This is a genomic window from Clostridium sp. LXY-7, assembly GCF_056172015.1.
Genome location: NZ_JBLLJL010000005.1, coordinates 1 through 57671, shown reverse-complemented (window position 1 = coordinate 57671; position 57671 = coordinate 1). Strand labels below are relative to the sequence as shown.

53 protein-coding genes and 27 tRNA genes (1 of these 80 running past the window's edge) are annotated in these 57671 nt (G+C 29.5%); 64 read left to right on the top strand and 16 right to left on the bottom strand.

The features are described 5' to 3' along the window. Positions 1-1193, bottom strand: partial view of a hypothetical protein gene (locus ACI48Q_RS16685; protein WP_474920245.1) — the 5' portion only. It extends 193 nt beyond the left edge of the window; only the first 1193 of its 1386 coding nucleotides appear in the window; its start codon is at positions 1191-1193; its stop codon lies off the left edge, out of view. A gap of 97 nt (positions 1194-1290) precedes the next feature. Here ACI48Q_RS16685 and rdgB point away from each other — a divergent pair, with 97 nt between their 5' ends. From rdgB to ACI48Q_RS16545, 28 genes are all read left to right on the top strand, one after another. Next, positions 1291-1887 carry an RdgB/HAM1 family non-canonical purine NTP pyrophosphatase gene (gene rdgB / locus ACI48Q_RS16680; protein WP_474920244.1) on the top strand — a complete coding sequence of 199 codons (597 nt, stop codon included), beginning with the start codon at positions 1291-1293 and terminating at the stop codon, positions 1885-1887. Between the two features lie 406 nt (positions 1888-2293). Beyond that, a tRNA-Pro gene (locus tag ACI48Q_RS16675) sits at positions 2294-2369 on the top strand. Positions 2370-2378: 9 nt separating this feature from the next. Beyond that, a tRNA-Gly gene (locus ACI48Q_RS16670) sits at positions 2379-2452 on the top strand. Positions 2453-2458: 6 nt separating this feature from the next. Then, positions 2459-2535, top strand: a tRNA-Arg gene (locus ACI48Q_RS16665). A gap of 4 nt (positions 2536-2539) precedes the next feature. After that, positions 2540-2615: transfer RNA gene (locus ACI48Q_RS16660), tRNA-His, on the top strand. A 7-nt stretch (positions 2616-2622) separates the two neighbouring features. Continuing rightward, positions 2623-2697, top strand: a tRNA-Gln gene (locus ACI48Q_RS16655). Positions 2698-2701: 4 nt separating this feature from the next. Beyond that, a tRNA-Lys gene (locus ACI48Q_RS16650) sits at positions 2702-2777 on the top strand. A gap of 6 nt (positions 2778-2783) precedes the next feature. Then, a tRNA-Leu gene (locus ACI48Q_RS16645) sits at positions 2784-2867 on the top strand. Positions 2868-2881: 14 nt separating this feature from the next. Then, positions 2882-2956 (top strand) — tRNA-Gly (locus ACI48Q_RS16640). Between the two features lie 4 nt (positions 2957-2960). Then, a tRNA-Gly gene (locus ACI48Q_RS16635) sits at positions 2961-3034 on the top strand. Positions 3035-3039: 5 nt separating this feature from the next. Then, positions 3040-3116, top strand: a tRNA-Arg gene (locus ACI48Q_RS16630). A 5-nt stretch (positions 3117-3121) separates the two neighbouring features. After that, positions 3122-3197, top strand: a tRNA-Pro gene (locus ACI48Q_RS16625). Between the two features lie 9 nt (positions 3198-3206). After that, a tRNA-Gly gene (locus tag ACI48Q_RS16620) sits at positions 3207-3280 on the top strand. 6 nt (positions 3281-3286) lie between these two features. Continuing rightward, positions 3287-3363: transfer RNA gene (locus tag ACI48Q_RS16615), tRNA-Arg, on the top strand. 4 nt (positions 3364-3367) lie between these two features. After that, a tRNA-His gene (locus ACI48Q_RS16610) sits at positions 3368-3443 on the top strand. Positions 3444-3450: 7 nt separating this feature from the next. Then, a tRNA-Gln gene (locus tag ACI48Q_RS16605) sits at positions 3451-3525 on the top strand. A gap of 4 nt (positions 3526-3529) precedes the next feature. Then, positions 3530-3605, top strand: a tRNA-Lys gene (locus ACI48Q_RS16600). A gap of 6 nt (positions 3606-3611) precedes the next feature. After that, positions 3612-3695, top strand: a tRNA-Leu gene (locus tag ACI48Q_RS16595). Positions 3696-3709: 14 nt separating this feature from the next. Then, a tRNA-Gly gene (locus ACI48Q_RS16590) sits at positions 3710-3784 on the top strand. Positions 3785-3788: 4 nt separating this feature from the next. Then, a tRNA-Gly gene (locus tag ACI48Q_RS16585) sits at positions 3789-3862 on the top strand. Between the two features lie 19 nt (positions 3863-3881). Beyond that, positions 3882-3958 (top strand) — tRNA-Arg (locus ACI48Q_RS16580). 40 nt (positions 3959-3998) lie between these two features. Further along, positions 3999-4073 (top strand) — tRNA-Gly (locus ACI48Q_RS16575). Between the two features lie 6 nt (positions 4074-4079). Beyond that, positions 4080-4156: transfer RNA gene (locus tag ACI48Q_RS16570), tRNA-Arg, on the top strand. 4 nt (positions 4157-4160) lie between these two features. After that, a tRNA-His gene (locus tag ACI48Q_RS16565) sits at positions 4161-4236 on the top strand. Positions 4237-4243: 7 nt separating this feature from the next. Then, positions 4244-4318: transfer RNA gene (locus ACI48Q_RS16560), tRNA-Gln, on the top strand. Between the two features lie 4 nt (positions 4319-4322). Beyond that, a tRNA-Lys gene (locus ACI48Q_RS16555) sits at positions 4323-4398 on the top strand. Between the two features lie 6 nt (positions 4399-4404). Next, positions 4405-4488 (top strand) — tRNA-Leu (locus tag ACI48Q_RS16550). Between the two features lie 54 nt (positions 4489-4542). After that, positions 4543-4616, top strand: a tRNA-Gly gene (locus ACI48Q_RS16545). 23 nt (positions 4617-4639) lie between these two features. Here the strand turns inward: ACI48Q_RS16545 and ACI48Q_RS16540 are convergent. The 5 genes from ACI48Q_RS16540 to pflB all read right to left on the bottom strand — a co-directional run bounded on the left by ACI48Q_RS16540 (position 4640) and on the right by pflB (position 10075). After that, entirely contained in the window at positions 4640-4822 is a 183-nt protein-coding gene (locus ACI48Q_RS16540; protein WP_474920243.1) for a hypothetical protein, read from the bottom strand. Between the two features lie 181 nt (positions 4823-5003). Continuing rightward, positions 5004-6080: an AI-2E family transporter gene (locus ACI48Q_RS16535; RefSeq protein WP_474920242.1), complete on the bottom strand. Its 1077-nt coding sequence runs from the start codon at positions 6078-6080 to the stop codon at positions 5004-5006. Positions 6081-6247: 167 nt separating this feature from the next. Further along, positions 6248-6694 (bottom strand): hypothetical protein, encoded by a 447-nt coding sequence (locus ACI48Q_RS16530; protein WP_474920241.1) that lies wholly within the window; start codon positions 6692-6694, stop codon positions 6248-6250. Positions 6695-6966: 272 nt separating this feature from the next. After that, on the bottom strand, positions 6967-7710 hold the full coding sequence (gene pflA, locus ACI48Q_RS16525) for a pyruvate formate-lyase-activating protein (protein WP_474920240.1): 744 nt from the start codon (positions 7708-7710) through the stop codon (positions 6967-6969). Positions 7711-7846: 136 nt separating this feature from the next. Next, entirely contained in the window at positions 7847-10075 is a 2229-nt protein-coding gene (gene pflB / locus ACI48Q_RS16520; RefSeq protein ID WP_474920239.1) for a formate C-acetyltransferase, read from the bottom strand. A 582-nt stretch (positions 10076-10657) separates the two neighbouring features. Between pflB and ACI48Q_RS16515 the strand changes: the two genes are divergently transcribed. The 12 genes from ACI48Q_RS16515 to ACI48Q_RS16460 all read left to right on the top strand — a co-directional run bounded on the left by ACI48Q_RS16515 (position 10658) and on the right by ACI48Q_RS16460 (position 22927). Beyond that, positions 10658-11416 (top strand): hypothetical protein, encoded by a 759-nt coding sequence (locus ACI48Q_RS16515; protein WP_474920238.1) that lies wholly within the window; start codon positions 10658-10660, stop codon positions 11414-11416. A gap of 204 nt (positions 11417-11620) precedes the next feature. Further along, positions 11621-12910 carry a trigger factor gene (gene tig, locus ACI48Q_RS16510; RefSeq protein ID WP_474920237.1) on the top strand — a complete coding sequence of 430 codons (1290 nt, stop codon included), beginning with the start codon at positions 11621-11623 and terminating at the stop codon, positions 12908-12910. 120 nt (positions 12911-13030) lie between these two features. After that, on the top strand, positions 13031-13615 hold the full coding sequence (clpP, locus tag ACI48Q_RS16505) for an ATP-dependent Clp endopeptidase proteolytic subunit ClpP (RefSeq protein ID WP_474920236.1): 585 nt from the start codon (positions 13031-13033) through the stop codon (positions 13613-13615). 18 nt (positions 13616-13633) lie between these two features. Continuing rightward, complete coding sequence (gene clpX / locus ACI48Q_RS16500) at positions 13634-14926, top strand: ATP-dependent Clp protease ATP-binding subunit ClpX (protein WP_474920235.1); 1293 nt, start codon at positions 13634-13636, stop codon at positions 14924-14926. Between the two features lie 127 nt (positions 14927-15053). Next, positions 15054-15299, top strand: a complete 246-nt coding sequence (locus ACI48Q_RS16495; RefSeq protein ID WP_474920234.1) for a hypothetical protein — start codon at positions 15054-15056, stop codon at positions 15297-15299. 201 nt (positions 15300-15500) lie between these two features. Further along, a complete protein-coding gene (gene lonB, locus ACI48Q_RS16490) occupies positions 15501-17168 on the top strand; it encodes an ATP-dependent protease LonB (RefSeq protein ID WP_474920233.1) in 1668 nt (555 codons plus the stop codon). 252 nt (positions 17169-17420) lie between these two features. Beyond that, complete coding sequence (gene lon / locus ACI48Q_RS16485; RefSeq protein ID WP_474920232.1) at positions 17421-19733, top strand: endopeptidase La; 2313 nt, start codon at positions 17421-17423, stop codon at positions 19731-19733. A gap of 154 nt (positions 19734-19887) precedes the next feature. After that, on the top strand, positions 19888-20478 hold the full coding sequence (yihA, locus tag ACI48Q_RS16480) for a ribosome biogenesis GTP-binding protein YihA/YsxC (protein WP_474920231.1): 591 nt from the start codon (positions 19888-19890) through the stop codon (positions 20476-20478). A 199-nt stretch (positions 20479-20677) separates the two neighbouring features. Beyond that, entirely contained in the window at positions 20678-21154 is a 477-nt protein-coding gene (locus ACI48Q_RS16475; RefSeq protein ID WP_474920230.1) for a hypothetical protein, read from the top strand. A gap of 105 nt (positions 21155-21259) precedes the next feature. Next, positions 21260-21619 (top strand): hypothetical protein, encoded by a 360-nt coding sequence (locus ACI48Q_RS16470; protein WP_474920229.1) that lies wholly within the window; start codon positions 21260-21262, stop codon positions 21617-21619. Positions 21620-21683: 64 nt separating this feature from the next. Next, positions 21684-21914, top strand: coding sequence for a hypothetical protein (locus ACI48Q_RS16465; RefSeq protein ID WP_474920228.1), 231 nt, complete (start codon positions 21684-21686; stop codon positions 21912-21914). Between the two features lie 152 nt (positions 21915-22066). Continuing rightward, positions 22067-22927 (top strand): hypothetical protein, encoded by an 861-nt coding sequence (locus ACI48Q_RS16460; RefSeq protein WP_474920227.1) that lies wholly within the window; start codon positions 22067-22069, stop codon positions 22925-22927. A 265-nt stretch (positions 22928-23192) separates the two neighbouring features. Here ACI48Q_RS16460 and ACI48Q_RS16455 read toward each other — a convergent pair whose 3' ends face one another. Together ACI48Q_RS16455 and perR are read right to left on the bottom strand one after the other, a co-directional pair. Next, the gene (locus ACI48Q_RS16455) at positions 23193-24128 is read right to left on the bottom strand and encodes a hypothetical protein (protein ID WP_474920226.1); all 936 of its coding nucleotides are present in this window, start codon (positions 24126-24128) and stop codon (positions 23193-23195) included. Positions 24129-24236: 108 nt separating this feature from the next. Then, positions 24237-24671 carry a transcriptional regulator PerR gene (gene perR, locus ACI48Q_RS16450; RefSeq protein WP_474920225.1) on the bottom strand — a complete coding sequence of 145 codons (435 nt, stop codon included), beginning with the start codon at positions 24669-24671 and terminating at the stop codon, positions 24237-24239. Positions 24672-24872: 201 nt separating this feature from the next. On the opposite strand from perR, the gene ACI48Q_RS16445 reads away from it, so the two are divergent. The 4 genes from ACI48Q_RS16445 to add all read left to right on the top strand — a co-directional run bounded on the left by ACI48Q_RS16445 (position 24873) and on the right by add (position 28774). Further along, entirely contained in the window at positions 24873-26249 is a 1377-nt protein-coding gene (locus ACI48Q_RS16445; RefSeq protein WP_474920224.1) for a PhoH family protein, read from the top strand. Positions 26250-26351: 102 nt separating this feature from the next. Next, entirely contained in the window at positions 26352-27008 is a 657-nt protein-coding gene (locus tag ACI48Q_RS16440; protein WP_474920223.1) for a site-2 protease family protein, read from the top strand. Between the two features lie 32 nt (positions 27009-27040). Continuing rightward, positions 27041-27706, top strand: a complete 666-nt coding sequence (gene trmB / locus ACI48Q_RS16435; RefSeq protein WP_474920222.1) for a tRNA (guanosine(46)-N7)-methyltransferase TrmB — start codon at positions 27041-27043, stop codon at positions 27704-27706. Positions 27707-27778: 72 nt separating this feature from the next. Beyond that, on the top strand, positions 27779-28774 hold the full coding sequence (gene add, locus ACI48Q_RS16430) for an adenosine deaminase (protein ID WP_474920221.1): 996 nt from the start codon (positions 27779-27781) through the stop codon (positions 28772-28774). A gap of 95 nt (positions 28775-28869) precedes the next feature. Here the strand turns inward: add and uvsE are convergent, their stop codons facing one another. Further along, positions 28870-30111 (bottom strand): UV DNA damage repair endonuclease UvsE, encoded by a 1242-nt coding sequence (gene uvsE / locus ACI48Q_RS16425; RefSeq protein ID WP_474920220.1) that lies wholly within the window; start codon positions 30109-30111, stop codon positions 28870-28872. Between the two features lie 161 nt (positions 30112-30272). Between uvsE and ACI48Q_RS16420 the strand changes: the two genes are divergently transcribed. After that, a complete protein-coding gene (locus ACI48Q_RS16420; RefSeq protein ID WP_474920219.1) occupies positions 30273-30410 on the top strand; it encodes a clostri-philic family protein in 138 nt (45 codons plus the stop codon). A gap of 54 nt (positions 30411-30464) precedes the next feature. Here the strand turns inward: ACI48Q_RS16420 and ACI48Q_RS16415 are convergent, their stop codons facing one another. Together ACI48Q_RS16415 and ACI48Q_RS16410 are read right to left on the bottom strand one after the other, a co-directional pair. Further along, entirely contained in the window at positions 30465-31262 is a 798-nt protein-coding gene (locus tag ACI48Q_RS16415) for a metal ABC transporter permease (protein ID WP_474920218.1), read from the bottom strand. 9 nt (positions 31263-31271) lie between these two features. Continuing rightward, positions 31272-31934, bottom strand: a complete 663-nt coding sequence (locus ACI48Q_RS16410; protein WP_474920217.1) for a metal ABC transporter ATP-binding protein — start codon at positions 31932-31934, stop codon at positions 31272-31274. Between the two features lie 186 nt (positions 31935-32120). Between ACI48Q_RS16410 and ACI48Q_RS16405 the strand changes: the two genes are divergently transcribed. The 6 genes from ACI48Q_RS16405 to ACI48Q_RS16380 all read left to right on the top strand — a co-directional run bounded on the left by ACI48Q_RS16405 (position 32121) and on the right by ACI48Q_RS16380 (position 38606). Then, positions 32121-33014 (top strand): metal ABC transporter solute-binding protein, Zn/Mn family, encoded by an 894-nt coding sequence (locus ACI48Q_RS16405; protein ID WP_474920216.1) that lies wholly within the window; start codon positions 32121-32123, stop codon positions 33012-33014. Between the two features lie 13 nt (positions 33015-33027). Then, complete coding sequence (locus tag ACI48Q_RS16400) at positions 33028-33252, top strand: hypothetical protein (protein WP_474920215.1); 225 nt, start codon at positions 33028-33030, stop codon at positions 33250-33252. Between the two features lie 105 nt (positions 33253-33357). Continuing rightward, on the top strand, positions 33358-34206 hold the full coding sequence (locus tag ACI48Q_RS16395) for a DegV family protein (protein WP_474920214.1): 849 nt from the start codon (positions 33358-33360) through the stop codon (positions 34204-34206). Positions 34207-34209: 3 nt separating this feature from the next. Then, positions 34210-34653 carry a PadR family transcriptional regulator gene (locus tag ACI48Q_RS16390; RefSeq protein ID WP_474920213.1) on the top strand — a complete coding sequence of 148 codons (444 nt, stop codon included), beginning with the start codon at positions 34210-34212 and terminating at the stop codon, positions 34651-34653. A gap of 164 nt (positions 34654-34817) precedes the next feature. Next, the gene (locus ACI48Q_RS16385; RefSeq protein ID WP_474920212.1) at positions 34818-36569 is read left to right on the top strand and encodes an ABC transporter ATP-binding protein; all 1752 of its coding nucleotides are present in this window, start codon (positions 34818-34820) and stop codon (positions 36567-36569) included. 3 nt (positions 36570-36572) lie between these two features. Next, a complete protein-coding gene (locus tag ACI48Q_RS16380) occupies positions 36573-38606 on the top strand; it encodes an ABC transporter ATP-binding protein (RefSeq protein WP_474920211.1) in 2034 nt (677 codons plus the stop codon). 113 nt (positions 38607-38719) lie between these two features. On the opposite strand, the gene ACI48Q_RS16375 is transcribed toward ACI48Q_RS16380, so the two are convergent. Next, positions 38720-39397, bottom strand: a complete 678-nt coding sequence (locus ACI48Q_RS16375; RefSeq protein WP_474920210.1) for a DUF4397 domain-containing protein — start codon at positions 39395-39397, stop codon at positions 38720-38722. A 104-nt stretch (positions 39398-39501) separates the two neighbouring features. Further along, complete coding sequence (locus tag ACI48Q_RS16370; RefSeq protein WP_474920209.1) at positions 39502-40440, bottom strand: magnesium transporter CorA family protein; 939 nt, start codon at positions 40438-40440, stop codon at positions 39502-39504. A 216-nt stretch (positions 40441-40656) separates the two neighbouring features. Here ACI48Q_RS16370 and ACI48Q_RS16365 point away from each other — a divergent pair, with 216 nt between their 5' ends. Together ACI48Q_RS16365 and ACI48Q_RS16360 are read left to right on the top strand one after the other, a co-directional pair. After that, positions 40657-41208: a manganese efflux pump MntP gene (locus tag ACI48Q_RS16365; RefSeq protein WP_474920208.1), complete on the top strand. Its 552-nt coding sequence runs from the start codon at positions 40657-40659 to the stop codon at positions 41206-41208. Between the two features lie 18 nt (positions 41209-41226). Beyond that, positions 41227-42681 carry an aminoacyl-histidine dipeptidase gene (locus tag ACI48Q_RS16360; RefSeq protein WP_474920207.1) on the top strand — a complete coding sequence of 485 codons (1455 nt, stop codon included), beginning with the start codon at positions 41227-41229 and terminating at the stop codon, positions 42679-42681. Between the two features lie 128 nt (positions 42682-42809). On the opposite strand, the gene ACI48Q_RS16355 is transcribed toward ACI48Q_RS16360, so the two are convergent. Then, positions 42810-43064, bottom strand: a complete 255-nt coding sequence (locus ACI48Q_RS16355; RefSeq protein WP_474920206.1) for a hypothetical protein — start codon at positions 43062-43064, stop codon at positions 42810-42812. Positions 43065-43285: 221 nt separating this feature from the next. On the opposite strand from ACI48Q_RS16355, the gene ACI48Q_RS16350 reads away from it, so the two are divergent. The 7 genes from ACI48Q_RS16350 to ACI48Q_RS16320 all read left to right on the top strand — a co-directional run bounded on the left by ACI48Q_RS16350 (position 43286) and on the right by ACI48Q_RS16320 (position 49801). Then, positions 43286-43681: a DUF6762 family protein gene (locus ACI48Q_RS16350; protein ID WP_474920205.1), complete on the top strand. Its 396-nt coding sequence runs from the start codon at positions 43286-43288 to the stop codon at positions 43679-43681. 27 nt (positions 43682-43708) lie between these two features. Further along, positions 43709-44761: an HD-GYP domain-containing protein gene (locus ACI48Q_RS16345; RefSeq protein WP_474920203.1), complete on the top strand. Its 1053-nt coding sequence runs from the start codon at positions 43709-43711 to the stop codon at positions 44759-44761. 116 nt (positions 44762-44877) lie between these two features. Further along, entirely contained in the window at positions 44878-45885 is a 1008-nt protein-coding gene (locus ACI48Q_RS16340) for a YkvA family protein (protein ID WP_474920202.1), read from the top strand. A 17-nt stretch (positions 45886-45902) separates the two neighbouring features. Continuing rightward, positions 45903-46817 carry a ribonuclease H1 domain-containing protein gene (locus tag ACI48Q_RS16335; protein ID WP_474920201.1) on the top strand — a complete coding sequence of 305 codons (915 nt, stop codon included), beginning with the start codon at positions 45903-45905 and terminating at the stop codon, positions 46815-46817. Positions 46818-46883: 66 nt separating this feature from the next. Beyond that, on the top strand, positions 46884-47054 hold the full coding sequence (locus ACI48Q_RS16330) for a hypothetical protein (protein WP_474920200.1): 171 nt from the start codon (positions 46884-46886) through the stop codon (positions 47052-47054). A 159-nt stretch (positions 47055-47213) separates the two neighbouring features. Then, a complete protein-coding gene (locus ACI48Q_RS16325; RefSeq protein WP_474920199.1) occupies positions 47214-48524 on the top strand; it encodes a helix-turn-helix domain-containing protein in 1311 nt (436 codons plus the stop codon). Between the two features lie 17 nt (positions 48525-48541). Continuing rightward, the gene (locus ACI48Q_RS16320; RefSeq protein ID WP_474920198.1) at positions 48542-49801 is read left to right on the top strand and encodes a helix-turn-helix domain-containing protein; all 1260 of its coding nucleotides are present in this window, start codon (positions 48542-48544) and stop codon (positions 49799-49801) included. 66 nt (positions 49802-49867) lie between these two features. Here the strand turns inward: ACI48Q_RS16320 and ACI48Q_RS16315 are convergent, their stop codons facing one another. After that, positions 49868-50593, bottom strand: coding sequence for a type 1 glutamine amidotransferase (locus tag ACI48Q_RS16315; protein ID WP_474920197.1), 726 nt, complete (start codon positions 50591-50593; stop codon positions 49868-49870). 12 nt (positions 50594-50605) lie between these two features. Then, positions 50606-51964: a MurT ligase domain-containing protein gene (locus ACI48Q_RS16310; RefSeq protein ID WP_474920196.1), complete on the bottom strand. Its 1359-nt coding sequence runs from the start codon at positions 51962-51964 to the stop codon at positions 50606-50608. 494 nt (positions 51965-52458) lie between these two features. Here ACI48Q_RS16310 and pckA point away from each other — a divergent pair, with 494 nt between their 5' ends. From pckA to ACI48Q_RS16290, 4 genes are all read left to right on the top strand, one after another. Then, entirely contained in the window at positions 52459-54027 is a 1569-nt protein-coding gene (gene pckA / locus ACI48Q_RS16305; protein WP_474920195.1) for a phosphoenolpyruvate carboxykinase (ATP), read from the top strand. 160 nt (positions 54028-54187) lie between these two features. After that, entirely contained in the window at positions 54188-55294 is a 1107-nt protein-coding gene (locus ACI48Q_RS16300) for a hypothetical protein (RefSeq protein WP_474920194.1), read from the top strand. 17 nt (positions 55295-55311) lie between these two features. Next, positions 55312-56133, top strand: a complete 822-nt coding sequence (locus ACI48Q_RS16295; RefSeq protein ID WP_474920193.1) for an undecaprenyl-diphosphate phosphatase — start codon at positions 55312-55314, stop codon at positions 56131-56133. 351 nt (positions 56134-56484) lie between these two features. After that, positions 56485-57264 carry a serine hydrolase gene (locus ACI48Q_RS16290; protein ID WP_474920192.1) on the top strand — a complete coding sequence of 260 codons (780 nt, stop codon included), beginning with the start codon at positions 56485-56487 and terminating at the stop codon, positions 57262-57264. Positions 57265-57671 lie beyond the last annotated feature (407 nt).

The following is a 57671-nucleotide window of genomic DNA, read 5'->3' as shown; positions in this document are numbered from 1 at the left end:
TCATCAGATTTACAAGAAAAGTTCCTATATCTTTCAGCGTCATCTATATTTGGAGGTTCAGGCCATCTAAGTATTAAGCCTGAATTAACAACTTGATTTTTATATAGATTTTGCACTTTAACTGAATGAAGTTCTTTTTCTTCATCATCTAAAATAGTACTATGAATTAAAAACATAGATAGATATAATACTATTTCATCAGAAGAGAATTTATGCTCTTTGTCAGAGGAGTATTTTATGAAGACACCTAAGGTATCATCATAAAGATTTTCAAGTAAATTAAATATATCTATGCTAGCATCTTTAAATTTGGTTAAATTAGTATGTTTATAGAGAATAATATTATTTAAATAACAAAGGCAAGACATGCTTATATTATCTCTAATTATCGAAGCAGGCATATGTTTAATATTTTCTATCATTAATTCAGAGAAGTCTAAGAGTAAGTCCATTACCTCTTCAGATTTAGAACAATCATATAATATGTTAAATGCAAAACAGATTTTTACTAATTCATCATGAGAGGTATTATATATTTCATGCTTGTACTGTTTAAACATATTTAAAATCTCTAGTGCAAAATTTTTAAATTGTTCTGACTCATTATTAGCAAGGGTTGAGTACTTATAGTAACATGCCATTAATAATGCTTGAGTAGAAAATTTAAAATCTAAATCTTTGTCAGTAAGTACATATTCCTTTTGTAACGGATCAGAAGAATCATATTTATCTACGAATACTCCTTGTTGACTACGACAATATAAAGCGAAAAATTCCAATTGCTCTTTAGTTAAATCTACATAAGTTCGTCTAAGAGAATATTTAGCATCATCTATATCCAAAAATTTACTATAGTAATCTGAAAGATATAATAAGCATAAGTTCATATAGCCATTAGCGCATATGTTTATTTCTCTTTTAAATTTACGATGATTCCAAATAAATTTATCACCATCTTTTATTAATTTGCCATCAGCTTTTCTATACACACAAAGAAGTGGAGAAATAGAGCTATTTATGGTATCATCATTAGGTAATATTCTATTCTTAAGTTCAAGATTTTTCGAAACAATTCCACAGCTAGAGTGAAAAGTTATATGTCTTAAGGCTTCTTTAGATAGATGAAATAATTGACTTTGAATATTATCAATATTAAGTAAGTTAACTCTTAAGAATGGACCAATATATTTCAAAATAACACCACCACAATATTAATCATATTTAATAATATGATTGAACATATGAAAATGTGCTAAAAAAATAGTTTTTTTAATAGAAAGGAAAGATAGAATGAAAAAGTTAATAGTAGCTAGCAATAATAATCATAAAATTCAAGAGATAAAAGATATACTTAAGGAGTTCCCATTTGAAGTATTAGGCTTAAAGGAAAGTGGGATTAATATTGATGTAGAGGAAACAGGAAGTACTTTTTTAGAAAATGCAGAGATAAAAGCAAAAGCTATATTTGATATTTGTAAAGATGCTATGGTTTTAGCCGATGACTCAGGACTAGCAGTTGATATATTAAATGGGGAGCCTGGAATATTCTCAGCAAGATATAGTGGAGAACATGGTAATTCTATAGAAAATAATAAAAAGCTTATGAAAAAGTTAAGCGGAAAAAGTATAGACGAAAGAGGAGCAGAATTTATATGTGCTATGATTCTTATAAAAGATAAAAATACTATTATAAAAGTTGAAGAAGCAGTGAAGGGATTTATTACAGAAGAGTATGAAGTATGTGAGGGTTTTGGATATGATCCTATATTTTTTGTGCCAGAATTAAATGCTACTTTTGCTAAAATTCCATCAGAAATAAAGAATAGAGTAAGTCATAGAGCTAAGGCATTAGATAAAATAAAAGTGGAATTAAATAAAAATTTATAAAGTGTATAAATAATTATAAGTTTTATAGAAAATAGATTTGCAAGAGGATTATTTAAGAAAAACTTTTAGAATAAAGTGAGGTTTAAATAAAGAAATTAAGTAAATCTATTTTTTAGAGAATCTGTAAAGGTAAATTTATGATAATAGAATAATTTTACTTTAAAACAGAATTACAATTAAGAAGATGTCTTTATGTAAGTTTAATAGTGTTTAAGAAATATTGGAATTAGTTTTAATTAGTTAAAGTGTTGATATTATTGGAATTAAGAGAGTGGCAAAAAAATACATGGTAAATTACATGAGAAAAAACAAAAAAAGTGTTGACTATTTTAAGCTAATGCTGTAGAATAACTATTGTCGCTGAGGTTCACGAATTGAATGAGAACCTAGCAAAAAAGTAAAATATCGGGGTGTGGCGCAGATGGGAGCGCGCGTGGTTTGGGACCATGAGGTCGCAGGTTCAATCCCTGTCACCCCGACCATTAAAACTTGCGGGTGTAACTCAATGGTAGAGTGCTAGCCTTCCAAGCTAGTTACGAGGGTTCGATTCCCTTCACCCGCTCCAAAATATGCGTCTTTAGCTCAGCTGGATAGAGCAACGCCCTTCTAAGGCGTGGGCCAGGGGTTCGAATCCCTTAAGACGCACCATATGGTGAACGTAGTTCAGTTGGTAGAGCGCCAGATTGTGGTTCTGGTTGTCGTGGGTTCGAGTCCCATCGTTCACCCCATACATAATGGGATATCGCCAAGCGGTAAGGCACCAGACTTTGACTCTGGCATTCGTAGGTTCAAATCCTGCTATCCCAGCCAAAATGGTTCACTAGCTCAGTCGGTAGAGCACATGACTTTTAATCATGGCGTCCGGGGTTCGATTCCCCGGTGAGCCACCAAAAGATGCAGGTGTGGCGGAATTGGCAGACGCACTAGACTTAGGATCTAGCGCCTACGGCGTGGGGGTTCGACTCCCTTCACCTGCACCAATTTTAAAAAATCAGCGGGAGTGGCTCAGTGGTAGAGCGTCACCTTGCCAAGGTGAACGTCGCGAGTTCGAATCTCGTCTTCCGCTCCAATATGCGGGTGTAACTCAATGGTAGAGTGCTAGCCTTCCAAGCTAGTTACGAGGGTTCGATTCCCTTCACCCGCTCCAAATATGCGTCTTTAGCTCAGCTGGATAGAGCAACGCCCTTCTAAGGCGTGGGCCAGGGGTTCGAATCCCTTAAGACGCACCATACATCGGGGTGTGGCGCAGATGGGAGCGCGCGTGGTTTGGGACCATGAGGTCGCAGGTTCAATCCCTGTCACCCCGACCATTAAAACTTGCGGGTGTAACTCAATGGTAGAGTGCTAGCCTTCCAAGCTAGTTACGAGGGTTCGATTCCCTTCACCCGCTCCAAAATATGCGTCTTTAGCTCAGCTGGATAGAGCAACGCCCTTCTAAGGCGTGGGCCAGGGGTTCGAATCCCTTAAGACGCACCATATGGTGAACGTAGTTCAGTTGGTAGAGCGCCAGATTGTGGTTCTGGTTGTCGTGGGTTCGAGTCCCATCGTTCACCCCATACATAATGGGATATCGCCAAGCGGTAAGGCACCAGACTTTGACTCTGGCATTCGTAGGTTCAAATCCTGCTATCCCAGCCAAAATGGTTCACTAGCTCAGTCGGTAGAGCACATGACTTTTAATCATGGTGTCCGGGGTTCGATTCCCCGGTGAGCCACCAAAAGATGCAGGTGTGGCGGAATTGGCAGACGCACTAGACTTAGGATCTAGCGCCTACGGCGTGGGGGTTCGACTCCCTTCACCTGCACCAATTTTAAAAAATCAGCGGGAGTGGCTCAGTGGTAGAGCGTCACCTTGCCAAGGTGAACGTCGCGAGTTCGAATCTCGTCTTCCGCTCCAATACGCGGGTGTAACTCAATGGTAGAGTGCTAGCCTTCCAAGCTAGTTACGAGGGTTCGATTCCCTTCACCCGCTCCAAAGTTTTCTTGATTAAGATGCACCCATAGCTCATTTGGATAGAGCGGTGGACTTCGAATCCAAAGGTGGCAGGTTCAAATCCTGTTGGGTGCACCAAGATTTGTTAAGTTATTATAAAAAATATATTGTATATTAAGCGGGAGTGGCTCAGTGGTAGAGCGTCACCTTGCCAAGGTGAACGTCGCGAGTTCGAATCTCGTCTTCCGCTCCAAAATATGCGTCTTTAGCTCAGCTGGATAGAGCAACGCCCTTCTAAGGCGTGGGCCAGGGGTTCGAATCCCTTAAGACGCACCATATGGTGAACGTAGTTCAGTTGGTAGAGCGCCAGATTGTGGTTCTGGTTGTCGTGGGTTCGAGTCCCATCGTTCACCCCATACATAATGGGATATCGCCAAGCGGTAAGGCACCAGACTTTGACTCTGGCATTCGTAGGTTCAAATCCTGCTATCCCAGCCAAAATGGTTCACTAGCTCAGTCGGTAGAGCACATGACTTTTAATCATGGTGTCCGGGGTTCGATTCCCCGGTGAGCCACCAAAAGATGCAGGTGTGGCGGAATTGGCAGACGCACTAGACTTAGGATCTAGCGCCTATGGCGTGGGGGTTCGACTCCCTTCACCTGCACCAATTTTTGAAAATAGGTTCATAGAGTATATTAGAGTTATAGTATACTATTAATATGCGGGTGTAACTCAATGGTAGAGTGCTAGCCTTCCAAGCTAGTTACGAGGGTTCGATTCCCTTCACCCGCTCCAAACAAAAACAGCTAAGTGTTAACTTAGCTGTTTTTGTTTGGACAAGATATACATGTAATTTTAGCAATATTGATGTCTATACCATCATCTTCTATAACACTTTTATCAAGAGAATCTTTCACAACTTCATTCACAATATAACAATAGATCTTATCAATATCTCTATTTAACAAATTACAGTTAAGTTTTTCTGTTAGAAATTTCATACAGATTCCCCCTAGCTTAATATTTATAAATATATAATATAGTATTAATTACTATAAATATACTATTATTTCAGAAAATTTAAAGAAAATTAATAATTATTTGATTTTATATGGCACTAAATCTATCATTGATAATAAAAAGTAGGATATTAGAACAAATAAAAAAGAAGAAATATGGCATTTAATCTATTATATTGAAATTATATTTATCATTATAGTAATCATAAAAATTCTTTACTATGACTTTTAGAATATTATAAATTGGTACGGCAACAAAAGCTGCAAAAAAACCACCAAAATAAACACTCAAAGTAACAACTAGAATAGTTGTCAATGGATGCATATTTAACTGATTACCAGTAATGTTAGGAGTAATTATATTCCCTTCTAATTGTTGAACAATTATTGTTAATATTATTATTTTCAATACCATTTCGAATCCCATACTAAAGCTTATAAGAAGGGCAGGTAGTATACCGAGTATTACTCCAAGAAACGGTATAAAAGCTGTTATAAGAGAAAATAAAGATAATACTAATGAATTTGGCATTCCTATTATAGCATAGCCAATAAACATTAAGAGGCCTATGACGCAGGCAACTATAACTTGAGATGCAATATATTGTTTTAGTACATTATCTACACCATGAAGAATTTGAAGAGTTAGTGGTTTTGTTTTATTTGGTAGCATAGAAGAAAACAGATGATATATTTTTTTATCATCTTTAAGTATATAAAACATAATAATAGGTATTAAAATTGCTTGTGTGAAAAAGTTCCCTATGGAACTGGCAAAAATATAAATACTCTTACTAATTTCACTAAAGGAATTAGTTATATAATTTATACTTTGTTGAATGAGTTCTGTGAGGTCAAAAAATTCACTTATTTGAGGGAATAAATATCCATATTTATTACTTAAATTTTGTACAGAATTAATTAGAGAATTTATTAAGCTCTCTCCTTGAGTTCTTATTATAGAGGAGGAATAGATTATTACATAGGTAAGGATTACAATTATTAACAATATAGATATAGCGGTTGATAATCCTGATGATAGCCTTTGCTTTTCAAGAAATCTTTTAGTTGGTCTCACCACATAGTATAGAAATATGGCTAGCACCGATGGGATAAATATAGTATTCATTATTGTACTAAAAGGTTTAATTAAAAAATCTAATTTACTTATAAGAAAAAGGATAATTAAAACTAAGTTCAATATAACGAGCCTTTCGATGAGTTTATTATTTCTATTCATTTGTACCTCCTCTTATTCTAATAAATATTTAAATATAAAAATACTATATAAGAATTATAAAATAAAAATGAAATTAATTCTATATATTGTTAAAAAAAGAATTAATTTCAAAATATGAATAAATAAATAAAAAAAGCTAGTATAAAAATACTAGCTAGGCAATATTGTTATTTAAAGCAAGCAATAAGTTTTGGATATTCCTGTTCTACGGCTGTAAAAATAACAGTTAATGTTTGAAAAACTACATCAGGATCAAAGTTATCATTGAAGGGAATGCAACTTTTTACACTAACTACATTATTATCTTCAAAGAAAGATATGTATTTATAAGTAGAATTTAATTGGTTAAATAGGGCATATAGCTTAATTTTACTTATATCCTTAGGTACTGATGTAATATGGAAACAATATATATCTGCAAGACTATCATCATCAGTTAAAGATATAACTGCTCTTCTTTCTTGTCCGCCACCTAAAACAGGTCTTTCAACACCTTTTATAGTAATTTTCTCTGGAAATGAAAATATGGTAACATCATCTATATTTAAACCTTTATTCATTGGAATGGTATGTTCCTCTAAGTATTTTTCGAATATTAAAGCATTGTTTCTCATTTGATAATCCCCCTTAAAAAACCTTTAGATAGAAAATTCTATATTTTATTAGTGTTATAATTATCTCATATAATATTAATTAAGTAAATAAGTAATAAAAAAGAACATATTCTATATATATGTGCATATAATAAATAAGTTAGAATAAATTGTGGATAATTCTGGGGATAATGTGGAAAAAAATGGAAAGCAAAAATTTTATCCACAGATATTTAAAAATAAAAATAGAGCACTAAGAATTATAATGCTCTATTTATTTAAAATAAGAAGTGTTAAGAGATTCTTTCTTCAAGTTTTTTAGATACTGTTGAAATAAGATAGTCTTGTAGTTCAATACATTTATCCTTATTCATAGGTTCAACTCCATGTAATCTGTATTTAAGACCTAAATTTTCATATTTGTTTACCCCTAATACATGGTAAGGCAGCAGCTCAATCTTATCTACATTTGGAATTTCGTTACTTATAATATCTGCAATTTTATCCATATGCTCAAGAGAATCGGTATATCCAGGAACAACGACATGTCTTACCCAAACTCTTGATTTTGAATACCTTAATGCAGATAAAAAAACATTTACATCTTTAGTATCTCTACCAGTGAGAATTACATATCCATCACTGTCTATATGCTTTATATCTAGAAGTACTAGGTCTGTATATTTAAGAATTTCATCATAGTCACCATTACCATATCCAGCTGTATCTATGGCCGTATGAATTCCATTTTCCTTGCATTTTTTTAATAAATCTAATAAAAATTCTGGTTGCACTAGGGGATCTCCCCCAGAAAAAGTTACTCCACCACCTGAGCGTGAAAAATAAGGTTTGAACCTAAGAATTTTCTTCATAATTTCATCTGTTGAAATTTCTATATTATCATTTAAATTCCAAGTATCTGGATTATGGCAATAAGCACATCTTAATTTACAACCTTGAAAAAAAACCACAGTTCTGATTCCAGGTCCATCAACTAATCCCATACTTTCAATAGAATGAATTCTCCCTTTTATCATATAATATTCCTCCTTATAAATTGAAAGGTGCAAGTTAATTTTATACAAAAATAACACAAATATATTTCTCTATAAAATTAACTTAGTATTTTAACAGAAATACCTGAAAATACAGGTATTTCTGTTAAAATTAGTATTACATAGTTTCGTGAAAAGTTCTGTTAATTACTTCTAATTGTTGAGCTCTTGTTAATCTATTAAAGTTTACAGCATAACCAGATACTCTAATTGTTAAAGTAGGATATTTTTCTGGATGTTCTACAGCATCTAATAGTGTTTCTCTATTGAACACATTAACATTTAAATGGAAGGCACTTTGGCCAAAATATCCATCCATAATAGAAACTAAATTGTTTACTCTAGTTTCTTCATCTTTACCTAATGCATCAGGTACGATAGTAAATGTATTAGATACACCATCTTGGCAACATTCTTTATATGGTATTTTAGCAACAGAATTTAGTGAAGCTAATGCTCCATTTTCATCTCTTCCATGCATTGGATTAGCACCTGGAGCAAAAGGCTCTCCAGCACCTCTACCATCAGGAGTAGCACCTGTCTTTTTACCATAAACAACATTTGAAGTTATGGTTAATACTGATAATGAATGTTCAGCATTTCTGTATAATGGATGTTTCTTTAATTCATGAGAGAATTTTCTAACCACTTCTACTGCAATATCGTCTGCTCTATCATCGTCATTTCCGTATTTAGGGAAATCACCTTCGATTTTAAAATCTGTTGTTATTCCTTGTTCATTTCTTATAGGAGTAACTTTTGCATATTTAATAGCACTTAAAGAATCGGCAACTACAGACAATCCAGCAACTCCAAAAGCCATGAATCTTCTAACTTCAGTATCGTGAAGTGCCATTTGTCCAGCTTCATAAGCATATTTGTCATGCATATAGTGAATTGTATTCATTGTGTCTACATATACTCTTGCAACATACTCTAACACTTTAAAAAAGTTTTCTTTTACAGTTTTATAATCAAGAATTCCATCATTAATTGGGGCTACAACAGGACAGACCTTTTTAAATGATTTTTCATCAATACCACCGTTAATAGCATATAATAAAGATTTACCAAGGTTTGCTCTAGCTCCAAAGAATTGCATTCTTTTTCCTAATTCCATAGCTGAAACACAACAAGCTATACCATAGTCATCACCATATACTGGTCTCATTATGTCATCATTTTCATATTGAAGAGAGTCAGTCAAGATAGACATCTTTGCACAGTATTTTTTAAAGTTTTCAGGTAATTTTTCTGACCAAAGAACTGTCATGTTTGGCTCTGGTGCAGGTTCAAGATTTATTAGAGTGTGTAGGAATCTGAAAGAAGTTTTAGTAACAAGTGGCTTACCGTTTACTCCAACTCCACCTAAACATTCTGTTATCCAGTTTGGATCTCCAGCAAATAAGTCATTGTACTCTGGAGTTCTTAAATGTCTAGCAAGTCTTAGTTTAATTACAAATTGATCTATAACTTCTTGTGCTTCAATTTCAGTAATTGTACCCTTATCTAAATCTCTTTGGATATATATATCTAGGAAAGTTGTAACTCTACCTAATGACATTGCAGCACCATTGTTTTCTTTTATTGCTGCTAAATATCCAATGTATGTGAATTGAACAGCCTCTTGTGCAGTTTGTGCAGGTTCTGAAATATCAATTCCATAGGAAGTAGCCATAGCTTTAATGTCATTAAGAGCTCTTATTTGAGTTGAAACTTCTTCTCTTGCTCTGATCATATCTTCTGTAGTATGGCCTACTAAATTATTTAAGTCTTCTTTTTTCTTTGCTATTAAGAAATCTATACCATAAAGAGCTAGTCTTCTGTAATCACCTATAATTCTTCCTCTTCCATAGGCGTCAGGTAAGCCTGTTAATAGTCCAGCACTTCTAGCAGCTCTAATTTCTTGAGTGTAAGCATCAAATACACCATCATTATGAGTTTTTCTGTATTTAGGAAAATATTTTTCAATATCTGAGTTTAGTTTAAAACCATAAGCCTCTAAAGATTGTTCAACCATTCTAAATCCACCAAAAGGATTAACAATTCTTTTTAATGGGGCATCAGTTTGTAATCCGACAATAACTTCATTTTCTCTGTCTATATATCCAGGAGCGTAGTTATTAATTCCAGATACTTCATTAACTTCTACGTCAATAATTCCTTTTTTAATTTCTTCTAATATTAAAGCGTGAGCTTTCTCCCAAACCTTAGAAGTTTTTTCTGACTTTCCTACTAAGAAAGAATCGTCACCTTCATATAGTGAGTAGTTCTTTTGGATGAACTCTCTAACATCAATTTCTTCTTTCCATAATTCTCCTTTAAAGCCTTCCCATTGTTTAAACATAAGAAATCCTCCTTAATTTACTGCAATAATATTTTAGTGAAAATTATTGCATCATATTGATATTTTATTATAAATACATTTAATGAAAACTGTTATAATATATATTATAACAATTATAATAATAACTGTGAAAGTTAATTATAACAGTTATCCATCTGTTATAATTGTACAACTATAACAGATGAGTTACAAGAGATGTCAATAAAGTTTAAATATTCAGATAATTAAAGAAAGCTTAAAAGATTATATTTTCTGTAAATAATTATCTTAGTATATAAAGTTTAAAAATTGATTTATAAAAGTTTATATACTAAAATAAAGCCAAAAAGAAATTAATTTTAATTTTATGAAAGTTATTTATTAATTTAATAAAAAATATAATATATTAAAATTATTAATATTTAGGAAAGATTATAGATTTAAAATGTTATTTTTTAAGATTATGAGTTATAATATCTCTAGTATGATTTATTCTAAAAGGAGGGAGGAGTTACATAAAACAGTTCATAAGTTCTAAAAGAAATACAATGAAATGCTTAACAGTTTTATGTGACAATTGTTGCTGTGAGAAGAAAACCGAGTATGTTTAGTAAAAATTATCAAAGACAGTTAAAAAGAAGACGAAGAAGAAATATTATTATGAGTGTCTCTATTATACTAGCATTAGGCATAGGAATTTGGATAGTTGCGTTAAGAAACGAAGTGTTTTTTAGTAATAAATATCCTTCAGCTAACCAAAATGAAAAAGAAAAAGAAATTGAGAATGAAAATGGAGCTGAAGTTATACAAGAGCCAGAGAAATCACAAGATACAAAGATGGAATTTGAGAAAAATTTAGAATCAGGAAAAAATATCAAAGTCATATATGAAGAACAGAATGGAATTAAAAATATAAATGAAATTATATGCGATGAAAAAGTTAAATATAAGTTATCACCATCTAAAGAAAATATATTATTAGTAGATGAATCATCTAAAGATATATATTTAATGGATTTAAATAATAATTTAACTAAAATAACTAATCCTGCATATATAGCAACGGATAAGACTGCTTATAAAAAAGAAGATGTACTAAAAAGAAACAAAGAATACATTTGGATTGAAGAAGCAGCATTTATAGATGAAAGTCATATTGCATATTCCAGTGCTCTTCCATGGATTAATAATAGCGGAACAAAATATCTGTGGATATATGATAATAATACAGGAAATCATAAGGGGTATTATAAAATAAAAGGCGATGAGTTTAAATTTGAAGATATAACGTCAAAAGGGTTAGGAATATTGTTAGATGGAAAAAAAATATATATAGATAATTCTGGTAAAATCATATCATAAAATTTAAAATATGAAAAAAAGTTGTAAACACTATGTATATTATTGTATAATTTATAGGCAAGATTACTTTAATTGTGTTTAGTACTTTAAGATATTTGTTTTACAAATAAATTTATGCTATCTTAAATAAGGTAACTATATACTTTAACATTTTTATGTTATAATTTTAAAGAATATACAGTTAGTTTTTAGGAGGAAGAAAGAATGAACGTTAAAACGGAAAAATTAGAAAAGAACGTTGTAAAATTTGAAGTAACAGTAGAAGCAGAAAAATTTAATGAAGCACTTAAAAAATCTTATGCAAAGAATGCTAAGAAATTTAATATACCAGGATTTAGAAAAGGTAAAGCTCCAATGAATATGATTAAAAAGTATTATGGAGAAGGTGCTTTATATGAAGATGCAATAAACTACTTATATGAAACTACTTACCCACAAGTTTTAGCTGAGAATAACATAGATCCAGTAGATTATCCTTCAATAGATATAGTACAAATAGGTGAAGGTCAAGAGTTTATATATACTGCATTAGTTCCTGTTATGCCAGAAGTTAAATTAGGACAGTATAAAGAAGTAGAAGCAAAAAAAGAAAGTTATGAAGTTACAGAAGAAGATATAGAAAACAGATTAAAACAACTTCAAACTGAAAATACAAGAGTTGAAGTTAAAGAAGGTGAAATTGCTAAAGGGGATATAGCTGTTATTGACTTCAAAGGATATGTTGACGATGTTGCTTTTGAAGGTGGAGAAGGTAACGATTATGAGTTAGAGATAGGATCAGGAAGTTTTATTGATAACTTTGAAGATCAATTAGTAGGATTAAAAGCAGGAGATTCTAAGGATGTTAACGTAACGTTCCCAGAACAGTACGGAAAAGATGACCTTAATGGAAAGGCTGCAAAATTTGAAGTAACTGTAAAATCAGTTAAGAGAAAAGATTTGCCTGAAATTACAGATGAATTTGCAAGTGAAGTGTCTGAGTTTGAAACATTAGAAGAATTAAGAAAAGATATTAAAGAAAAAATAGAAAAATCTAACGAATCTAAATCAGAAACAGAGTTTGAAAGTGCTATTTTAGAAAAAATTGTTGCTGATGCAAATATAGATATTCCAGATGCAATGGTAAATAGAGAAATAGAAAATATGCTTCAAGACTTAGAAAATAGATTAAAATATCAAGGATTAGATCTTCAAACATATTTTAAATTCACTAATACAAATGAAGAAGGATTTAAAGAGCAAATGAAAGATGTTGCTTTAAAGAATGTTAAGACAGATTTAGTTATAAAAGAGATAGCTAAGGTTGAAGAGATAAAAGCTACTGAAGAAGAGATAAAAGAAAAAGCTAAAGAGATAGCTGCTTATTATGGTGCTCCAGAGAATGTAGAAGAAACTGTTGAGCGTTTAGTAAAAGTTCAAGGTGAATATTTATCTTCACAAATAGCAGCAGAAAAAGTAAGAAAATTAATAGTTGAAACTAGCAAAGCTATATAATATTGAATGCTTAAAATAATTGCCAGTATATACTGGCAATTATTTTAAATAAAAAAGGTTAAAACATGATAAAAAGGTTAAAATAGAGAATAGGCATTAGTGTGCCAGAGGAGGTTTATTATGAGTTTAGTACCAATGGTAGTAGAGCAAACTGGTAAGGGTGAAAGATCTTATGACATTTACTCTAGATTATTAAAGGAAAGAATTATATTTTTAGGTGATGAAGTTAATGATGTAACAGCTAGTTTAATAGTTGCTCAACTTCTATTTTTAGAATCTGAAGACCCTGATAAGGACATACAGCTTTATATAAATAGTCCAGGAGGATCAATAACTGCAGGTATGGCGATTTATGATACTATGAATTATATAAAAGCAGATGTAAGCACTACTTGTATAGGTATGGCAGCATCTATGGGAGCATTTTTATTAGCGGCAGGAGCAAAAGGAAAGAGATTTGCACTTCCTAATAGTGAAATAATGATACATCAGCCACTTGGAGGCTTCAAGGGTCAAGCTACAGATATAGAAATTCATGCAAATAGAATTTTAAAAACTAAAGAAACTCTTAACAAGATATTAAGTGAGAGAACAGGTCAGCCATTAGAGAAAATAAGCAAAGATGTTGAGCGAGATTACTTCATGTCTGCTGATGAAGCTAAAGAGTATGGACTAGTAGATGAGGTTATAGAAAAGAAGAAATAGCTTTAAAGGGGTGTCAAGATGCCAAGAAATGAAGAAAAGAAAAAATTCAAATGTTCTTTTTGTGGTAAAACTGAAGAACAAGTTAGAAGACTAATTGCAGGTCCAGGAGTATATATTTGTGATGAGTGTATTGAACTTTGTTCTGAAATAATAGTTGATGAAAAAGAAGATGATGTTCAAATAGATATGAACACCCTTCCTAAACCACAAGAAATTAAAAAATATTTAGAGCAATATGTTATAGGTCAAGATGAAGCAAAAAAGGCATTGGCCGTAGCAGTATACAATCATTACAAGAGGATAAGAACCTCCGCTATTGATGATGATATAGAGTTACAGAAAAGCAATATACTTTTATTAGGACCTACGGGTTCAGGAAAAACTTATCTTGCACAGACTTTAGCAAAGATGTTAAATGTACCATTTGCTATCGCAGATGCAACTACATTGACAGAAGCAGGTTACGTGGGAGAAGATGTAGAAAATATACTTTTGAAATTAATTCAAAATGCAGATTATGATGTAGAGAGAGCTGAAAGAGGAATTATATATATTGATGAAATAGATAAAATTGCTAGAAAATCAGAGAATCCATCTATAACTCGTGATGTATCTGGTGAAGGAGTTCAGCAAGCATTATTAAAAATTCTTGAGGGAACTACAGCATCGGTACCTCCACAAGGAGGAAGAAAGCATCCGCATCAAGAATTTATACAAATTAACACAGCTAATATCCTGTTTATTTGCGGAGGAGCTTTTGATGGAATTGAAAAAATTATTTCAAAAAGAACTCAAAAATCATCTATGGGATTTGGAGCAGATATAACTTCAAAGGATAAAAAAGGTGTTGGAGAGCTATTAAAGGATATACTTCCAGGAGATTTACTAAAATTTGGTCTAATACCTGAGTTTGTAGGAAGAATTCCTATAATAGTAACATTAGATTCACTAGACGAAGAAGCATTAATAAAAATATTAAGTGAACCTAAGAATGCATTGGTTAAACAATATCAAAAATTATTAGAAATTGATGATGTTAGATTAGAGTTTGATAAAGATTCCCTTGAGGGAATTGCTAAAGAAGCAATAAAAAGAAATACTGGAGCAAGGGGATTAAGAGCTATAATTGAAGATATTATGAGGGAAATTATGTATGAAGTACCTTCAAGAGAAGAAGTTGAAAAGGTCATTATTCATAAAGAAACCTTAGAAAATAAAATTCCAGAGTATATTATAGCTAAAAGTGGTAAAAGAGAAGCAATAAAAATTGAAAATAAAACTAGAGCAAGAAGAAGTCCAGAACTTGCTTAGGTGAAAGAAGCTATTTGTTTAAATAGCTTCTTTTTATAATTAAATGTAAATAATGTAAAATATATCTAGATAATGGTTAAGTTATGTGCTAAAATATGGATAAAATACTTTTAAGGGGGTCTTACTTATGAGTACAGTAAATTACTGTGTCCAATGCCAAAGAATATTTTTGAATGAAAACTCATGCGAATTTTGTGGTTCTGATAATATCAGAGAACTTAAGAAAAATGCACCTATTAATGTAATTGGTACAAAATTAAAAGGAAGAGTACTTAAAATTAAAGATGGCAATGCAACCCTTATAATGAATACAGAAAGTAATGAAAGAATGCTGAAAGAATATGATTTAAAGGAATTAAAAAAGATTTTGTAATATAAAAGTTAAGAATTATCTAATAAAAAGATAATTCTTAATTTTTTGTTAAAAAACTAAAAATTCTATTATGTAGAATATTAACCCAAATTATTGTAAATAATAGTAATGTATTTGCTAGATTTTATAAAAGGGAGGGAAAGTTATTCTATTATAGAAATAATAGATAACGCACATATGGCATCAGGAGCGATTTTAATTATGCTGATACAGCTTTTAGTTACAGTAATAATGGGAATTTATTTTTTTAATGCACTACAGAATCAAAGATCATCAAAGGTAGTGATAAACAAAGATAATTCTAAAGAGTGTGAAAAATTAAGAAATTTAAGAAGTATAAGCTTAACAGAACCATTAACAGAAAGAAGTAGACCTACATCATTTCATGAAGTAATTGGTCAAGAAAAAGGAATAAAGGCGTTAAAGGCTGCAATTTGTGGACCTAATCCGCAGCATATAATTATATATGGACCACCAGGAATTGGTAAAACTGCAGCAGCTAGATTAGTTCTTGAAGCAGCAAAGAATATCGATATATCACCATTTGGGGTATATTCAAAATTTGTTGAAATAGATGCTACCACAATTAGATTTGATGATAGAGGAATAGCAGATCCACTAATAGGTTCAGTGCATGATCCTATATATCAGGGGGCAGGACCACTAGGTGTAGCAGGTGTACCACAACCTAAACCTGGAGCTGTGACTAAGGCACATGGAGGAATCTTGTTTATTGATGAAATTGGAGAATTACATCCTATAGAAATGAATAAGTTATTGAAAGTATTAGAAGATAGAAAGGTATTTTTAGATAGCGCATATTATAATCCAGATGATCCTAATATGCCGTCTTATATAAAGGAAATTTTTGATGAAGGGTTACCAGCTGATTTTAGGCTTATTGGAGCAACTACAAGAAAGCCAGAGGAAGTTATACCTGCAATTAGGTCAAGATGCATAGAAATATTTTTTAGAGCATTAGAACCAGAGGAGATAAAACTAATAGCAAGAAATGCAATTGAAAAAATAAATTTAGTTATAGAAGATGATGCTTTAGATATAGTAGGAAAGTATGCATCTAATGGAAGAGATGCTGTTAATTTAGTTCAGTTGGCAGCAGGAATTGTAATAAATGAAAAAAGAAATGCCATTACCGTTAATGAAATAGAATGGGTTATTGAAAATGGACAATATACACCTAGACCAGATAAAAAAATAAATTCAACCTCTAAAATTGGATATGTAAATGGATTAGCAGTTTATGGAGCTAATATGGGTGCGGTTATGGAGATTGAAGCTAGTGCGATAAAAACTAAGGGTATAGAAGGAACAGTTAAAATAACAGGTGTGGTTGAAGAAGAGGAGCTTGGGGAAAGTGGAAGAAAATTACGAAGAAAAGGGACAGCTAAAAACTCTATGGATAATGTTATTACTGTATTAGAACGTTTTTATAATATAGATGTAAGAAAGTATGACATACATGTGAATTTCCCAGGTGGAGTTCCTGTGGATGGTCCATCGGCAGGTATTAGTATTACTACTGCATTATATAGTGCTATAACAGGAAAGATGATTTATAATACTATTGCTATGACAGGAGAAATATCTATTCATGGAGAAGTAAAGCCTGTAGGTGGAGTAACAGCAAAAATTAATGGAGCTATGAGGGCAGGAGTTAAAAAAGTATTAATTCCTAAAGAGAATTGGCAAGAAAGTTTCAAATCTTTTACAGATATAGAAATAATTCCAGTTAGTAATATAAATGAAGTAATAGATCATGCTATAGTTAAGGAACATCTACTTCATATTAATGTTGATAATATAGAACAAAACTTAGATAGAGTATCAATGACTCCACTAGATGCATAATAAAGTTAACAAATAATATAAAATAGATTATTAATAGCATATTGTTATCTTATGTAGTGACTTGTTTTCTAGTAAGATAACAATATGCTATGATTTTTATACACATTATTGCTTTCTTCAGGTTATTTTAATTGAAAAAAACGCATTTTATATGTATAATATACTAGTTCAATTATATTCTAAATTAGAATATAAAGTTTAAAGAATTAAAGGATGATAGTAAAGATAATTCATATAGAAAAGAGGGATAAAATGGAGAATAACATAATTAAACTTCCGTTAATTCCATTGAGAGGCTTGAGTATTTTTCCTCATATGATTCTACATTTTGATGTAGGAAGAGAGAAATCCATAGAAGCTATTAATATAGCCATGAATAATGAACAAAAGGTATTTTTAGTAGCACAGAGGGATGCTAAGAATGAAGAGCCTGAACAAGAGGATGTATATAAGATAGGTACTATATGTACTATAAAACAATTTATGAAGCTTCCAGGAAATTATTTAAGAGTTTTAGTTGAAGGAGAAAAGAGAGGAAGGCTTGTAAGTTTTAAAGAGGATGAGAATTATATAAGTGGAGAAATTGAGGAAATAGAGGAATCTGAATGGAATGATGATATACAGGTATTAGCATATAGAAATTGTTTAAATGAAGCTATTGACGAGTATATTGAATTAACAGGAAATCATTCTAATGAAATAGTATATGAAATTGAGAAAGAAGAGGACAATAGTGTATACTGTGATGTCATAGGAGCATTTTTAATTATTAATCAGGATGAAAAACAAGAGCTTCTTGAGTTATTAGATATAAAAGAAAGAATGGAAAAGCTTTTAGTAATATTGGAAAGAGAAATTGAGATTTTAAAAGTAGAAAAAAATATAGGAAACAAAGTAAAGAGTAAAATTAATCAATCTCAAAAGGAATATTATTTAAGAGAGCAACTAAGAGTGATACAAGAAGAATTAGGAGAAGATGATGAATTAGCAAAAGAAATTAAGGAATATGAAAAAAAGATTAGTAAAAGTAAGCTTCCTAAAGAAGTTAAAGAGAAGGCTGAATATGAACTAAATAGACTAAAAAATTCAGGGGGATTTTCCCAAGAGAGTGGAGTAATAAAGACATATTTGGATTGGATTCTTGATTTGCCATGGAGCAAGTTAACTAAGGATAGTTTAGATTTAAATAATGCTGCAAAAATACTTGATGAAGAGCATTATGGATTAGAAGATGTGAAAGAAAGGATCATAGAATATTTAGCAGTAAGGAGAGTTAGCAAGACTCTTAAGGCACCTATTTTATGTTTAGTAGGACCTCCTGGAGTTGGGAAGACATCTATAGCTAAATCCATAGCTAATTCATTAGGAAGAAAATTTGTTAGAATGAGTCTTGGCGGAGTAAAGGATGAAGCAGAGATAAGAGGACATAGGAAAACCTATGTAGGAGCTATACCAGGAAGAATAATTTATGCAATGAAAGAAGCTGGATATAAAAATTCAGTATGTCTTTTAGATGAGGTTGATAAACTATCTAGAGATTATAAAGGTAATGTGGAAGATGCATTATTGGAAGTATTAGATAGCGAACAAAATAAAACTTTTAGAGACCATTATTTAGAATTAGATTTCGATTTATCTAAAGTATTATTTATAACTACAGCCAATACTCTAGATACAATTTCACGACCACTTTTAGATAGAATGGAAATAATAGAAGTATCAGGATACACTTCAGAGGAAAAATATAATATAGGAAAAAGATATCTTTTACCTAAAATAAAAAAAGAATATTCTATAGATGATGAAAGCATATCTATAACAGACAATGCTATAAGAATTATTGTAGAAAACTATACAAGGGAATCTGGAGTAAGAAATCTTGAGAGAAAGATGGCTACAGTTATAAGAAAAGCCATAACTGAAATAGTACAACAAGATAAATCAAAGATAATTATTAATGCAACCATGGTAAAGAAGTATTTAGGACCAGAGATATATACTTATGAGAATTTAAAGGAAGAGGATAGAATTGGAGTTGTAACTGGGCTAGCTTGGACAGGATATGGTGGGGATACCTTACCAGTAGAAGTAACAGTAATGGAAGGTGATGGAAAGTTACAGTTAACAGGACAGTTAGGAGATGTAATGAAAGAATCTGCTAAGGCTGGCTACAGCTATATAAGAGCTAATTGTAGTAAATATGGTATTGATCAGGATTTCTATAAGAAAAAGGATATTCATATTCATATACCTGAAGGTGCTATTCCTAAAGATGGTCCATCAGCAGGGGTCACTATGATTACTGCTATGGTTTCGGCATTAGGGGGAAAAAAAGTTAGCTATAGAGTCGCAATGACTGGAGAAATAACATTAACAGGTAGAGTACTTCCAATTGGAGGTCTTAAGGAGAAAAGTTTAGCGGCATATAGAATGGGGATAAAAACTATTATTATTCCTAAGGATAATGAGAGGGATCTTAAAAAAATTCCTAAAGATGTAAAAAGCAATATTGAATTTATTGCAGTAGAGAAAGTAGAAGATGTATTAAAAAATGCACTTATCTGATGGCTACGCACACTACATTACTCTAGGTTAAATTTGTGGTTTTTTTAGGTGCGAATAGGTCCCTAGATAAGTACTTCTAAGCTTCAATTTGAAGAGCTATATGAATATAAAACTGTATTTGAAGCGAAGAATTACTTGATTGGAGAGATGAAAAATGGAAATTAAACAAGCAGAATTTAAGATATCAGCAGTAAAACCAGAGCAATACCCCACGGATAATAGGATAGAAATTGCATTTGTAGGAAGATCTAATGTGGGAAAATCCTCACTTATTAATACTTTAACCAATAGAAGAAAGTTAGTTAAGGTTAGTGGTACACCAGGGAAAACTAGGCTTATTAATTTTTTTACAATAAATAATGAATTTTATTTTGTAGATTTACCTGGATATGGATATGCTAAGGTATCTAAAAGTGAAAAGGCAAATTGGGGAAAAATGATGGAAATGTACCTAATTAATAGACCCCAGTTGAAAAAAGTGGCACTATTAGTAGATTGTAGACATAAGCCAACTGGTGATGATATATTAATGTATGACTGGATAAAACATTATGGATATGAAGTAATTGTGGTGGCAACTAAAAAGGATAAACTTACTAAGAACGAGCTTCAAAAAAGTGTTAAAGTTATAAGAGAAACCCTAAAGCTTTCAAAAGAAGATAATATAGTTTTCTTTTCATCCCTTAAAAAAGAAGGTAAAGAAGAACTGTTGGAAGAGATGTTTAAAGGTATAGAGATAATTTAAATTTAAAAATCTAAGGAATTTTATTATAAATTCCTTAGATTTTTTTGTGCCAATTTTATCGTATATACATATGATGTAATATAACTTAAATATTTAAAACCTAAGAAAATTTAAAAAAATCACAGTGTCAAAATGAATATGTAATCATACTATGTAATATACAAAAGAGTATAAAAAATTGATATAAGGAGGAAATCAAATGGAAAACTATTCAAACTTATTAAACTTACTAGGTAGTATGAATACCTCTAGTGAAGATGGAGCTGCACCACTTTCATCATCATGTTCAGGAGGTAGGAATAGAATATTAATATGGGTATTCCTAATTATAATATTCTGTTGTTGTGGAAGAGGCTCTGGAGGCTTTGGAGGCTTCGGAGGATTTGGAAACCGTTGCTTTGGAAATAACTTTGGAAGAGGCGGATGTGGAGGCGGATGTGGATGTGGATGCGGATGCGGAGATGATTGCTGCTGCTGCTGTGGTAAACGTAAGAAAAGTGAAGAAGTTCTTTGTGTACAAATAGATCCATGTTGCTTAAGTAACATTTGTGGAAATAATTTTGGCCCTGGATTTGGTGGCGGATTTGGCGGCGGATTTGGCTCTGGATGTGGATTTGGTGGATGCTGGTGGATCATTATATTTATAATTTTTGCATTAAATAGAAAGAGCTGCTAAAAACTAAAAGCTAAATTAATCAATAACTTAAGAAATATGAATTGATAAATACTGCATCGAAATTAAAAAGCTAAGAAAATATATAGAAAAATGGAGGATATAAACATGTGTGGATGTGGAAACAATAGATGTGGAAATTTTGGATTTGGAAATTTTGGATTTGGAAATACAGGATGTTTTCAGCCATGTACAGCATTGCTAGTAATACTAATATTATCTAATCAAGGATTATTAGATGGTGGAAAAGAATCCAGAAATGCACTGACCCTATTATTCTTATTCTGGTTATGCGGATGTAGGGGAGGATTTAATAACAACTTCTTACCACAAAATAGCCGTTGCTGTGACAATAGGGGTGGAAGCAATTGCGGATGTAATTGTGGATGCTGTTGCAAATGCAAATGCAAATGTAAGTGCAAAGAAGAAAAATGCAAATGTAGAAATATAAAAGTTTGCTGCAGCTAAAATAAAATTATAACTAAAGATATTAAGTAATTAAGCTAAAACAATAAGTTGGGAGGATATAAACATGTGTGGATTTGGAAACAATGGATTCGGGAATACAGGATGTTTTCAACCATGTATAATTCTTTTGATAATAGTTATATTTAAGAATTTAAATTTGTTAGATACAGAATGTAATCCAAATGCAAAAACTGCGCTAACATTATTATTCTTATTTTTGATATGTGGGTGTAATAGATTTGGAAGAAACTTCATATCACCTTTCAATCAAGGATGTAATAGATGTTGTTGCTAATAATAAAATAATTTCATAACAACAGAAGATAAGAGAGCTTAAGTAAACCATTGCCCAATATTAGGGGGGTTTAAAGAAAGATAAGAACTTTAGCAGTCCATGTCAATCATGGATTGCTTTTTTAAAAGTTATATGTATGGAGAGGTGGTTAGATGAGCAAACATAGACATAGAAGAAGACAGAGGGAAATGGAGGATCAATCACAATTTAATGGTAATATGAATCAAATGCAAGGACCTAATAACATGCAAAATATGAATCAAATGCAAGGTCCGAATAACATGCAGAATATGAATCAAATGGGAAATATGAATCAAATGGGAAATATGAATCCAATGGGTAACATGAATCCACTAGCTAACATGTTAGGAGGTATGGGAGGAGGGTTAGATGGAATTTTAGGACTGCTATCATCTCTAGGACTTGGCAGTGGGGGAAATGGAAGTTCAAATAACCCTAATGACATGCTATCATTATTATCCTCTTTATTAGGAGGGAATACTCAAGGAAGTAGCAATGGATCAGGATTTAATATTAATGATTTATTAAAAACATTACAAGGGAATAATGGAAATAATACAAGTAAGAATAATGTTGAAAATACGAAATCACCATTTAAAGAGGAAGATGTAAGAGAGTTCCAAAAAATACTTAATGGTATTTTGAACGATAGAGAAAACAATCAGAATAATAATAGGAATTCTAAGGAGGAAGAAAATTTAGAAAATATATTGGCTAATTTAGATTTTAATGCAATACTGAATAACATGAATAATATAGATTTTAGCAATATAGATTTTAATAATTTAGACATAGGGAATTTAATAAACAGTGATGTTTTTGATGAAGAAGTTGAGATTAAAGATGTAGATGAAGATAATATAATAGAAGAGAACATATTTAATAGAAATGGTAAATTAACTGAAGAAGAATTGAGGGATTTAGTTGGCATTTTAGTTAGATTAATTGATCCCAAAAAAATCAAGCTATTAGAGAGATTTTTAAAGAAATAAAGTTTTAAAAAAATATCTTTATATTAAAAAAGAATCCTATTAGAAAGATATAATTAGCATAGCTATAATATATGTTTAATAGGGCTTCTTTTACTTTAATAATTAAATTTTTATTTTTAAAGTGGTGTATAAAAATTTAGAAGTGGTCAATAATAATAACGTAATGGGAGTTAAAATCTCCATAACCACTAAACATGTTTAGTGGAAACCCCCCATCCCCCTTGGGACCGTAAGGTCCCATTTTTTATGAAATTGAATATAAGTACTAATAATACTTTAAAGAGGTTACTTTATATTTAAAAGAAGCATCATTAGTCTTAGTTAAGATTATGTCGAAAACTAAATTTTTAGTAATTGATGTATTTGAAATTTCTGTAGACCTAAAGCTCAAAATCCAATTAACTTGATGAGAATCTCCCTTACTATTAGTACTTAAATCTTTAAAGAATCCATCCTGGAATTTAAAAGAAGACTTTTGATTAGATAGTTTATATAGACTTTCAATATGGGTTCCACTTAGGGAATGATGAAAATATTCAGGGACTATAAGATTATTATTTGGAAAGTTCTCTATAAGATCAATGAAGTAGCTTATAGAGTTAAATCCTAAATAATTATTATCATTAGTAGTTTTAAATTCACGTAAAGTTTCATTAGAAAATATATAATTTTTCATATCGATTTTTCCATTCAGCAGATTGCCTGAAATAATTATAGGAGTTCTGTTATTTGACATATCAGTGATTCCTAGTATGTTATTTTCATTACAAAAAACATCTTTATAGCTATCACCATTCCAATAGAACATATGCTGAATATTCTTGTTATGGAAAGAGCTTTGAATAAATATCTCTTTATGATTGTCTCTTGATACATCAAATGTGGTTATACGTGAGGGCCAATAGGGTAAGAATTCACCTAATGTTTCAAGAGAATGATTATAGTTTAGGCTATGGCTAACACTTTCGTTTAGATTAATTTCAACTAATAGTTTTTCCTTATTATTTTTTACAAATATAGAATCTTTTTTTCCGTCCCCATTTAAATCGTCTTTAATTATATTATCATTAGCTATTACACTAAAAACTTCCATTGAAGGATTAGAGTGAAATGAAGTAAATAATGTGAAAAAACAAATTCCTGTGAGTATAGTAAAAAGTATATAATAAATTTTATTATTTTTAGGATTAAATCCACTCATAATATAATCACCTCACTAAATTATATGTAGTAATGAATAGATAAATTATAAAAAATAAAATAAAAGTGTTAAAGAAAAAATATCTTTAACACTTTTATATGCGAATATTTAATTTTCTATAGCTTTGCTTTCTGCCTTGCACCTTGGACAAATACCATAAAAATATATTTGATTAGAAAGGACAGAATAATCTGTATAATCCTTTACTGAATCATTTAAAGCATCAAATTTAATACTTTCTATATCGTCTACCTTAGAGCAAAGTATACAGCTAATATGCGGGTGAGCATTAGGTTTTCCATCATATCTGAAATTACCCTCACCTACATTTATTTCTTGTATCAAATTTACATCTACTAATACCTTTAAGGTTTTATAAACAGTAGCAAGACTCATAGTTGGATAATCCTCATGAAGAGCCTTATATATAGTTTCAGCAGATGGATGCTCACAAGTAGATTTAAGGTACTTATATACAGCTATACGTTGCGGAGTTAATTTTAACTTTTTTTCTTTAAATACTTGTGTAAAGTTACTATCCATATTTATACCTCTAAATCTTAGATTATTTTTTATTACAATACCTTTATTATTAATTATTATATAATAAAAATTATCCGTTGTCAAAGATTTTTATGTAGTAATTAATAAATTAATAAAATTTATTAATTTAATTAAAGGATTTTAAGCAAATACTGAGATGGATTTCATATATTAGTAATATAGGAGAGGAGGAGAAGTGCATTGAAAAAAATCTATGTGCTAGATACCAACGTTATACTTTACTCGTCAGGAGCTATATTATCTTTTGGTGATAATGATGTAGTTATACCAGAAGTAGTATTAGAGGAGCTTGATGACTTTAAAAAAGACAAAACAGAATTAGGGGTTAATGCTCGACAAGCATCAAGAATTATTGATGGGTTAAGAAAAAAAGGCAACTTAAAGGATGGGGTATCTCTTCCTGGTGGAGGGAATTTAAGAGTAGAAACAAATCACTACGATACTGATATGCCGCCAATCTGGGATAAAAGTAAAGCTGATAATAGAATTTTGCAGGTATGTAAAGCTTTAAAAGATAAAGGAGAAGAAGTTATATTAATAACTAAAGATACTTTTGAAAGAATAAAAGCAGATATTGTTAATATTAGAAGTGAAGATTTTTATGAGAAGGTAGTGCCAGAAAATAGTGACCAATATACTGGAAGAATTGAAGTTTATGTTTCTGCTGATAAAATATCTGAATTTTATAGCCAGAAAGTTTTATCAAAAGAGGATTTACTAAGTTATGATGAAGAGAAAGATGAATATTTTGCACCAGAACTATTTATTAATGAATTTGTTACCCTAATAGCTCTAGAAAATCCTAAACAGACAGCATTAGGGCGTTTTGATGGTAAGAATGTAGTACCACTTTACTATCGTGATACAAAGCCTTTAGGATTAAGTACTAGAAATGCAGGTCAGAGATTTATGTTAGAGTGTTTATGTACTAATGCCGCTAGAGCACCATTAGCACTTATTAAAGGTCCAGCTGGTACAGCGAAAACGTTATTTTCTTTAGCTGTTGGACTTCAAAGGATACTTGAAGAGAATGACGGTCAGTATAGAAGGATTTTAGTTTGTCGACCTAATGTAACTATGGATGAGGAAATAGGATTTTTACCGGGAACAGAAGAGGAAAAAATAGCACCTTTTATGAGACCAATATTTGATAATTTAGAGATACTAGTAGATTCAGATGAAAAGGAAAGATATAAAAATGAAGGGGAGCTTCAAGATAAAATTAAAGAGATATTTGATAGACGAATCATAACCACAGAAGCCATTGCCTATTTAAGAGGAAGATCCATAGTAAAATGTTGGGTAATAATAGATGAAGCTCAAAATTTAACACCAAAGCAAATAAAGGCTATAACTACAAGAGTTGGTAATGGAACTAAGTTGATATTAATAGGAGATCCAGAGCAAATAGATCATCCGTTTATGGATTCTAGATCTAATGGATTATGCTATGCTTCAGAAAAAATGAAAGGAAGTAATCTTTGTTACCAGGTTACCTTGAAATATGATGAGTGTGAGAGGTCGCCATTGGCTTATGAAGCATCACAAAGACTTTAACTTAAAAAGGCTCTAGGGCCTTTTTAAAATTTAATTAATTTAGTATTTAAAAATTTATGAAATATGATATACTAGGAGTAATATTGGAGGGGGAATGAAGTTTTGGACTTTCAAGAAAAGTTATTAGCAAAAATATTACTAATACCAGCAATACTAATAGCGTTTACTTTTAGACAATATGCCCAAGCTAGAGTTGCGGTGAAACTAGGAGATGAGACGCCAAGAATTCAAGGAAGACTTACATTAAATCCACTGAATCATATAGACCCTATTGGATTTATTATGATCCTATTTGTAGGGTTTGGGTGGGCTAAACCCATAGAAACAGATCCTAGGGCTTTTAAAAATTATTATAAAGATGATTTAAAGGTTAACTTAGTGGGAATGTTAACTAGTTTATTTATTGGCTTTATAGCATCTTTGTTACTTATGGTAATAATAAGATTTTTCCCGGGAAATAGTGATTTGAGTATTATTATAGCTACAATTGTTAAGAACATTGCAACTTTAAACTGTATATGGTTTTTCTTATGGTTATTACCTATACCAGGTTTTGATGGTTTTAATATAATAAAAGATTTATTTCCAGAAAAGTTTTATAAGTACGCGACAAAAATATATCAATATCAATTTGTTATATTTTTAATATTAATATTGCCTATAATAGGAGGAACTTCTATATTAACTTGGATTGTTGGAGTTCCAGGAAGCTTATTATATAATTTATTTCTAACAATAGCTAAATTTTTGATTTTATAATTAGCAATAACATTTATTAAGGAGAAAAATATATGCGCTTAAGAAAAAAACATTGGGCTAGGCCTGAGATGGAAGCCAGTGATATAGTAGTGTTAGATCAGTATGACCACTGTGGAAAATGGAACGAAGAGTTTGGAAATAAAAATCCTATACATTTAGAACTAGGATGTGGAATGGGTGGACATATAGCTACTAGAGGAAAAAAACATAGAAATATAAATTTTATAGGAATAGATCTAAAGGATGAAGTACTTGTATATGCATTAAGAAAAGTAAAGGATGCTTTTAAGGAAGAAAGTATATTAGATAAAAATATCAATATTAGATTAATGCCACTAAATATTATGCTGATAGAGAACGTATTTTCACAAGATGAAATAAGCAAAATTTATATAAATTTTTGTAATCCTTGGCCTAAGGAAAGGCATAATAAGAGAAGGCTTACATATACAAAATTTTTAAAGGACTATAAAAATTTCTTAAAAATAGACGGAGAAATATGGTTCAAGACAGATAATAAAGAACTTTTTGAAGATTCCATAGGATACTTTAAAGAAAGTGGTTTTGAAATAGAATTTTTAACTTATGATTTACATAATAGTGGTTTTAAAGATAATGTAGTTACAGAGTATGAAGCAAAATTTACTACACTGGGAATGAAAACTATGTTTCTTGCAGCCAAATTAAAGGAAAGATAATTATTTAGCATATATTACTAAGTGCTTTTTATATAAAAAGTTTTAAAACTATAACAAAGGGGGAAATTATAGATGGATTTTAGAAGTTTACCAAAGATTGAATTACATTGTCACTTAGATGGTAGTTTAAGGGCTGAAACAATAATAGATATAGCAAAAGAAGAAAATATTTCACTACCAACTTATTGCGTAGAAGATATGAAAGAATTAATTGCAGCACCCATAGATTGTCATTCATTAGTAGATTATTTAAGTCGTTTTAAAATTCCAGTACAAGTTTTACAAAGTAAAGCAAGCTTAAAAAGAGTTGCTTATGAATTAATGGAAGATGCCGCTAAAGAAAACGTTAAATATATAGAAATAAGATTTGCTCCACCGCTTCATGTGGAAAGAGGGTTAACTTTAGAAGAAGTAATAGCAAGTGTTCTAGATGGAATAAAGAAAGGTGAAGAGGAATTTAATATAAAAGGAAACTTAATACTCTCTTGCTTAAAACATATGGGAGTAGAAAGTGTTTTTCAAGTAGTAGAGGCAGGAAAAATATTTTTAGGAAAAGGGGTAGTGGCAATAGACCTTTGTGGAGCTGAAGATAAAGGCTTTGCTCAGGATTTTATTGAGCCTATAGCTCTTGCTAGAGAATATGGCTACAGAGTAACTATTCATGCAGGAGAGACTGGATTTGGGGAAAATGTATATGATGCAATAGAACTTCTTAAGGCTGAAAGAATTGGTCATGGAGTATCAATAAAGGATTACAAAGTGGCTTATGACTTAGTTAAGGAAAAAGGTGTATTTTTAGAAATGTGTCCTACTAGTAATCTACAGACAAAAATAATTGATACCTTTGAGAATCATCCAATATATAAATATCACAAAGATGGAATAAAAATTGGATTTAATACTGACAATAGAACAGTATCTCAAACTAATATGACTAATGAATATGAAAACATATATAATTTTAACGAAATTACAAGAATGGATTATAAAGAAATATACTATAATTCAGTTGAGGCTTCATTTTTAGAAGAGGCAGATAAATTAGCTCTAAAACAACTATTTAAATAATCAATAATTATTGATATATAAGAACTTAATATTTAAGCAAACAATGGCCTTTTATTATAATCTTTATGTGGTTATAGTAAGAGGCTATTATTTACTTAATAGAAGAAATAATAAGTGGTCAACAGCTTTTCAATTTTATATTTAACACATAATTTTTTTAAATAAGTTTTTAATTTTATTATATTTAAATTGCTTTCTTCAAAGAGTATATTAAAGTTTCTCTTCTCTTTTATAGTACAATGAGGGTTTAATATCACCCATAGTTCTTTTATACTATCTTTGAAAGAGGCTTCATTATAAGGCAAGGATAAAGCAGTTTCAATAAGCTTATATAATTCTATTATGGAACCATAGTGTCTTGATAAAATTTCACATTGATTATACAAATCTATATTTTTTTCTAATACTAAGTATTTATATTTGTTCCATACCTCATGTTTTAAAGAAAGTTTATTTTCATATTTAATCAAATTTGTTGCTTTAATGGCTGAAAGCTCCTTATCCTTTATTTCTAGCATCATATCAGCATTATATGGTTGTAAAAAATTATACCACCAAAGAAATATTTCAGAATTTATAAAGATAGCATGTGCACCACTTCTTTTTGAAGTATCTTCGTCAGAATAGTGAATTTTCATATTGCCATCTTCCTTTTTCCAAGTAGCTTTCACGTTGTTCATCAATACATTTAAAGAAAGTGAACTTCTGTTAATTTCATGGTGTAAGTTATCAAAAACACAAGGAATGGTTATTTGTTTGCATATGGATAAAACTTCTTCTACGTTATAATTTTTTTCGTCATTTTCTAATATTAATCTTTTTTTTGCAGACATAGACAATCTGTTAAAGTTTGAGATAAATCTTTCTATAGATGCAAATTTATCTTCATATACACCACCAACATGCAAGACTATTTTATGAGTATAATCAATATTAAGGCTATCTAGAAATCTGCAATGATACTCTATATCAGATATAGCTCTAGTAACTACATTATTTTTTGGCGAATTTAATACAGAATATTGCCCAGGGTGCATAGATACTCTAATATTGTTAGTCACAATATATTTACCAATTTCATATAGTTTATCTTTAAAATGAATCCACCATTTAATATTATTGATTTCATGGCTTCCAAAAGGAATTATATCAGAACTAATTCTAAACATATATATTTCATGCTCATAATTCCAATGAAGAATTTTATATAGATCATCTAAGTTTTCTTCTACTATGTTATAAAATTTTTCCTCATTAAAATTTTTCATAATAAAGCTTCTAGATGTCCTATAAGGAATAGTAACAGGAGTACATGCATATCCTATTTTGCGTTGCATAAAAAATTTCCTCCTATATAAAGTTAAATTTACTTACTCTATTATTATTTTCGAATTTATATGGAATATACTAATAGAAAATGAAAATTCCAATACATTCCATACATTAAAATTCTCATAGAGAAGAAAATAATATAAAATATATTATAAGGAGAAATTATATGGAAAAGCAAAATAAAGAAAATCAATCTACGCAAAAGGGAAAAAGAAGACATAAATTAAAAGATCATCAAGACAATAGAGGCACAAAGCAAAATAAAAATGAGTATAGTGATTTTCAAGGAAATCCAATAGAGTAGAATAAAATAAGTTTAGATGATTTCAAAATCATCTAAACTTATTCAATAAATTACTTATTTAATTTTGTGAGAACTATTAACTATAATGGTGATAATAAGTATTATAATTGAAGTTAGGGCAATAGTTCCACCAGGTGCGCAGTTTAAAAAATATGAGCCAATCAATCCAACCATGATATCTAAAAATCCAAAGAGCATGGAAAGCATTAAGGTAGATTTAAATCCTTTTTTAAATTGAAGAGCTGTTGCAACTGGAAGAGCAATCATTGAAGACATTACTAATATACCCATAATTCTTATGGATACAGATATAGTAGCTCCAACCATAAGTGAAAAGATATAATTTATCAATTTAACATTAATTCCACATATTTTAGCACCTTCTTCATTAAAGGTAATATAGAGTAGCTTATCATATAGAAAAAATAAAACTATTAAAGATAATAAGCTTAAAATAACCATAATTAAAAGGTCACTTTTGGTTACTGTTAGAATACTACCAAATAAGAAACTATTTACACTAGTAGAAGTTTTACCGCTACTAATAAGAGTGATGCCCACACCTACACTGAAAGTTAGTATTATTGAGAGTATTAGTTCAGAATATTTATTATAATAAGTTCTTAAGTATTCAATAGTAAAGGCACATACAGTGGTAAATATAAAAGCACATATTATAGGATTTATTCCTATAACTAAACCTAGAGCCACTCCAGCAAAAGAAGAATGAGCAAGAGTATCGCCAATCATTGCATGTCTTCTTAAAACTAAAAAAACTCCTACCATAGGACAAAGAATAGAAATAAGAATACCAGCAGCAAAAGCATTTTTCATAAATTCATATTGAAGCATAATTTCCACCTATCTTTTACAAGTAGTACAAATAGTATTTAAGTACTCTTGTGTAGTATATAAACTACCTGAATTATTTTCCATTTTTAATATATGAGTAGCGTTATCTAAGCATTTATCTAAATCATGCTCTACAGATAGAATAGTGACGTTATTATTTAAGTTCAGTTTTTTTAGAGTTTCGTATACATCACTTATACTTGCTGCATCTAGAGCTGTAGAGGGCTCATCCAATATTAGAAGATCACTATTCATTAAAAGAGCTCTTGCAATAAATATTTTTTGTTGCTGCCCTCCAGACAAATTACCTATAAGGAAATCTTTATAACTTAGCATGTCAACCTTTTTCAAAGCCTTGTCAATAACATCAACTTCCTTTATTTTTAGAACCTTTCTATGAGTATTTAGAATTTCACCAACGGTTATTGGAAAAGAGGAATTAAAGGTATCATTTTTTTGTGGTACATAGGATACATAATTAGCATCAATATGTATAGACCCTTTTTGTGGAGTTAATAGATTTAATATTAATTTTATTAATGTAGTTTTACAACTACCATTTGAGCCTATTATGTTTACATAGCTTCCTTTAGGGATATGTATACTTAAATCTTCTATAATAAAATTTTTTGAATTATCATAGGAAAAAAATATATTATTAACTTTGATCATGAATAAATCTCCTTTCGACTACATGTAAGTATTGCCAAAAATTACAAATTTTATAATTACAAATTAAAATAATTATGTGAATAATAATTATTTAATGTGACAATATGTAAATATGAGTATATAATTAATTATAGCTAATTGCGAATTATTTGCAACATAAAAGAAAAAGTTTTTAAGGAGGAAAAGATGAAAAAAATAATTTCTATATTATTAAGTGTATTTTTATCAATAACATTGGTAGCTTGTGGTGATAGTAAAGAGGGGAAGTCTATTGAGAGTAATGGAAAGATTAATTTAGTAACTTCATTTTATGGAATGAAGGCGTTAGCAGAGGAAATAGGTGGAGATAAGGTAGATATATATAATATAACTCCTGAAGGAAGTGAACCTCATGACTTCGAGCCAAAGGCAAAGGATATAAAGCTTATTGAGAATGGTGATATATTTATATATAATGGAGCTGGAATGGAACATTGGGTTGAAAAAACTCTAAAGACTATAACTAATAAAGATTTAATTATGGTAGAAGCTAGTAAAAATGTAGAACTTATTGAAGGAGAGGGTGGAAAGCAAGATCCTCATACATGGCTTGGACTAACTAGTTCTAAAATAGAAGCTAATAACATAAAAAATGCATTGATAGAAAAGGATGCCACCAATAAAGAATACTATGAAAAAAATTATAATAAGTTTATTGAAAAAATAGAATCAATAGAGAAGGATTATAGTGAAAAATATAAAGAATTAAAAAATAGAGATTTCATAACTGGACATGAAACCTTTGGATATCTATGTAACGACTTAGGTATTGTTCAAAACAGTATAGAGGGACTGTTTGCTGAAGGGGAACCCTCTCCAAAACAATTAGAAGAACTAATAAATTATTGTAAGAAAAATAATGTAAAAACTATATTTGTAGAGGAATTAATAAGCCCTGAGTTATCTGATACTTTGGCAAGAGAAATTGATGGAAGTACTGTAAAGATATATACTCTTCATAGTAGCGAGGATAATAAATCTTTTAGTGAAGCATTAAGATATAATGTGGAAACTATATATGAAGTATTAAGCAAAATGTAGTAAAGGAGTAATTATGGGAAAGAAAATCAGTACTTGTGAGTGTAATAAAGATTATGAAAATTTTACTAAGTCTTTAAAAGTGTCTATAGGGGAAGAAAGTGTTATAACCCAGAATAAGTGTATAGGAGCTTGCAATAGTTGCGGATATAAATATATAGCAAGGGTTGATGGTAAACTTATAGAAAGAGAAGACATGGAAGAAGAAATTGAATTAATTAAAAAAGAAATAAAAAGTTAGACTTAGGTCTAATTTTTTATTTCTTTTTTATATATCACTATTGATAATATACTCACTACTGATATATAATATTATATATCAGTAGTGAGTATAGGAGAGATGATTATGAAAAAAATTGCATTAATAACTGATAGTGCTAGCGATATATCAAAAGAACTACAGGAAAAATATAATATATTTGTACTGCCATTTAAGATAATATATAGAGATAAAGAATATACTGACGGAGTGGATATAGATTCTGAATTTTTATATGAAACTATGGAAACGGGATCACCAACTACATCACTTCCATCTATGCAAGACATGGAGATTTTATTTGAAAAACTTATAAACGAAGGATATACTGAAGCTTTAGTTGTTACTTTGTCTTCAAACTTATCCGGAGTTAACAATGCAGTACAGCTTGTTAGTGAAAGTCATCCAGAAATAAAGTGTTATGTATATGATTCATTATCGATATCTTATGGAGAGACAGTGCCACTAGTAGAAGCTGCGAAAATGATTGACAAAGGATGTTCCTTGGAAGAGGTAATAAAAAAACTTCCTAAGATAAGTGAAAACATTGAAATATTCTTTGTTATAGGAACTTTAGAATATTTAATTAGAGGTGGAAGAATAGGTAAAGTAGCAGGAACTATAGCTCAGTTTTTACACTTGAAACCTATTGTTTCTGTTGGAAGAGATGGAGTTTATTATACTCATAGTAAGGCTAGAGGAAGAAAACAGTCCCTAAATAAAATTTATGATATAGGTATTGAGAAACTTAATAAAGCAAAACATGATATTTATATAGTTCCTGGAAAAGCTGAGGAAGAAGCTAAAGCTCTTGCAGAAAAATTTAAGCAACATAAAAATGCAAATAATGTAATTTGTAGTGATAATATAAGTGTTGTTTCAGGAGTTCATACTGGTCCAGGTTTTATTGGAGTACTTTTCTATAATATAGAGTAATCTATGAGTAAAGACGAACTTAAAGCTATAAAAGAAGAAGAAAAAAGGCTATATGAAGATTATAAGAAAAAATTAAATGAACTTAGAAAAGTACAGAATGAAAATGAAGCTGTTGGACAGGTGTTTACAAAGGGATTACTACCAATATATGTGCTTTATATACTTAGCTTAGGACCTACAAATGGAAATTATATATCTCATCAAATAGGAGAAAGAACTAATGGATTATGGATACCTAGTACAGGTGGAATATATCCAATATTAAAAAAAATGGAAAAAGAAGGGATTATTGAAGGGGTTTGGGATGACTCGAAAAAGAGAGTGCAGAAAATTTATTCAATTACTGAAAAAGGATTAGAGGAATTTCACCATAAAAAACTACTTCTTAAAGAGAAAATTGAAGAAGCTTTGGAAGTTTTTAAAATTATATATGAAGATTTATACTAACAAAAGCCATTTAGGAGATTTCTCTTAAATGGCTTTTAAATTTAGAGGAGAAAAACATAAAATTGCAATAGTTGAATTATTGTGAAAATTAGAATAATATATACTTAGGCACAATGAAATTTTTTATATATATGAAAATTTATGGATGTAATAGGGGGACAATAATGAGAAAAATTAAAGGATTGTTGAAGTACGCTAAAATTTATAAGAAAAGATACTTTATAGGTATAGCTTTCCTTATATTGGTAGATTTTTTGCAGCTAATACCACCTAAAATTATAGGGTTCTTAACAGATAGCTTATCTCAAGGCATAGCAGATAAAAATACACTGATATATTCGGTTATATATATATTAGTTATTGCTACAGCTATAGCCTTTGGACGATTTATGTGGAGAATTTACATAAACGGTACCTCGAGAATGGTTGAATATGATATAAGAAGTAAATTCTTTAATCATTTACAACAGGTATCTACAGATTTCTATAATGAGAAAAAGACTGGAGATTTGATGGCTTTAGCAACTAATGACTTAAATGCAGTAAGGATGGCATTGGGTCCAGGAATAATCATGTTTTTTGATGCAATTGTATTAACTATAGCAACACTTACAATAATGTTAACAATCAATATGAAATTAACATTATTAGCATTAATACCGCTACCATTTGTGGCCATTATATCACAAAAATTTGGTAAAAAAATTCATAAAAAATTTATGAAAGTTCAGAATTGCTTTTCAAAACTTACAGATGTGGTACAGGAGAATTTCTCAGGAATAAGGATAGTAAAATCCTTCGTCCAAGAGGAAAAAGAATATGAGAAATTCATTGAAGAAAATGAAAATAATTTTAAGGCAAATATGGACTTTATAAGAATTTGGGGAGTGTTTTCTCCACTGATAGAATTTATTGCTTCTTTAAGTTTTGTTATTCTAGTGGTTATAGGAGGAACCTTTGTTATCTTAGGAAATATATCCTTGGGTGATTTTGTTACTTTCAATATGTATTTAGGAAATCTTGTATGGCCTATGATGGCTATAGGATGGGTTATCAATAATCTTCAAAGAGGATTTGCATCCTTGGAAAGGATAGAAGAAGTTTTAAATATAAAGCCTGAAATCTATGATAAAGATATAAGTTTAACATCTTCTCTTAATGGAGATATAGTTATTAAAGATTTAAGCTTTATTTATAAAAATACTAAAGTTCCAGCGCTCAAAAATATAAATCTTTCTATAAAAAAAGGACAAACCTTAGGTATTGTTGGAAAAACAGGAAGTAGCAAAAGTACGTTAATAAGTCTGTTGGTAAGACTGTATAATGTGGAAAATGGGAAGATATTTATAAATGAAACTGATATTAATAAAATCCCACTTAAAAACTTGCGTCATAATATAGGATTTGTATCCCAAGATCCATTTCTATTTTCAACTACTTTAAGTGAGAATATAAACTTAGCCTTCGATGATATTAACATGGAAAAGATTTACGAAGCTACTCAAATGGCAGATATATATGATAATATAATAGATTTTCCAAATGGCTTTGAAACTATTGTGGGAGAGCGAGGAACTACTCTTTCTGGAGGTCAGAAGCAGAGATGCTCTATTGCAAGAGCCCTAATAAAAGATCCCGAAATACTGATTTTAGATGATTGCTTATCAGCGGTAGATGCTAAAACAGAGGTAAAGATATTAGAAAATTTAAAACAGCTTATGAAGAATAAAACATCTATAATAATATCCCATAGAATATCAGCGGTTAAGGATGCAGATAACATTATTGTTTTAGATGAAGGAAGTATTGTAGATGAGGGAAATCATGAGCAGTTAAAAAATAAAGAGGGAATCTATAAGGAAATATATGAAAAGCAACAAATAGAGCAAGAAATATTAGAAGCTGGGGAGGTGTAGTAGATGGAGAATAATCATCTTGAAGAAGAGATATTAGATAAGCAATATGATTCGGTACTTATGAAAAGGCTTTTAAAATTTGCAAAACCATATAAAGGGTTAATTTTATTGGTTATTATAATAATGTTTGTAGTAGTATGTATGGATTTATATGTGCCATTTCTTGTTAAGAATGTTATAGATAATAACATAAATCCATCGAAAGGGGTTTATAGCATCGTTGAAACACCTCAAGAAAAGGGGGTAGAATTAGCTTCAAATAAATATGTAATAAGGGGAAAAGAAAATCTAGGAACAAGAGCAACTATAATATATGATGAAAATAATATACCTTTTGTTGTAGAAGGAATCACAGAGGAAAATAGGCCTTATAAATTAGAAGGAGATACATTTACTCAAGATAATAATAGTTACAAGGCACACAAAATAAGTATAGAGGATATAAAAATATTAAGGAATGAGGATTTAAGGTCTATTAAAGTTAGTGCAGTTATATTACTTGGAATAGGAATACTAACCTTTATTTTAAATTATATTCAGATATTTATACTACAATATACAGGTCAAAAAATAATATTTAATATTAGGGCAACTATATTTAGACATGTGGAAGAACTTTCTCTTTCTTTCTATGATAAAAATCCTGTAGGAAGATTAGTTACTAGAGTTACTAATGATGTAGAAACCTTAAATGAAATGTATACCTCTGTACTTATATATCTGATTAAAGATTTTTTCTTAGTAGTTGGAATAGTGATTGCCATGTTTATACTTAATGTGAAGATGGCCATAGTTTCAATAATAACTTTACCATTAGTTATTGCATTGACCTTCATATTTAGAAAATATGACAGGGAAGCCTATAGGAAGGTTAGAGCTAGGATATCTAGAATCAACTCTTCATTATCTGAAAATATAACTGGTATGAAGACAGTACAGATATACGGGGTAGAAGAAAAAAAATATAAGGAATTTGATAAGATTAATACATCCTATTCAGATGCAGCCATGGAACAAATTAGAGTCTTTGCTATATTTAGACCTGTAATGGATATGGTATATCAATTGGCGTTAGCTATACTTATATGGGTAGGAGGAAGTGCTGTATTAAATCTAACTATCGAACTAGGAGTACTATACGCTTTTATTAGCTATATAATGAAATTATTTCAACCTATATTTGACCTTTCAGAGAAATTTGATATACTTCAATCTTCAATGGCCTCATCAGAAAGAATATTTATGCTCTTAGATAATGACAACTCTATTAAAAATCCTAAGGAACCTAAACATATAGGTAGGGCAAAGGGTGAAATAGAATTCAAAAATGTATGGTTCGCTTATAATGATGAGGATTGGGTTTTAAAGGATGTAAGTTTTAAAATTAATGTAGGAGAAACTATGGCTTTTGTAGGCGCTACAGGAGCAGGTAAAACTTCTATAATTAGTTTAATTACTAGACTATACGATATTCAAAAGGGAGAAATATTAATTGATGGAGTAAACATTAAATCTATGGCTCAAGAAGAGTTGAGGAAAAATGTAGCTACAGTACTTCAAGATGTATTCTTATTTGCGGGTGATATAAAAGGTAATGTCAGGCTAAATAATGAAAATATTAGTGATGACGATGTTATAAAAGCTTGCGAATACGTGAATGCTAATGTGTTTATTGATAAATTACCTGATGGGTATGGTTCTAAAGTCAATGAGAGAGGAACCACATTTTCTCAAGGGGAGAGACAACTTATTGCTTTTGCTAGAGCACTGGCCTTTAATCCCCCAATATTAGTTTTAGATGAGGCTACTTCTAATATTGATACTGAAACAGAAAGTTTAATTCAAGATGCCTTAGATAAATTGACAAAAGGAAGGACTACAATTGTAGTAGCCCATAGGTTATCAACTATAAAGAATGCTAATAAAATTATAGTTATGCATAAGGGTAGAGTAAGAGAAATTGGTAACCATAGTGAATTATTAGCTAAGGGTGGATTATATAGCAATTTATACAAACTTCAATATGCAGAGAAATAAAAAAGTGCTAGTGCCTTAATGGTACTAGCATTAATTAATTTAATTTAAATTAAGTTTATTTATGGGGGAACATTCAAACTATAACATTATAGTAATGAATGCATATTGCAAAATTAAACTTTAAGGTAGGTTATACCATCAAGTGGTATTAGAGCTTGTGGGGAAGGGTCATTACCAGCTAAGCCCACAAGGTATATAGTATAATATTTATCACCTTTTAGTGATATATTAGGAACATATAGAATTGGAATACCAGTATCAGCTAACTCTATTGATATATTATATCTACCTGGATCTAATTCAATATAGTCAGTTATATCTAGAAAATTTAAACCTCTATATAGTATAGGGCCATCTGGTATAGCAATATCTACACCAGGTATATTTTCTATAAATTGAGCTACTCTAACTTTAGCCTTACCTTTAGTAGGAGAACTTAGTGGTGTCTCAACAGCAGGGACTAAAATTAAATTACCGTCAATATCCTTTACTGCTGCAACTGTAATTACTGTTTTAGGAGGAACAAATAGATCTTCATCAAATAGAAGGTTTGAAGTATCACCAGTTTTATATATCTTTATATTGTAGGTTGAGGAAGGTACTTCAAAATAATCGGTGAATGCTCTATATTCTAAATCAGTAATTGTAGGTCTATCATTAATATAAATATCTACATTAGGAGTTCTAGGTGCAGCATGAAGAATTCTAATAAATGAATTCATATTTTCTGCATTAGCTTCAACGTCTTCTTTTCTCATAGCATTATGTTTTGAAAAATAATTAGGATACATTTTAACCTCACGAAGAAATGCTTCTAGAATTAATATATGTAACTTTAAAGGAATGGTTACAAAAAAAGCATAGAATAAAAAAATAATCTATGCCTTGAAATTTACTAAAACATGTCTTTTTTAACTAAATAAACCACTGCAACCATTGTTATAAGAAAAACCACAGTAGTAACAATGGTAAATCCATTGTTTTCCAAAGAAAATGGGATGTCAGTTACATTCATTCCAAACATACCAGATATTAAGGTTGGAATAGCTAAGACTATAGTTACAGAGGTTAAATACTTCATAACTTGGTTTTGATTATTAGAAATTATTGAAGCAAAAACATTCATAGTGCCGTTTAATACATCGCTATATATACTACACATTTCAATAGCTTGTCTATTTTCAATAATAACATCCTCTAAAATGTCTCTATCTTCATCATATTTAGTTAGTATTTCTAGTTTAAGAAGCTTTTCCAAGGTAAGCTCATTAGATTTTAAGGAAGTTGAAAAATAAACTAAGGATTTTTGAAGTGCAAATAGTTGTATAAGTTCTCTATTTTTTAAGGATTTATATAAAGTTTTCTCAACTAGAAGACTTTTTTTATTTATTTGTCTTAAATAAAGTAAATAATAGTTAGATACTCTATAGAGTATTTGAAGCATAAATCTTACCTTTTTAAAAGTAAAGAAAGAAGGGATTCTCTCCTTGTTAAAATCTGCTAGTATACCACTGTTTTTTAAACAAACTGTAAGTATAACCTGTGCATTGCTGATTATTGCTAAGGGATATGTATCATAGGTTAAAGAGTTGTCATCTACATCTGTAAAAGGAATGTCGAGGATGACTAAAGTACAATCATCTTCTATTTCAATTCTAGATCCTTCTTCTTCATCGAGAGCAGCATGAATAAAATCTTTTGGAATATTTAATTTTTGGCTTAGTAGAAGTATTTCTTCATCAGAAGGAGCTACTAGATTTATCCAACAACCACTTTCTATATCTTCTATAGTGTGTAAAACACCATTTAATTCACTCTTATATATAGAAATCATATTTTCACCTCTTCTAAAATGTTAGGATGCATATTCTAAATCTCAATAATATACATAACATATATTTTAGCACTATAATGTAATTTGACAACATAAACATAATATATAAAAGTAAATTTATTTATAAATATAGATTTAACATGTAATAAATAATTATTAATCATAATATAAGTTATGATATAATAATTAAGTGGTATGTAATTATGGAGGGGTCTTATGACATTAGGTGAACTGTTTATAATAGCCTTGGCTGTTTCTTTGGACGCTTTTGGAGTAGCTTTATGTATAGGATTAAATGGGGAGGTAAATTTCAGAAAAAAAACAATTTTTGCAATTTCATTTGGCTTTTTTCAATTTTTATTTTCTCTAATAGGTGGTATAGGAGGAAAAATATTTATTGAAAGAGTCGTAGCAGTTCCATCTATAATTGGTGGAATGGTCATAGCTATAGTTGGAGTATTAATGATTAAAGAAGGTATGGAATGTAAGAATGATAATTTGATTCTAAACCCTAAAATGTACTGTATACTGGGGATTTCCGTTAGTATTGATGCAATAGTTGTGGGATTTGTTACTTTATCAGCACTAAGAAGCATGGTAATATTAACTACATATACAGTAATCATAGGTATTGTCACTCTGGTAATGAGTATAGTAGCCTTTATAATTTCTAAATATTTAGTTAGAATAGAAGTTATAGGGAAGTATGCGGATTATATTGGAGGAATAATATTGATATTATTTGGACTTAAAATGATTTTTTTCTAAAGAAAGGATGAGTAAACTATGGAAACATTAAGAGAACTAAAAAGTTATGAAGTATTTAATTTTTTTAAAGAAATGAATAAGATTCCAAGAGGTTCAGGTAATGAAAAGGCTATTAGTGATTGGTTGGTAAAGTTTGCAAAAGAAAGAAACTTAGATGTAATTCAAGATCATGCAATGAATATAATTATTAAAAAACCAGGAACAAAAGGGTATGAAGGTTCACCAACAATTATTTTACAAGGACATATGGATATGGTTTGTGAAAAGAATACAGGAACAGTGCATGACTTTGAAAAAGATCCTATTGAGTTTATAGTTGATGGAGATTTTATAAAAGCTAATGGAACTACACTAGGTGCAGATAATGGAATTGCAGTAGCTTTTGGTTTAGCTATACTTGATTCTAGTGAAATTGCGCATCCACCAATAGAACTTTTAGTGACAACAGAAGAAGAAACAGGTATGGGTGGAGCAACTGCATTAAATCCAGAACATTTGAATGGAAGAATATTAATTAATATAGATTCTGAAGAAGAGGGAGTGCTTTTAGTAAGCTGTGCTGGTGGAGTAAAAGCTAAGATCTCTATTCCAGTAGAATATGAAGAAATTGATGATAACTATTCTACAATGGTAGTAAAGATTAGAGGGCTAAAAGGTGGTCACTCTGGTATGGAGATAAATAAAGAAAGAGGAAACTCAAATAAACTTATGGGAAGATTCTTAATGGATCTTGACTCAGTGGTAGATTTTAAATTATTATCATTAAATGGTGGAGCTAAGATGAATGCTATTCCTAGAGAAGCAGATGCCATTATAGCAGTTAGGACAGATGAATTGTCAAAAGTTCAAGAGAAAATTAATCAATGGAGTTCAATATTTAAGAATGAATTACAAGGTGTTGATGATAGCCTAGTATTAAGCTGTGAAAAAATTGATGCTTCCAATAAGGTATTTAGCGGAGAAAGTAAAACAGCAGTACTAAGAACTTTATTTATGATGCCTAACGGAGTTCAAACTATGAGTATGTCTATAGATGGACTTGTTCAAAGTTCTACTAATGTTGGGGTTGTTATTACAAAACAAGATAGCGTTGAATTTGACAATGCAATTAGAAGTTCTGTAAAATCTTTAAAGAAAGCTATAGTAGATCAGATGACTGTTCTTGCACAACTTTTAGGTGGTAGCATTGAGTTTGAAGCAGACTATCCTGAATGGCAATATAATCCAAACTCTAAGATTAGAGAAATATTTGAAAAAGCATATGAAAAGACTTTTAGTAAAAAAGCCGAAATTTCAGCAATCCATGCTGGACTTGAATGTGGTTTACTAAGTGATAAGTTTAATGGGGCAATAGATCAAATATCTTTTGGACCAAATATCTATGATGTTCATACTCCAGATGAGCATGTAAGTATTTCATCTGTAGATAGAATGTACAAATATTTACTTGAAGTATTAAAATCAATAAAATAGAATCTAAAATAAAAAATCTCCGGTAATTTGGAGATTTTTTATTTGTACATTATATCAAATTAAGGTATACTAAAAATTAGAAAAATATAAAACTTTAAAAAGCTAATTAATCTGTGATGATTTAGATTTTACTTATTGAACACATCATCTATGTGGTATATGTTTTTAATTTTCCATATGCTTTTAGAATTTTTTTCTAAATGTATGTCATATCTAATAGTTTTATAGGGAGGATGGCTATCTATACCAGTTACTTCCACTATACAGAAGGTATTATCTGAAAATTTGATTTCATACTTATCTAAAGAATAGAGTTTATTTTTATTAAATAAACCGGTAGTAGTATAATTTTTTACTGCATAATCCAAATCTGTATAATTCATATTCTTATACCGATTTATGGAGATATAAATACATAACGTTATTAAAAATAGTGATATAAAAAATACATTGAATATAGAAAGAGATTTTCTTTTTATATATTTATTTTTTTTGTAAATGAATTTATACATAATTAAATCATCACCTTAAGATAAATTACAATATATAAATTATAAAATAAAATGGAACAAATGTCAATATTTTACATTAGGAGAGTGGAGCAATGGAATTTTCTTCAATTGTATTAATGGAAGTAGATAAGCAGAAGCATTTCATAAAAGAGTTAGGAAGTTACGAAATTGGCCAGGGTGCAGAAAATATAAGAAAATTTTTTTGTCAGGGTGAAGAAGTAACTGTTTATTTCGATACTAATAAAGAGGTTGAAGATTGGGAATTTACTGCCATATATGACTTCTTTAATGAAGAGGACTTTAGTAATAACGGATTTACTATTGAACCCTATGATGAAGAATATAATCCAACATGGATAGTTAAATTCCAATATCATGAGGATCATGAGGTGGTAAAAGAAAAGATTAATAGATTATGTTCACTTATAACTTTAAATATGAAAGTAGTTTTTGACAAAATAAAAGATAAACAATCGGATTATAATTAAAGGATATTAACATCCGAGGGGGGAACTATGCGATTAGAATACATTAGTAAAGTAAAAGAAAATGATGTGTTGGGAAAAAATGTATATACTAATGATGGAAAGATATTATTGCGAGCTGGCGTAAAACTTTCGGACTTATATATAAAGAGACTAAATGAATTAGGTGTATATTATGTATATTTAGAAGATGTCAGATTGGATGATGTAGAGGTAGAAGATGAGAAATTGACTTTACTAAAACAACAGACTATGCAAAGTTTAAGAGAAATTTCAAGAGGTGTAGGTATTGTTGAAAGTAGTAAAAGGTATTTACAAACAGTGGATGAGTTAATAGATTATATTGTGGAAATTAATGATGTAAATAAGAGCTTGACGGATATACGAACTCATGATAATTATACATTTATACATAGTGTTAACACTGGAGTTATGGCTGTATTCTTTGGAATGACTTTGGGAATGAAGAGACAAAGCCTTACAGAGTTAGCAATAGGTGGAATGCTTCATGATATAGGAAAGATAAAGATAGCTACTAGTGTCATAAATAAAGAAGGCCCCCTTACGGATGAAGAGTTTAATGAAATGAGGAAGCATCCTATTTATGGGAGGAAACTTCTTGAAAAAAATGTTAATATACCATCTACATCTATTTTAGCTATAGAACAACATCATGAAAAGATAAATGGAAAAGGTTATCCTTATGGATTACGAGGAGAAGAAATCAGTACATTTGGGAAGATAACTGGAATTTGTGATGTTTATGACGCAGTAAATAGTAATAGAAGTTATAGAAAAAAGTTTAATCCTAATGAGGCATATGAGCTTATATTGTCAGGGTGTGGTATAGACTTTGATAATAAGTTAGTAAATATTTTTAGAAATACTTTTTCGGTGTATAGCTTGGGATCTTGTGTAAAGCTTTCAAATGGGGTAGAAGGATATGTTATCAGGCAAAATTCTAGGTTTCCAGATAGACCAGTGATAAGAGTACTTTATGATCATGAAACAAGAAAGCCTACAAAATTTTATGAAATTGACCTATTGAAGCATCTTAATTTAATTGTTCAAGAGGTAATATAAAGAATTATAACTAATATATAGCTTAGAAATGCACCTAAACTTAAATTATATGTTGGTGCATCTTTTTTATTCAGCGAAAGTTACATATATTAATAACAAAGGGATGGGGTATGAACATGAAAATTTCAAATATAAAAGTTACCATTACTGAAAAAGATTTATATAGTATAGTTTCAGAGGTACTTGATAAGTATATAAAAATACCAGGTATAGCTATAAATAAAATACTTATAGATGAATACATTAGTGTAAGTGGAGTTTATAAAAACAAGATAACCATACCTTTTGAATTAGGGATATCTATAAAAGGAGTAAAGAGCAATGTCTTATATTTAACTATCGAAAAGATTAATGTTAAAAAGATAAGAATAATAAATTCGATTACTAACATGATAATAAAAGTCATGACTAAGCAGTTTGAAGAATTTGGAATAGATATGTGTAAGAAAATTATTAGTATAGACTTTTATAAATTATGCCCTATAATTCCGTGGGTAGATTTTGTAATTAAGGATTTGAAGCTCATATCTTATGGTTTAGAAGCAGAAGTAAGTGATTTCAATTTTATTAATGAAGAAAACACACTAGAAAAAAATGAGCATAGTAAAATTTCAAACCCTGTTAAGAGAATAGAGATTCCTAAAACATCAGAAAATAGCAGAGCTAGTAATGCTAGATATAATTATAGAAATTTTAGAGGAGACTTTAAATACAGATTTCCTAAAAAATATGAATGTATGTATGATTACGTAGTGTTAATACCAGATATAATAGCATTATTATTGAGATTATTTAGGGATAAGAAGGTTACAAAGGAAACAAAATTTAATATATCTATAGCATTAGCATATCTATTCTTTCCATTAGATATTTTCCCTGATAGCATACCATTTATTGGACAAATTGATGATATAGCGGTTACTTTTTTTATGCTACAAAAAATATTATGTGATATCCCAGAGGAAATTATTTTAGAGAATTGGGAAGGTGAAGAGAATATAATAGTAATTGTTAAAGAGGCTATAGGGTTTTTGAATGATAAATTTAGAGTAAATGAAATTAAAAAAATAGCAGATATAGTTAGAATATCTTTAAAAAAGTCTTATAATTTTTTTGTAGAGTAACATATAAGGAGAGTATTATGGCAAAAAAATATTATGCAATAAAAAAAGGTTATGATTTTAATAATAATATTGTAATGGAAAATGTTATAGTTGAAAGCTGGGCTCAGTGTTTAAGTTATGTGAAGGGAGCTAGTGGAGCAGTTTATAAGAGTTTCTTATCTAAAGAGGAAGCTGAAGAATATTTAAATACCTCTAGTAACTTAAAAAAAGGTGAACACAAACATCCATTAGATGTACCACACATATATGTAGATGGTAGCTATAATGCTCGTGAAAATTTATTTGGATATGGCTTAGTAGTGGTTTATCAGGACGTTATTATTTATGTAGAATATGGCGGAGATGAAAATCATAAGGAATCTAACCAAAGACAAGTTCAAGGTGAATTAAACGCATCTATTGCTGCCATGAAATTTGCTGTTGAAAATAAGTTTAAGGAAATTGTTATTTTATATGATTATGAGGGAGTATGTAGTCATGCTACTGGAGCTTGGGAAAGAAAAAATAAATTATCTGAAAGCTATTATGAACAGGTACAAGAATTTAAAAATCAGAGAGGCTTAAACGTAATATTTGTTAAGGTAGACAGTCATACAGGAGATTTATATAACGATATGGCAGATGAATTATCTAAGGTTGGTGCTAAAGTATCATTAGAATATGTTGTAGATAAAGCCATTAATGGAAAAAAGATAAAAATAAAAGATTGTTTAGTTAAAGAGCATTTACAGTCCATACTGAAGATGAGTACAGAAAATCTTGAGATACAGCAAAAAGAAGAAATCTATGGTTGTGAAGATAATGATAGATATTTAAACCTCATCAAGGAATTAAAGAGTCTACATAATTTTGAACTAAGGCAGAAGATTAAAAATATAGAAGATGAAGAAAAAGATAACTTTCTAGTACATCTTATAGACAATTATCTATAAGATTGAAGAATAATAATAAATTAATTGCACATCATATAAGTAAGTAAATGAAGGGATGTGTACTATATGAAAATATTATTCAAATTGGTTACAGTTGGAACTATGGTAGCTGTTGCAGCAAACTATGTAATGCCTATGCTTGATAAAAAAACTAAAAGAAAAATGAAAAGAAGAATGAAGGATATGCAGCATATGGCAGGAGATGTGATAAATAAAGCAGTTACTTCATTAAAATAGCTAGAGGAAACTCTAGCTATTTTAATTTCTAATATTAGAAAAATTAAATTTGTCTAAAAAACTATATAACATTTTGTTTATTTTGACAGTTTATGATACAATATACAATATAAATAAACTTTTAATGAAATATTAAATATAGAGAAGAGGATGGGTTTTATGAAGATTTTATCTTTGGGGGAAAAGATAAAGGAGAGACGTAGGGAGCTAGATATGACGCTTAAAAACTTAGCTGGAGATAGAATTACTGCTGGCCAAATAAGTTTGATCGAGTCAGGAAAATCAAATCCTAGTATGGATCTTTTAGAATATTTAGCCAATACTTTAAATGTATCTGTAGAATATCTTATGGAAACAGAGGAAACTCAAGCAAACAAAATTTGTTTATACTATGAGAAGCTATCTCAAATAAATATTCTTAGAGATGAGTTAGCAGACGCAGAGAAACATATTAATATGTCAATGGAGTACATAGAGAAATACAATTTAGAAAATAGAAGAGCTAAATATATGTATTTAAAAGCATTGATTCATGAGAAAAAAGAAGAATACAGCTTAGCTGAAGAACTACTTTTATCATCCAATGTAATTTATATGAAAAATGAGAATTATGAAGAAGTAATAAATATACTTATTCTTTTAGGCAAAATATCATTAAATCTAAATGCATATAATTCAGCTTACAGTTATTTTCAACAGGCTGAGAAAGTATTCAATGAAGAAAATATATTTGATGAACTCTTAATTGGAGAAATTTATTTTTACATAAGTTTATCTTTATATAGATTGGGACTTAATGATAAATCTTTAGAGTATGTTAAATTTGTTGAAGAGAAAGTGAGATTGTTAAAAAATACTCATGATTACTCAACATGCTTTATGAATATAGCTAATGATCATTTTCAATCAGGGAAAATGCAAGATGCTATTAAGTTTATGAAAACAGGATTAAAGTTATATGAAGTGAAAGAGAATAATAGAAAGTATTCAAAAATACAAAATGATATCGGCTTCTTATATTCCGAATATGGAGATATTGACAAATCTTTTGAGCATTTAGAAGAAGCAAGGTGTATAAGAGAAAGAGACGAAGAGGGTCTATTAGAGACTTTGATAAATATTTGTTATAATTATATAAAAACTAAAGATAATGACAATGCTAGAAAAACCTTAGAGATTATAAAACAATGTTTGCAAAACATTAATCATGTAGATGGAAAAGATTTTTGTAATTATTATTTGCTAAAATATAAAGTAGAAATTTTAGAAAATAAGTATGATGAAGCAGAAAAAACTTTAGTGGAAACTTTAAGTTATGCAGAAAAAATGGGATATAAAAGACAAAGTGTTAAGTTGGCAATAACTTTAGGAAAATTCCTCATGGATATAGGAAGAGAGCAGGAGGCATCTAAATACTTAAATACAAGTATTAAGATTTTATATGATATGGACAAATTGTCTGACTTTTAATAAAGAGGGGTATAATTATGGAGATATTATCGACGGGAGAAAAGATTAAAAGAATAAGGGTATATAAAGGAATGACGCTTAAAGATATTTGTGAAGATAAGATTTCTGTATCGAAAATGAGCTGCATTGAAAATAATAAAGTGGTAGCAGAAGAATGGATTTTGGAATTAGTGGCAAAAAAATTAGATTTAGATATAGAATATCTTAAGTATGGGGTAAAAGAGCAGATAGAAAGTAATATAAGTGATTTTTCTCAAGGCAAAAATATAAATATAGAAGATATTCTTTATAATATAGATTATGCAGATAAATATAAATATTATAATTTAAGTTGTAAATTATTTCAGATATTGTTTAAACTATATCTTTCAAAGGGGAATAAAGAAAAACTCAGCAATATAATTCCAAGATATTATAATTCGTGCCAAAAATCTAAAGATGAGCTTTTATATATAGAATACTATATGGATATAGCAAGATATCTATGTATTAATAAGGAGTATTTACAAGCATGTAGTTATTTTGCAACTGTAAGAAGAAAGTTAGAGGAAATTGATAAAAAACAATCTGATGAATACATAAAAGCTATTTATGATCAATGTGCTTCTTATTTTATGGGGAAAGAAATTAGTAAGGCTTGTAATATGATACCAGATTTAATTGAAGTGCTTGAATTTGAACAATCAGATTCTACTAAAGCAGAGATATGTAAGATTATTGCACTAGTAAGTATATATTTAGATAAAGAGAGATTTTATGAATATAAAGATAAAGCTCTTTCTTTATATGGTGAAAATACCCATGAAAAGAGCAAAGCGCATTATAATTTTGGAGCATCCATGTTAGAAAATGGAATGATAGAAGATGGATTAAAATATATAAATATAGCGATTGAAGAATATCCAAAGGACGATAATGACAAATTGTGTAAATTTTACATAAATATAATTAAGACTCTTATAGAATATGACCAATTAATCCAAGCAGAGTCTTTATCAGAAATAACAATAGATTTAGCAATAGAGATTGATAAGGTTTCTTATATCGATAAGGCGTATTATTATAAAGCATTACTTTTAGAAAAGCAAAATAAATTTATTTTGGCAGAAACATACATTAATCTTTCTTTGGATGCACTTGTGAAATATGGAAGTAGAGATGAGATTATTAAAAGATATTTAAGAATTGGAAATATGTATTATAAATTAGGCGAATTAAAGGATTCTATTAGATACTTTGACCTTGCTATAAAAGAAGAGAAAGAATTTTATATGTAATATAACTTAAAACTCTAGAGATTTATCTCTAGAGTTTTAAATTTATTTTAATGATATTAATTAAGTTTAAATTTGCGAGTATTTATTGATGATATAATTTTTTGCTTTAAGTTCTAAGGTATCATCTAAAGGTGTCAGTGATATATCAGAGTATTTAGTATTTAAAGCTAATGAAATTAGCCTATCTGCTAATTCGGGATTCTTAGATAAAAGGCTTCCATGAAAATAAGTACAGAATGTATTTTTGTATATACATCCTTCTTTTCCATCTTCTCCATTGTTACCATAACCATGTTTTATCATTCCTAAAGGTTTTAAGTCGCCAGTAAAAGTTTTACCAGAATGATTTTCAAAGCCAACATAGGTTTCCCTAAAATCTTCATTATATATGACACAATTGCCTATGAATCTTTTTTCGCATCCTTCGGTATAGATATCTAATATGCCTAATCCATCTAACTTTTCTCCTGTAGCAGTTGTATAGCTTTTTCCAAGTAATTGATATCCACCACAGATACTGAGAAATACTTTATTATTCTCTATATATTCAGTAATACTTTCTTTTTTTGTTTCAAGAATATCTTTAGAAACTATGGACTGCTCATAATCTTGACCACCACCAAAAAATACAATATCATAATCATCTTTAATAAAATCATTATCAATGGAAACATTAATTAAATTAACTTTAATGCCTCTATTTTCAGCTCTATGTTTAAGAATAAGAATATTTCCTATATCCCCATATACGTTTAACAAATCAGGATATAAATGACAAATATTTAGTTCCATACTATTACCACCTTACCAAATTTTATTGATATACCCTTTGCTATGAAGTAATTTTCTTAAATGCAACATAGCAGTATAGGTCACCAAAATATAAGTTGTATCTTCTTTAGAGTTAATTATGCTATTAATAAGAGTATCGTCATCTTCACATAATATAAATTTATTTGTATGTAAATTTGCAACCTTTAATCTTACTGCCATATCATAAAGTCTAATTCCGCCTATGATAATATCATTTGTATTTAAGGTGGTCAAACTTTCAAAATCAACATCCCAAATCCAAGAAACATCAGTACCATCAGCATAGTTATCATTAAGCATTAAAGCTAAATTAATAGGTTTATTATCTAAAAGTATAGTATTAACAGCTTGATTATATCCAGCAGGATTTTTTACTAATATAATTTTTACTTCTTTTCCATTAATATCTAAAATCTCTTGCCTTCCAAAACTACTTTTTTGATTTGATAATGAATTTATAATGCTATTTTTATTGATGTCTAGTTCACTTGCTACAGCAATAGCACATAAAGCATTATAAATGTTATATTCTCCAGCTTGACTAATAATATATTCTGTATCATTAATTAAAACCTCAGATCCAGAAGAAGTTAAATTTATTATTTTATTAACAGAATATTTAAGTTCAGGTCTTTTATAATCGCAGCCTTCGCAGTAATATTTACCAAGATGATTATAAGTTATAAAGTCGTAACTATAGGGAGTTTTGCAAAATTTACAAAATTTACTATCTGCATTTACATTTAAAACAACATTATCTTTTATAGGTACATTAAACCCATAATAAATAGATGAATTAGTGCAAGGCATTTTGCCTAATAAAGATTCATCACCATTGAGTATTAAAGTAGTATTAGGAGTTTTTTGAATTCCTTCTAGTATTTTATTATAAGTAGTATGTACTTCACCATATCTGTCTAATTGATCCCTGAATAAGTTTGTAACAGTAATTATATTAGGTTTTAACGAACTTGTAATAATTTGAAGATATGCTTCATCCACTTCAATAACAGCATACTTTTTTTTACGTCTCCCAGTAAATTTATAGTTGTCAATAAAGCAAGCCACTATTCCAGTATTCATATTAGCGCCAGTATTATTTGTAATTACGTCTTTTTCATCTTTTTTTAGCATGTTATATATCATGCTTGTGGTTGTAGTCTTTCCATTGGTTCCAGTAACTAGTACTACAGAATAATTTTTAGAAATAGTTGATAATATATTTTTATCTATAGCTAAAGCTATTTTACCAGGAAAATTAGATCCACCTTTGAAAAAGGCTTTAGATAAATTTAATACTATTTTTGAGGTTATTATAGAAATAAAAGAATTAATTTTAATTTTGAACACATCCTTTAAAAATACTTATCTAATTGAAGATTAGATTTAACATCAAGTTTATATTATAACATATGAAAGAATTAATGGCACTAATTTCATTTATATTAAATAAGAAGCTACACATATATATAAATGCTGTAAGAAAGTAAAATAGGTAAGGTATGATAAGAGTTATATTACTATGAAATTATTTCCTTTTACTATAAAATTATAGGTGAATTTTTAAAATAAAGATGGATAGTTGAGATAAATTTAATTATATGAATTAATTAGAATAGAATCATATAATAAATAAAAACAATATATGTGCTACACTAAATATGATGATGAATAATTTTGAATATTATATTGCAATTTCACTTTCATATAGGGAATTTATATATAAATAATAAAATTTTTCTTGCATTTTTCTTAATATGTAGTATCATAATATTGTAGATATCTTAATATATTATTAAAAATGAGAATAAATAATATTGGATAATTGAGCTGGGGGTAGAGAAATGAGCTTAGATTTAAATTATTTAAAGATTAATACAACAAATGAGGTGTACAGAAACTTAAATAGTGCAGCACTTATATCGCATGCATTAAAAAGATCAGAAGGTACGTTGGCCGATAGTGGAGCATTAGTAGTCCAAACCGGAAAATATACAGGAAGATCACCTAAGGATAGATTTATTGTTAAGCAGAAAAACATAGAAGATCTAATAAATTGGGGAGACGTTAATTTACCTATTGATGAAGAGGTTTTCAATAACTTGTATGCAAAGGTTACAAAATATCTTTCAGATAAAGAATTGTTTGTTTTTGATGGGTATGTAGGAGCTATGAAAGAATACAAAATGAATATAAGAGTTATAAATGAATATGCTTCAGAGGCACTTATGTCAACACAATTATTTAGAAGGTTTAAAGAAGAAGAATTAAAAGGCTTTGAACCAGAATTTAATGTGATAGTTGCACCAGGATTTAAAGCTAATGGAAAAGAAGATGGCGTAAATTCAGAGGCATTTATAATAATAAATTTTGATAAAAAAATTGTTCTTATTGGGGGAACTCAATATTCAGGAGAAATAAAAAAATCAATATTCTCTATAATGAACTTTTTATTGCCGATAAAGGGAGTATTCCCAATGCATTGTTCAGCTAATATAGGAGAGAATGGAGATACTGCTGTATTTTTTGGCTTGTCAGGAACAGGAAAGACTACATTATCTGCTGATCCAGATAGAAAATTAATTGGTGATGATGAACATGGTTGGTGTGATACGGGAGTATTTAACTTTGAAGGTGGATGTTATGCAAAAACTATAAATTTAGATAGAGAAAAAGAGAAGCAAATATATGATGCATTGAAATTTGGTGCCCTTTTAGAAAATGTAATATTAGATAAAAATAACAAACCTATATTTGAAGATGGATCACTAACAGAAAATACTAGAGGTGCATATCCAGTGGAATATATTGAAAATGCGGAATTAGGTGGAATTGGTGGACATCCTAATACTATTATTTTCTTAACTGCGGACGCATTTGGTGTAATTCCTCCAATATCTAAACTTACAAAGGAAAGTGCTATGTATCACTTTATGTCAGGATACACAAGTAAGCTAGCAGGCACAGAAAGAGGTATTACGGAGCCAAAAGCTACATTCTCTGCTTGTTTTGGTGAACCATTTATGTTAATGAAACCAGCAGTTTATGCTAAGTTGTTGGGTGAGAAAATTTTAAAACATAATACAGAGGTATATTTAGTAAACACTGGATGGTCAGGTGGAGAATATGGTGTTGGAAAACGAATGAATCTAACATATACAAGAGCCATGGTTAAAGCTGCCATAGAGGGTCAATTAAGAAATGCTGAATTTGAAAAAGATAATAAATTTAATATGCTTATGCCTAAGAGTGTTCCAGGAGTGCCAAGTGAAATTTTAAATCCAAGAAATACTTGGGCAAATAAAGAAGCTTATGATGTTAAATCTGCAGAACTTATTAGACAGTTTAATATTAACTTTAAAAAGTTTAAAGAAGTAACTTCAGATATATTAGATGCCGCTCCAAGAGAGTAGAATATAACGTTAGGAATAGTAAAGGACTATGTCAAAATAATAATTTTGACATAGTCCTCTTATTTCCTTAATTTATTATAATTTGCATATAAAGCTTAATTTATATATAATTACATAAGAATAGTTTGTAAATTTGAATAATATCAAGGAGAGATGGAATGTGAAAAAATCTAAAGTGTTTAGTGTTCTTATAGGTATTATTATATTAGTAGTGGCAGTATACTTATTTATGAATAATAGAGGAGAAGTTTCAATAAATGAAGATTTAAATGTAGTAGTGGAGAAATGGGAAAATATATATGAAGGTAATAATATTCATTTTTACTACATAGATTCTAGTAAACCTGAAATTAAGAATCTAAAAAATAAATATGAATTTGATAGAATGACAAATAAAGCTGAGGATGAAATATCAAAAACTATGATCTTATCTGGTTGGTTAAATAGTAGAAGTAAACCTAAAGTATCGGCTATGGATAGTAAAAAAGCTGCAGAAGAGATTATTTTACAATTAGAAACTAATGAAGTTATTTCTCAAAAGGACTACAATTCAGTATTGGAAGAGGCTTTGGCGACTATAGGAATCATCAGTAGAAGTGGTGAATTAAGAGGTGAAAATGTTTATGGTATCATCGAGATATGGAGTGAAAGATATAATAAATGGGTGGCTATAGATGGTATGAATGAAAGCTATTTTACTATTGATGATGTACCATTATCGGCGGTGGAATTAGTTGAATGTAATATATCTAAGGTTATATTGCCAAATGGCGAAAATAAAATTAAGAATAAAAGTAAATATTTTAAAGAATTAAGCAAAAGTATTAAAGCTTATACAATAAAGATAGATAATAGTAAATATACAGATATGAAGAGTAATTCTAATATAACATATGTTAAGGATATACAATTTACTCAGTTGGAAACTAAGGAAGGATATATTCAACCTACGATTTTTGTCAATAAATCAAATGTATTTGAATTAAATCCAACAGTGTCATATAAAAATGAGGAAACGGATACTATGCCTACACTTATATTTGCTAAAAGAAACATAAAAGAAGATGGGGATAATTATAAAAAGTTTTCCATTGGAGCATTTCAAAATAGTATTATGATTGATGAATTTTATTTAAGTATAAATGATGAACCATATATTAAAGTAGAAACCTATTATGATATAGCTTTACAAGGCGGTAATAATGTTATTAAATTATCTTTAGACGGAAAAAATGCAGTAAGAACAGTAGAAATTAAAAAGAAATAAGAAAGAGGTATTTATACATGGATTTTATCTTATTATTTAAAGCAATAATAATAGCAATAGTAGAAGGCGTAACGGAATTCATTCCAGTATCATCCACTGGACATATGATTATAGTTGGAGATTTAATTAATTTCACTGGAGACTTTGCAAAATTATTTCAAATTGTTATTCAACTAGGTGCAATACTAGCCATAGTAGTTTTATATAAAGAGAAGTTATTTGGATCCATAGGAGGATTTTTTAAAGGAAAGCAGACATCAATTAGATTTTGGGTTAATATAGTTATTGCTTGTATACCAGCCGCTGTTTTAGGTTTTGCACTTGAGGATATGATAGACAAATATCTGTTCAACACTAGTACTGTAACCCTTGCTTTAATAGTTGGCGGGATATTGATGATAGTAGCAGAAAAGACCTTTAGAAATAAAACTATAACTAGAGATATAGATGACATGACTATTGGTCAAGCTTTTAGAGTTGGAATTTTTCAATGTTTAGCAATGTGGCCAGGAATGTCAAGATCTGCATCTACTATAATAGGTGGATGGGTAAATGGGTTATCTACAGTAGTTGCTACTGAGTTTTCATTCTTTCTTGCCATACCTGTAATGGTAGGAGCTTCAGGAATAAAGTTAATAAAGTATGACAATCCTTTAAGTGGTGGAGAAATAATAGTTCTAATAGTTGGATTTATTGTAGCATTTTTATCAGCGCTTGTATGTGTTGAAAAATTTATTGGATATCTAAAGAAAAAACCAATGAAAAATTTTGCTTATTATAGAATTGTTTTAGGTGTAGTATTATTTGTTTTAGCATTAACAGGAATAATAACAGTATAGAAGTATAATTTTTAAACAATATAGTATTTAAAAAAGGTTATTTTAGGATGTTATTCTAAATAACCTTTTTTAAATTAAATATTAAAAAATTAATGGTAGAGTTTAGCTAGCATGTATAAGGAATAATATAATAATTTCTATAGAAAATTATAATTAGTATAGTAAAACTTTATTAAGTAAAATCATTGTAGTATATTAATTAACCATGGGAGAATATTAAATGCTACAAATTAACCAATTATGATCATAATTGAAATTTTCAGAAATTACACATTAATTTGACATATTACATAAAGAATTTTATAATGACCTTAATCATATTTCTATTAGATTGTTAGATGGAGGGTATATATGAAGGAAATTAAGCGCTATTTAGAAACAAGAGAAGGAGAATATAGTTTTTATTTTGAAGACTTAAAAAGTGGGTATACTTACGGATTTAATGAAAAGAATCAGATGCCAGCGGCTGGATGCATTAAAGTGCCTATAGCTATGGCTGCAATGAAAGAAGTAGAGAATGGTAATATATCATTGAGTGAGTTAGTTGAAATAACTGAAGATGATAAGGCTTCAGGTTTTTTTGGAATTATTAGTGAATTTACAAATAAAAAGTATTCTATAAAAGAGCTAATAGTAGCTATGTTAATTCAAAGTGATAATACAGCGGCATGCAAAATTATCAAAATTATAGGAATGAATAAGATAAATGATCTAATTCAAAATATAGGACTTAAATCTACAATGGTTAAAAAATATCCATCTAATATTAAACTAGAGGATGAAAACGAAAACATAACAACAAGTTACGATTTGGCCAAAGCTTTAAAATTGTTAAGAAACGAAGAAGTACTAACAAAAGAAAATAGTGAATTTATTTTACAAGTACTACGAAAACAGCAACCCACTTCAAAAATACCATTTTATTTACCTAAAGAGATTCAAGTGAAAGCAGCCAATAAAATAGGGATGTTAGATAATTTAGAAAATGAGATGGTGCTTGTAAGTACAAAAAAAGGAGATTTTGTATTTACTGTGATGGCTAATAAATTACCGTCAAATGTATATGGAGTTACTACAATATCAAAATCTGGGAAGATGATGTATGATATGATCGATAAAGATTGGAATTAATAAATATTAAAATAAGGTGAAATCTTACGATTTCACCTTATTTTAATACAATGATGATTTTTTAGGGATTTAACCAATGTTAAGGGTGTTGTTGTAATAATTAAGATTAATAAAATAACAACTGTACCTGATGTATCCATATGTGAAAAGAAGAAAAAAAAGTAGAATTACTTTAAAAAGGACACTTAATTTAACTTAATGGAATATATACTAATGTGGACATGCAATACCTATGGTAAGATAAGTCTTGTCGCTGAGAGGTGATAACGAAGCAGCAAAAACGAGTTGAAAAACTTGAAAAAAGTTGTTGACAAAGAAGAAATTCTTTGATAGAATAGTAAAAGTCGTCACTAATAAGTGATGGTGAAATGGTCTTTGAAAATTAAACAGAGAAGAAGGTAAAACCA

Coding starts and splice junctions, on each gene's coding strand:
- rdgB (WP_474920244.1), top strand. CDS start 1,291: ATGAAAAAGTTAATAGTAGCTAGCAATAATAATCATAAAATTCAAGAG.
- ACI48Q_RS16540 (WP_474920243.1), bottom strand. CDS start 4,822: ATGAAATTTCTAACAGAAAAACTTAACTGTAATTTGTTAAATAGAGAT.
- ACI48Q_RS16535 (WP_474920242.1), bottom strand. CDS start 6,080: ATGAATAGAAATAATAAACTCATCGAAAGGCTCGTTATATTGAACTTA.
- ACI48Q_RS16530 (WP_474920241.1), bottom strand. CDS start 6,694: ATGAGAAACAATGCTTTAATATTCGAAAAATACTTAGAGGAACATACC.
- pflA (WP_474920240.1), bottom strand. CDS start 7,710: ATGATAAAAGGGAGAATTCATTCTATTGAAAGTATGGGATTAGTTGAT.
- pflB (WP_474920239.1), bottom strand. CDS start 10,075: ATGTTTAAACAATGGGAAGGCTTTAAAGGAGAATTATGGAAAGAAGAA.
- ACI48Q_RS16515 (WP_474920238.1), top strand. CDS start 10,658: ATGTTTAGTAAAAATTATCAAAGACAGTTAAAAAGAAGACGAAGAAGA.
- tig (WP_474920237.1), top strand. CDS start 11,621: ATGAACGTTAAAACGGAAAAATTAGAAAAGAACGTTGTAAAATTTGAA.
- clpP (WP_474920236.1), top strand. CDS start 13,031: ATGAGTTTAGTACCAATGGTAGTAGAGCAAACTGGTAAGGGTGAAAGA.
- clpX (WP_474920235.1), top strand. CDS start 13,634: ATGCCAAGAAATGAAGAAAAGAAAAAATTCAAATGTTCTTTTTGTGGT.
- ACI48Q_RS16495 (WP_474920234.1), top strand. CDS start 15,054: ATGAGTACAGTAAATTACTGTGTCCAATGCCAAAGAATATTTTTGAAT.
- lonB (WP_474920233.1), top strand. CDS start 15,501: ATGCTGATACAGCTTTTAGTTACAGTAATAATGGGAATTTATTTTTTT.
- lon (WP_474920232.1), top strand. CDS start 17,421: ATGGAGAATAACATAATTAAACTTCCGTTAATTCCATTGAGAGGCTTG.
- yihA (WP_474920231.1), top strand. CDS start 19,888: ATGGAAATTAAACAAGCAGAATTTAAGATATCAGCAGTAAAACCAGAG.
- ACI48Q_RS16475 (WP_474920230.1), top strand. CDS start 20,678: ATGGAAAACTATTCAAACTTATTAAACTTACTAGGTAGTATGAATACC.
- ACI48Q_RS16470 (WP_474920229.1), top strand. CDS start 21,260: ATGTGTGGATGTGGAAACAATAGATGTGGAAATTTTGGATTTGGAAAT.
- ACI48Q_RS16465 (WP_474920228.1), top strand. CDS start 21,684: ATGTGTGGATTTGGAAACAATGGATTCGGGAATACAGGATGTTTTCAA.
- ACI48Q_RS16460 (WP_474920227.1), top strand. CDS start 22,067: ATGAGCAAACATAGACATAGAAGAAGACAGAGGGAAATGGAGGATCAA.
- ACI48Q_RS16455 (WP_474920226.1), bottom strand. CDS start 24,128: ATGAGTGGATTTAATCCTAAAAATAATAAAATTTATTATATACTTTTT.
- perR (WP_474920225.1), bottom strand. CDS start 24,671: ATGGATAGTAACTTTACACAAGTATTTAAAGAAAAAAAGTTAAAATTA.
- trmB (WP_474920222.1), top strand. CDS start 27,041: ATGCGCTTAAGAAAAAAACATTGGGCTAGGCCTGAGATGGAAGCCAGT.
- add (WP_474920221.1), top strand. CDS start 27,779: ATGGATTTTAGAAGTTTACCAAAGATTGAATTACATTGTCACTTAGAT.
- uvsE (WP_474920220.1), bottom strand. CDS start 30,111: ATGCAACGCAAAATAGGATATGCATGTACTCCTGTTACTATTCCTTAT.
- ACI48Q_RS16420 (WP_474920219.1), top strand. CDS start 30,273: ATGGAAAAGCAAAATAAAGAAAATCAATCTACGCAAAAGGGAAAAAGA.
- ACI48Q_RS16415 (WP_474920218.1), bottom strand. CDS start 31,262: ATGCTTCAATATGAATTTATGAAAAATGCTTTTGCTGCTGGTATTCTT.
- ACI48Q_RS16410 (WP_474920217.1), bottom strand. CDS start 31,934: ATGATCAAAGTTAATAATATATTTTTTTCCTATGATAATTCAAAAAAT.
- ACI48Q_RS16405 (WP_474920216.1), top strand. CDS start 32,121: ATGAAAAAAATAATTTCTATATTATTAAGTGTATTTTTATCAATAACA.
- ACI48Q_RS16400 (WP_474920215.1), top strand. CDS start 33,028: ATGGGAAAGAAAATCAGTACTTGTGAGTGTAATAAAGATTATGAAAAT.
- ACI48Q_RS16395 (WP_474920214.1), top strand. CDS start 33,358: ATGAAAAAAATTGCATTAATAACTGATAGTGCTAGCGATATATCAAAA.
- ACI48Q_RS16390 (WP_474920213.1), top strand. CDS start 34,210: ATGAGTAAAGACGAACTTAAAGCTATAAAAGAAGAAGAAAAAAGGCTA.
- ACI48Q_RS16385 (WP_474920212.1), top strand. CDS start 34,818: ATGAGAAAAATTAAAGGATTGTTGAAGTACGCTAAAATTTATAAGAAA.
- ACI48Q_RS16380 (WP_474920211.1), top strand. CDS start 36,573: ATGGAGAATAATCATCTTGAAGAAGAGATATTAGATAAGCAATATGAT.
- ACI48Q_RS16375 (WP_474920210.1), bottom strand. CDS start 39,397: ATGTATCCTAATTATTTTTCAAAACATAATGCTATGAGAAAAGAAGAC.
- ACI48Q_RS16370 (WP_474920209.1), bottom strand. CDS start 40,440: ATGATTTCTATATATAAGAGTGAATTAAATGGTGTTTTACACACTATA.
- ACI48Q_RS16365 (WP_474920208.1), top strand. CDS start 40,657: ATGACATTAGGTGAACTGTTTATAATAGCCTTGGCTGTTTCTTTGGAC.
- ACI48Q_RS16360 (WP_474920207.1), top strand. CDS start 41,227: ATGGAAACATTAAGAGAACTAAAAAGTTATGAAGTATTTAATTTTTTT.
- ACI48Q_RS16355 (WP_474920206.1), bottom strand. CDS start 43,064: ATGAATTATACAGATTTGGATTATGCAGTAAAAAATTATACTACTACC.
- ACI48Q_RS16350 (WP_474920205.1), top strand. CDS start 43,286: ATGGAATTTTCTTCAATTGTATTAATGGAAGTAGATAAGCAGAAGCAT.
- ACI48Q_RS16345 (WP_474920203.1), top strand. CDS start 43,709: ATGCGATTAGAATACATTAGTAAAGTAAAAGAAAATGATGTGTTGGGA.
- ACI48Q_RS16340 (WP_474920202.1), top strand. CDS start 44,878: ATGAAAATTTCAAATATAAAAGTTACCATTACTGAAAAAGATTTATAT.
- ACI48Q_RS16335 (WP_474920201.1), top strand. CDS start 45,903: ATGGCAAAAAAATATTATGCAATAAAAAAAGGTTATGATTTTAATAAT.
- ACI48Q_RS16330 (WP_474920200.1), top strand. CDS start 46,884: ATGAAAATATTATTCAAATTGGTTACAGTTGGAACTATGGTAGCTGTT.
- ACI48Q_RS16325 (WP_474920199.1), top strand. CDS start 47,214: ATGAAGATTTTATCTTTGGGGGAAAAGATAAAGGAGAGACGTAGGGAG.
- ACI48Q_RS16320 (WP_474920198.1), top strand. CDS start 48,542: ATGGAGATATTATCGACGGGAGAAAAGATTAAAAGAATAAGGGTATAT.
- ACI48Q_RS16315 (WP_474920197.1), bottom strand. CDS start 50,593: ATGGAACTAAATATTTGTCATTTATATCCTGATTTGTTAAACGTATAT.
- pckA (WP_474920195.1), top strand. CDS start 52,459: ATGAGCTTAGATTTAAATTATTTAAAGATTAATACAACAAATGAGGTG.
- ACI48Q_RS16295 (WP_474920193.1), top strand. CDS start 55,312: ATGGATTTTATCTTATTATTTAAAGCAATAATAATAGCAATAGTAGAA.
- ACI48Q_RS16290 (WP_474920192.1), top strand. CDS start 56,485: ATGAAGGAAATTAAGCGCTATTTAGAAACAAGAGAAGGAGAATATAGT.